General features: G+C 47.8%; 52 protein-coding genes (2 of these 52 cut by a window edge). 9 read left to right on the top strand and 43 right to left on the bottom strand.

The window, feature by feature from the left end; translation table 11 throughout:
• The 7 genes from AC1TPC_RS05330 to AC1TPC_RS05300 form a co-directional block, all read right to left on the bottom strand.
• Positions 1-1,510, bottom strand: partial view of a sensor histidine kinase gene (locus tag AC1TPC_RS05330; protein WP_482065814.1) — the 5' portion only. Its footprint begins 245 nt before the window's first position; 1,510 of the gene's 1,755 nt are visible here — the first part of the coding sequence; its start codon is at positions 1,508-1,510; its stop codon lies beyond the left edge, outside the window.
• A 141-nt stretch (positions 1,511-1,651) separates the two neighbouring features.
• On the bottom strand, positions 1,652-2,668 hold the full coding sequence (locus AC1TPC_RS05325) for a 23S rRNA (cytidine(2498)-2'-O)-methyltransferase RlmM (protein ID WP_482065813.1): 1,017 nt from the start codon (positions 2,666-2,668) through the stop codon (positions 1,652-1,654).
• Positions 2,669-3,902: 1,234 nt separating this feature from the next.
• Positions 3,903-4,235: a cyclic-phosphate processing receiver domain-containing protein gene (locus AC1TPC_RS05320; protein ID WP_482065812.1), complete on the bottom strand. Its 333-nt coding sequence runs from the start codon at positions 4,233-4,235 to the stop codon at positions 3,903-3,905.
• A 33-nt stretch (positions 4,236-4,268) separates the two neighbouring features.
• Positions 4,269-5,084, bottom strand: a complete 816-nt coding sequence (locus AC1TPC_RS05315) for an Fpg/Nei family DNA glycosylase (RefSeq protein WP_482065811.1) — start codon at positions 5,082-5,084, stop codon at positions 4,269-4,271.
• Between the two features lie 39 nt (positions 5,085-5,123).
• A complete protein-coding gene (locus tag AC1TPC_RS05310; RefSeq protein ID WP_482065810.1) occupies positions 5,124-5,936 on the bottom strand; it encodes a TIGR01457 family HAD-type hydrolase in 813 nt (270 codons plus the stop codon).
• Between the two features lie 136 nt (positions 5,937-6,072).
• Positions 6,073-7,371: a ribonuclease H-like domain-containing protein gene (locus tag AC1TPC_RS05305; protein ID WP_482065809.1), complete on the bottom strand. Its 1,299-nt coding sequence runs from the start codon at positions 7,369-7,371 to the stop codon at positions 6,073-6,075.
• A gap of 21 nt (positions 7,372-7,392) precedes the next feature.
• Positions 7,393-9,642: a DEAD/DEAH box helicase gene (locus AC1TPC_RS05300; RefSeq protein ID WP_482065808.1), complete on the bottom strand. Its 2,250-nt coding sequence runs from the start codon at positions 9,640-9,642 to the stop codon at positions 7,393-7,395.
• Between the two features lie 227 nt (positions 9,643-9,869).
• Here AC1TPC_RS05300 and AC1TPC_RS05295 point away from each other — a divergent pair, with 227 nt between their 5' ends.
• Both AC1TPC_RS05295 and AC1TPC_RS05290 read left to right on the top strand, forming a co-directional pair.
• Entirely contained in the window at positions 9,870-10,163 is a 294-nt protein-coding gene (locus tag AC1TPC_RS05295; RefSeq protein ID WP_482065807.1) for an autorepressor SdpR family transcription factor, read from the top strand.
• Positions 10,153-10,764: an SdpI family protein gene (locus tag AC1TPC_RS05290; RefSeq protein ID WP_482065806.1), complete on the top strand. Its 612-nt coding sequence runs from the start codon at positions 10,153-10,155 to the stop codon at positions 10,762-10,764. The genes AC1TPC_RS05295 and AC1TPC_RS05290 overlap by 11 nt, the downstream gene beginning before the upstream one ends.
• A gap of 35 nt (positions 10,765-10,799) precedes the next feature.
• On the opposite strand, the gene rnz is transcribed toward AC1TPC_RS05290, so the two are convergent.
• Both rnz and metH read right to left on the bottom strand, forming a co-directional pair.
• A complete protein-coding gene (gene rnz, locus AC1TPC_RS05285; protein ID WP_482065805.1) occupies positions 10,800-11,741 on the bottom strand; it encodes a ribonuclease Z in 942 nt (313 codons plus the stop codon).
• 111 nt (positions 11,742-11,852) lie between these two features.
• On the bottom strand, positions 11,853-15,269 hold the full coding sequence (gene metH / locus AC1TPC_RS05280) for a methionine synthase (protein WP_482065981.1): 3,417 nt from the start codon (positions 15,267-15,269) through the stop codon (positions 11,853-11,855).
• A 166-nt stretch (positions 15,270-15,435) separates the two neighbouring features.
• On the opposite strand from metH, the gene AC1TPC_RS05275 reads away from it, so the two are divergent.
• Positions 15,436-15,984, top strand: coding sequence for a 1,2-dihydroxy-3-keto-5-methylthiopentene dioxygenase (locus AC1TPC_RS05275; protein WP_482065804.1), 549 nt, complete (start codon positions 15,436-15,438; stop codon positions 15,982-15,984).
• Positions 15,985-16,057: 73 nt separating this feature from the next.
• On the opposite strand, the gene AC1TPC_RS05270 is transcribed toward AC1TPC_RS05275, so the two are convergent.
• The 8 genes from AC1TPC_RS05270 to yneA all read right to left on the bottom strand — a co-directional run bounded on the left by AC1TPC_RS05270 (position 16,058) and on the right by yneA (position 22,471).
• Positions 16,058-16,846 carry an HAD family hydrolase gene (locus AC1TPC_RS05270; protein ID WP_482065803.1) on the bottom strand — a complete coding sequence of 263 codons (789 nt, stop codon included), beginning with the start codon at positions 16,844-16,846 and terminating at the stop codon, positions 16,058-16,060.
• Positions 16,847-16,870: 24 nt separating this feature from the next.
• Positions 16,871-17,377 (bottom strand): hypothetical protein, encoded by a 507-nt coding sequence (locus AC1TPC_RS05265; protein ID WP_482065802.1) that lies wholly within the window; start codon positions 17,375-17,377, stop codon positions 16,871-16,873.
• A 26-nt stretch (positions 17,378-17,403) separates the two neighbouring features.
• Positions 17,404-18,393: an aldo/keto reductase gene (locus tag AC1TPC_RS05260; RefSeq protein WP_482065801.1), complete on the bottom strand. Its 990-nt coding sequence runs from the start codon at positions 18,391-18,393 to the stop codon at positions 17,404-17,406.
• A gap of 45 nt (positions 18,394-18,438) precedes the next feature.
• Positions 18,439-18,651 carry a DUF896 domain-containing protein gene (locus AC1TPC_RS05255; RefSeq protein WP_482065800.1) on the bottom strand — a complete coding sequence of 71 codons (213 nt, stop codon included), beginning with the start codon at positions 18,649-18,651 and terminating at the stop codon, positions 18,439-18,441.
• 100 nt (positions 18,652-18,751) lie between these two features.
• A complete protein-coding gene (locus AC1TPC_RS05250) occupies positions 18,752-19,837 on the bottom strand; it encodes an efflux RND transporter periplasmic adaptor subunit (RefSeq protein ID WP_482065799.1) in 1,086 nt (361 codons plus the stop codon).
• Positions 19,838-19,863: 26 nt separating this feature from the next.
• Entirely contained in the window at positions 19,864-21,222 is a 1,359-nt protein-coding gene (locus tag AC1TPC_RS05245; protein ID WP_482065798.1) for an ABC transporter permease, read from the bottom strand.
• On the bottom strand, positions 21,209-21,931 hold the full coding sequence (locus AC1TPC_RS05240) for an ABC transporter ATP-binding protein (protein ID WP_482065797.1): 723 nt from the start codon (positions 21,929-21,931) through the stop codon (positions 21,209-21,211). The genes AC1TPC_RS05245 and AC1TPC_RS05240 overlap by 14 nt, the downstream gene beginning before the upstream one ends.
• 165 nt (positions 21,932-22,096) lie before the next feature.
• The gene (gene yneA, locus AC1TPC_RS05235; RefSeq protein ID WP_482065796.1) at positions 22,097-22,471 is read right to left on the bottom strand and encodes a cell division suppressor protein YneA; all 375 of its coding nucleotides are present in this window, start codon (positions 22,469-22,471) and stop codon (positions 22,097-22,099) included.
• 158 nt (positions 22,472-22,629) lie between these two features.
• On the opposite strand from yneA, the gene lexA reads away from it, so the two are divergent.
• The gene (lexA, locus tag AC1TPC_RS05230) at positions 22,630-23,250 is read left to right on the top strand and encodes a transcriptional repressor LexA (RefSeq protein ID WP_482065795.1); all 621 of its coding nucleotides are present in this window, start codon (positions 22,630-22,632) and stop codon (positions 23,248-23,250) included.
• Between the two features lie 426 nt (positions 23,251-23,676).
• Here lexA and AC1TPC_RS05225 read toward each other — a convergent pair whose 3' ends face one another.
• The 23 genes from AC1TPC_RS05225 to AC1TPC_RS05115 form a co-directional block, all read right to left on the bottom strand.
• Positions 23,677-23,931, bottom strand: a complete 255-nt coding sequence (locus AC1TPC_RS05225; RefSeq protein ID WP_482065794.1) for a hypothetical protein — start codon at positions 23,929-23,931, stop codon at positions 23,677-23,679.
• Positions 23,932-24,185: 254 nt separating this feature from the next.
• The gene (gene glnA / locus AC1TPC_RS05220; RefSeq protein WP_482065793.1) at positions 24,186-25,514 is read right to left on the bottom strand and encodes a type I glutamate--ammonia ligase; all 1,329 of its coding nucleotides are present in this window, start codon (positions 25,512-25,514) and stop codon (positions 24,186-24,188) included.
• Positions 25,515-25,559: 45 nt separating this feature from the next.
• Positions 25,560-25,970 (bottom strand): MerR family transcriptional regulator, encoded by a 411-nt coding sequence (locus tag AC1TPC_RS05215; RefSeq protein ID WP_053376247.1) that lies wholly within the window; start codon positions 25,968-25,970, stop codon positions 25,560-25,562.
• Positions 25,971-26,032: 62 nt separating this feature from the next.
• Positions 26,033-27,325, bottom strand: coding sequence for a methionine gamma-lyase family protein (locus tag AC1TPC_RS05210; RefSeq protein WP_482065792.1), 1,293 nt, complete (start codon positions 27,323-27,325; stop codon positions 26,033-26,035).
• 98 nt (positions 27,326-27,423) lie between these two features.
• A complete protein-coding gene (gene hflX / locus AC1TPC_RS05205) occupies positions 27,424-28,713 on the bottom strand; it encodes a GTPase HflX (RefSeq protein ID WP_482065791.1) in 1,290 nt (429 codons plus the stop codon).
• Between the two features lie 28 nt (positions 28,714-28,741).
• Positions 28,742-29,728: an AAA family ATPase gene (locus AC1TPC_RS05200; RefSeq protein ID WP_482065790.1), complete on the bottom strand. Its 987-nt coding sequence runs from the start codon at positions 29,726-29,728 to the stop codon at positions 28,742-28,744.
• Between the two features lie 90 nt (positions 29,729-29,818).
• A complete protein-coding gene (locus AC1TPC_RS05195; protein ID WP_482065789.1) occupies positions 29,819-30,496 on the bottom strand; it encodes a YdcF family protein in 678 nt (225 codons plus the stop codon).
• Complete coding sequence (locus AC1TPC_RS05190) at positions 30,493-31,050, bottom strand: ribonuclease FAU-1 family protein (protein WP_482065788.1); 558 nt, start codon at positions 31,048-31,050, stop codon at positions 30,493-30,495. Before AC1TPC_RS05190 ends, AC1TPC_RS05195 begins: the two co-directional genes overlap by 4 nt.
• A 224-nt stretch (positions 31,051-31,274) precedes the next feature.
• Positions 31,275-31,922 (bottom strand): peptidylprolyl isomerase, encoded by a 648-nt coding sequence (locus AC1TPC_RS05185; RefSeq protein ID WP_482065787.1) that lies wholly within the window; start codon positions 31,920-31,922, stop codon positions 31,275-31,277.
• Between the two features lie 2 nt (positions 31,923-31,924).
• The gene (locus AC1TPC_RS05180) at positions 31,925-34,399 is read right to left on the bottom strand and encodes a transglycosylase domain-containing protein (RefSeq protein WP_482065786.1); all 2,475 of its coding nucleotides are present in this window, start codon (positions 34,397-34,399) and stop codon (positions 31,925-31,927) included.
• Positions 34,400-34,548: 149 nt separating this feature from the next.
• On the bottom strand, positions 34,549-34,794 hold the full coding sequence (hfq, locus tag AC1TPC_RS05175; RefSeq protein ID WP_141501345.1) for an RNA chaperone Hfq: 246 nt from the start codon (positions 34,792-34,794) through the stop codon (positions 34,549-34,551).
• A 17-nt stretch (positions 34,795-34,811) separates the two neighbouring features.
• A complete protein-coding gene (gene miaA, locus AC1TPC_RS05170; protein ID WP_482065785.1) occupies positions 34,812-35,825 on the bottom strand; it encodes a tRNA (adenosine(37)-N6)-dimethylallyltransferase MiaA in 1,014 nt (337 codons plus the stop codon).
• Positions 35,822-36,598, bottom strand: a complete 777-nt coding sequence (locus AC1TPC_RS05165; RefSeq protein WP_482065784.1) for a class I SAM-dependent methyltransferase — start codon at positions 36,596-36,598, stop codon at positions 35,822-35,824. Before AC1TPC_RS05165 ends, miaA begins: the two co-directional genes overlap by 4 nt.
• Positions 36,595-38,640 (bottom strand): DNA mismatch repair endonuclease MutL, encoded by a 2,046-nt coding sequence (gene mutL / locus AC1TPC_RS05160; RefSeq protein ID WP_482065783.1) that lies wholly within the window; start codon positions 38,638-38,640, stop codon positions 36,595-36,597. The genes AC1TPC_RS05165 and mutL overlap by 4 nt, the downstream gene beginning before the upstream one ends.
• A gap of 27 nt (positions 38,641-38,667) precedes the next feature.
• Positions 38,668-41,370 carry a DNA mismatch repair protein MutS gene (gene mutS, locus AC1TPC_RS05155; protein ID WP_482065782.1) on the bottom strand — a complete coding sequence of 901 codons (2,703 nt, stop codon included), beginning with the start codon at positions 41,368-41,370 and terminating at the stop codon, positions 38,668-38,670.
• Positions 41,371-41,628: 258 nt separating this feature from the next.
• Positions 41,629-43,044: a putative amidoligase domain-containing protein gene (locus tag AC1TPC_RS05150; RefSeq protein WP_482065781.1), complete on the bottom strand. Its 1,416-nt coding sequence runs from the start codon at positions 43,042-43,044 to the stop codon at positions 41,629-41,631.
• A gap of 141 nt (positions 43,045-43,185) precedes the next feature.
• Positions 43,186-43,749 (bottom strand): outer spore coat protein CotE, encoded by a 564-nt coding sequence (locus AC1TPC_RS05145; RefSeq protein ID WP_482065780.1) that lies wholly within the window; start codon positions 43,747-43,749, stop codon positions 43,186-43,188.
• A 504-nt stretch (positions 43,750-44,253) separates the two neighbouring features.
• Entirely contained in the window at positions 44,254-44,694 is a 441-nt protein-coding gene (locus AC1TPC_RS05140; RefSeq protein ID WP_482065779.1) for a hypothetical protein, read from the bottom strand.
• Positions 44,579-45,223, bottom strand: a complete 645-nt coding sequence (locus AC1TPC_RS05135) for an aromatic acid exporter family protein (RefSeq protein WP_482065778.1) — start codon at positions 45,221-45,223, stop codon at positions 44,579-44,581. The genes AC1TPC_RS05140 and AC1TPC_RS05135 overlap by 116 nt, the downstream gene beginning before the upstream one ends.
• Before the next feature lie 38 nt (positions 45,224-45,261).
• Positions 45,262-46,059 (bottom strand): ABC transporter permease, encoded by a 798-nt coding sequence (locus tag AC1TPC_RS05130; protein WP_482065980.1) that lies wholly within the window; start codon positions 46,057-46,059, stop codon positions 45,262-45,264.
• Positions 46,060-46,141: 82 nt separating this feature from the next.
• Positions 46,142-46,939, bottom strand: coding sequence for an ABC transporter ATP-binding protein (locus AC1TPC_RS05125; protein ID WP_482065777.1), 798 nt, complete (start codon positions 46,937-46,939; stop codon positions 46,142-46,144).
• A 29-nt stretch (positions 46,940-46,968) separates the two neighbouring features.
• Entirely contained in the window at positions 46,969-47,979 is a 1,011-nt protein-coding gene (locus tag AC1TPC_RS05120) for an ABC transporter substrate-binding protein (RefSeq protein WP_482065776.1), read from the bottom strand.
• A gap of 176 nt (positions 47,980-48,155) precedes the next feature.
• The gene (locus tag AC1TPC_RS05115) at positions 48,156-49,670 is read right to left on the bottom strand and encodes a carboxypeptidase M32 (protein ID WP_482065775.1); all 1,515 of its coding nucleotides are present in this window, start codon (positions 49,668-49,670) and stop codon (positions 48,156-48,158) included.
• A 139-nt stretch (positions 49,671-49,809) separates the two neighbouring features.
• Between AC1TPC_RS05115 and AC1TPC_RS05110 the strand changes: the two genes are divergently transcribed.
• Together AC1TPC_RS05110 and AC1TPC_RS05105 are read left to right on the top strand one after the other, a co-directional pair.
• A complete protein-coding gene (locus AC1TPC_RS05110) occupies positions 49,810-50,142 on the top strand; it encodes an iron-sulfur cluster biosynthesis family protein (protein WP_482065774.1) in 333 nt (110 codons plus the stop codon).
• The gene (locus tag AC1TPC_RS05105; RefSeq protein WP_482065773.1) at positions 50,139-50,705 is read left to right on the top strand and encodes a beta-class carbonic anhydrase; all 567 of its coding nucleotides are present in this window, start codon (positions 50,139-50,141) and stop codon (positions 50,703-50,705) included. Before AC1TPC_RS05110 ends, AC1TPC_RS05105 begins: the two co-directional genes overlap by 4 nt.
• 24 nt (positions 50,706-50,729) lie before the next feature.
• On the opposite strand, the gene AC1TPC_RS05100 is transcribed toward AC1TPC_RS05105, so the two are convergent.
• A complete protein-coding gene (locus AC1TPC_RS05100; RefSeq protein WP_482065772.1) occupies positions 50,730-51,269 on the bottom strand; it encodes a DUF309 domain-containing protein in 540 nt (179 codons plus the stop codon).
• Positions 51,270-51,461: 192 nt separating this feature from the next.
• Between AC1TPC_RS05100 and AC1TPC_RS05095 the strand changes: the two genes are divergently transcribed.
• From AC1TPC_RS05095 to AC1TPC_RS05085, 3 genes are all read left to right on the top strand, one after another.
• Positions 51,462-51,878 (top strand): hypothetical protein, encoded by a 417-nt coding sequence (locus AC1TPC_RS05095; RefSeq protein WP_482065771.1) that lies wholly within the window; start codon positions 51,462-51,464, stop codon positions 51,876-51,878.
• Positions 51,878-52,159, top strand: coding sequence for a YxcD family protein (locus AC1TPC_RS05090; protein ID WP_482065979.1), 282 nt, complete (start codon positions 51,878-51,880; stop codon positions 52,157-52,159). Before AC1TPC_RS05095 ends, AC1TPC_RS05090 begins: the two co-directional genes overlap by 1 nt.
• 193 nt (positions 52,160-52,352) lie before the next feature.
• On the top strand, positions 52,353-54,272 hold the full coding sequence (locus AC1TPC_RS05085; RefSeq protein ID WP_482065770.1) for a glycosyl hydrolase family 18 protein: 1,920 nt from the start codon (positions 52,353-52,355) through the stop codon (positions 54,270-54,272).
• Positions 54,273-54,372: 100 nt separating this feature from the next.
• On the opposite strand, the gene AC1TPC_RS05080 is transcribed toward AC1TPC_RS05085, so the two are convergent.
• Positions 54,373-56,406: a putative bifunctional diguanylate cyclase/phosphodiesterase gene (locus AC1TPC_RS05080; protein ID WP_482065769.1), complete on the bottom strand. Its 2,034-nt coding sequence runs from the start codon at positions 56,404-56,406 to the stop codon at positions 54,373-54,375.
• Positions 56,403-57,671 carry the 3' portion of a methyl-accepting chemotaxis protein gene (locus AC1TPC_RS05075; RefSeq protein ID WP_482065768.1) on the bottom strand. It continues 399 nt past the right edge of the window, so the window shows 1,269 of its 1,668 coding nt (coding positions 400-1,668); its start codon lies beyond the right edge, outside the window; it ends in the stop codon at positions 56,403-56,405. The genes AC1TPC_RS05080 and AC1TPC_RS05075 overlap by 4 nt, the downstream gene beginning before the upstream one ends.

The following is a 57,671-nucleotide window of genomic DNA, read 5'->3' as shown; positions in this document are numbered from 1 at the left end:
CAAAAGCATGAATGTTAATTTTGCAGGTGTCTATCATTTGTTCCAGCCCATAATTAATCGCGTTCTCGACGAGCGGCTGCAGCGATAGCTTAGGAATGCTGCAATAGAGCAGCTTCTCCGGCACATCGACATGAAAATCCAGCCGTTCCTCGAACCGATATTTTTGGATCGTCACATAATGATTAATGATATCAAGCTCCTTGCTCAGCGGAATAAGCGGCTCCTTTAGATTAATGGAGGTTCTGAGCAGCGATCCTAGTGCTTCGACCATTTGGGATATATGCGTCTGATTGCTCAGCTTGGCCGACCAGTTTATCGATTCCAGCGTATTGTACAAAAAATGCGGGTTGATTTGCGCCTGCAGCGCTTTAAACTCGGTATCGCGAATCGTAAGCTGCTTCACGTAGTTTTCATGAATGAGCTCATTGATACGCTCAACCATGATGCGGAAATTGCGATGCATTTGTCCGGCTTCATCCATCGCAAGCGCTCTCTCGTTAGGCTCATCGGTATATTCGAAATTGCCGAGCTGCACCCTTTTCATTTTCGCATTCAAACGTTCGATCGGCTCTGTAATGCCTTTAGCAAAACTGACGGCAATAAAGAGAATGACAATAAACAAGATTGCAAAAATGAGAATAATCGTATTTTTCACCTTGACAACGCGCTCAAAAATATCATCGAACGGAATGAGCGTATAGTAGGTCCAATCAGTGTACGTTGAAGCGATGTATGTCACGAAATATTTCTTGCCTTCATAGCTGATGACCTTATAGCCTTCATTGCCAGTTAAAGTCGACAACGTATCGATTGGGAAAGCAGAAGCCTCCGGATAAACCGCTTCATTCTTTTTCATAATGATCAACTGTGCGTCATTGCTGTTCATGCCATTCGCCAAGTCGCGGAACAGCTTTTCCATATCGATGCGAAGCGCTAAAGTGCCAATATAATCGAGGTTAAGCTGCTCAAATGAACGCACCTCGCGTGCTGCAATTAAGGATTTATCATCGCTGTAAGGGGCAATCCACGTATTGCCGCCTTTATTGACTGATGTTAATTTCTTAAAGACATCGAGCCGGTCCTGATACACAGTAACCGAATTCGCGCCAACCGCGTACTCATTGTCATTCACGTCATACAGCTGGGCAGACAGTACATATTTATCAAGCGCGCCGATGTTAACCATCCGCTCTTTGACCGTGAGCCGCACGACATAATTATCGTAATCGGATAATCCGCTCTTAATCGACCTCAAATAGCGCTGTATGGTTGAATCCGTTGCGAGCATAAACGTCAGCTTTTCCATTTTCTTTAATTCGTTCTCGATGCTGATCGATGACAGGCTAAGCGCCTTGGAAGACTGTTTATTTATTTCCTGATCATAAAAATCAAAAGCATATTGCTGGATTACAATGGCAAGTACGGCAACGACGATCATAATGACGGAGATCAGCACAAACATTTTGTGCTTGATCCGCAAGTTTGTATAAAGCGCTTTCAAGTTAGGCACCAAAAAAAGCCTCCTATAAGCGTTAAGCGCTAATGCCTTCATTTAGATCGGCCTAGCATGCCCCGCGTTAGAATGGATTCAGCTCATGCAGGTCTGTTTGGGCAAAAAGAAAGCCCTGCCTCGCGGCGAGGGCGGTTTGCGTTATTTTTTGATCAGATATAATGTAATCTCTTCCCGGTTATGAAACAATTGCTTCGCTTTCTGCAGCAAAAATTCCGTCGACAATCTTGAAATGACATCTCTAATCGTCTGAAGCGGTTTCCGGTGCATGAGCTTAACGGTGATGATCGCTGTAGCGCCCTTCACAAGGGCAGGCTCAAGATCAAGCACAAGCTTGCACATAAGCATCGGGCTCCAGCTCATATCGCAGACAAGCAAATCAAACGCACCGGCGTTAAATTTAACCTCCGAAGCATTCCGTTTCAAGTAGGTTAACGTCGGATAAGCCAAAAGCGATGGATGCAAATCTGCAGGATCAACTGCAGTAACCCGCAAGCCTCGCTCCAATAGAAGCGATGTCCATCCGCCCGGCGCTGCGCCTACGTCAAGCGCATTCTGATAACCCGCATAGTTTAGCTTGAACTCACGCTCAGCTTCAAGCAGCTTAAATTTGGCGCGAGATACCTGTCCTTCTTCTCGCTGGAAGCGAACAGCTCCGCCTGGCCAATCCGACAGCATGTCCGTTGGAGCGCCGAAGCCGATATAGAGCTGATTGACCGCAGCATAGATCGCAATGATGACCTCAGGCTGCTGTACAACAGGCTCCGCGTCGACTTCCTCCAGCACAGCATCAAGCACAGCTTTTGTATCGGCAGCCGAATAAACAAACTCCGACTTGGAAGTTCGTCTAATGTGTACGGCAACTCGTTTATTTTCAAAGGTCAGCACGGCATTGCGCACCATATCCGACAATTGCTCTAGATCATTTGCGTTTCCGGTAATTTCAATCGTCCGATCCACCGGCTGCACATGCCGCAAAAAGATCGGCTCCTGTTGAAGTATAGCCTGCAGCGTCTCTTCCCGAGCTTGCGGACTCGTCATTAAGAACACTTCTCCCGCAGCAAGCTGCGTAAATGCCACACCCTCGATCAATCTGCGAAGCTCTTCCATCGCGTATGGCGCATAAGTTTGATTGGCTGTTCCGATCCATTGACTCACGTAGCAAAAACCTCTTTCATATGTGAATTACCCTGGGGGGTCCCTTGGAGGGACCTTTTTTTCACCCCTGCCCCTAAAGGGGTTATCTGCCAACCTTTAAAGGCTTACTACCAACCTTCAAAGGCTTACTACCAACCTTAAAGGCTTACTACCAACCTTAAAGGCTTACTACCAACCTTAAAGGCTTACTACCAACCTTAAAGGCTTACTACCAACCTTAAAGGCTTTTCGAACCCACCCAAACCCTCCCTTCCAAGGGAGGGCCCCAAGGACTGCGTCCTCTGGACACCTGCAATTGGACTAACGTTGGAGCTCAAAATGCGCTCGCGAGATACGTTGGTAGGGGATCGCTTTCGTCCCTGCGGGACACGCTTTACTTTAGATGCACCAGTGTTACCTGAACGACTCAACACCTGAGTAACGATGGATGTTTAGCGACGCATACGAATTCAATCGAGCTAGGCTCGCTTTTGTCCCTTCGGGACACGCTTTAATTTTGGATCCTTATTGATGCGCTTAACCTCTTTGTTAAGCAATAAATAAGAGCAATATTTGTATTATAACCGAATGCGTCACATTTCGTGAAACCAATACTGAAAACATAGTTTCTTAAACTACGATTTGCACCACGAAATGAGATTATTCAATCCCTTGTAGTACGATTAGACGCTTGTCCAGAAAGGTTAAGCGAATCTTATGTTAGAAAACGTCCTGAAAGGACGAACGCTATTCTCATTTATGAATGCGTCTGGCAGGACGAACGCCATTGTTTCGCAAGCGAGTGTCCTGCAAGGACAATGCTTTTCTTCTTGCACGAAAGCGTATAGTAGGGACAATCGCCATTCTCTCGCATGAAAGCGTGTCCTACAAGGACGAAAGCGATCCAACCGACCAAATAGACTTGTCCACCACTGTGTTGCACCATCGTTTAACGGTTTTAGAGGTCACCCTAGTGTACCCCAATGTAAGCGTGTCCCAACGGGACGAAAGCGTTCGATGCTCTTCCGCAGCTCGCGAGCGCATGTCCAACTCTTACGTTTGTCCAGTTGCGGGTGTCCAGAGGGTGCAACCCTTGGGGCCCTCCCTTGGAAGGGAGGGTTTGGGTGGGTTCGAAAAGCCTTTAAAGGTTGGTTTTAAAGCCCTTTAGGGTTTGGGTTTAAAAACCCTTTAGGGTTTGGGTTTTAAGCCCTTTAGGGTTTGGGTGTAAAAACCCTCGAGGGTCTGGGTGAAAAAATTATCGACCAGCTATTCTATTTATTAGCGCGTCCGGCATTGGACCATTATGCAGCTTGGTCTCAGCTGGCGCGTTCGTTGAAAGCGCATGGTACATTTGCAGACGTCCTGCTGAGCTTGAGGTGTGCAAGAAGATTTGCTCTGGGTAACGACCTGTCTCTACGATATGGCGAACCACCTCGTAGCCTGTAGGCTGGGCCCATCCTAGATCGTAATCTAGAGATAAAATACCGATTGTCTCCATATCAAGCAGCTGCTTGCATTCTTCAGCATTGCTTGCCAGCACAAAGCCTTTTGGACATGCTCGGTAATCATCTAAATAAACATGAATCATGAATGAGTCCTCCGTTCAACGTCAGAATCGTACCTACTGATCCTTTTGGCAGTCTGAACAAACGAATGCTTTTCGACCAGATACTTCAATTTTCTCGATTACACCGCCGCAGCGCGGGCAGTTTTGACCTTCGCGGTCGTAAACTGAAAAATGATCTTGATGTCCGCCAGTCAAGCTGTCTCCCTCGGCAAAAAGCTGCTCTCCTGCTCCGCCTTGTGAAATCGCTTCCTTTAATACACTATGCATCGAATCGTATAGGCGTTCCCACGTTTCACGTTCAAACATTGGTATCTTTGCATCGGGACGCAGTGACGCAGCATAGCAAATTTCATCCGAATAAACGGCACCAATGCCTGAAATGACATTTTGGTCCATTAATGACGATTTGATCGAGCCGCGCTTCTTGGCAAAACGAGCGATGAAGCGATCAACCGTCATTCTTTTGTCCAAAGCATCTGGACCGAACCGTCCCAGCTTCTCCTCAACTTCCTTCACCGTCAACAGCTGCAATGCATCCGCTCGCAGTCCAATGCAGAACAAGGTCACTGGGCCAAAATACAGCTTCACTTGCGCTGCGCGCGTCGGCAAATCTTGCTCGCTGCCTTTATACAAGTAAGCGCCTTGCCCCAAATAAAGCAATAGTCGCTTTCCATTATCCAAATGAAACAACAAATGCAAGCCCCGTCTTTCCACAAACCAAAGCACTTTGCCTAAAATGTCTCGCTCGATCTGCTCATTGCTCGCTTGAAACGCTTTTACATTAGTTATCTCGACACCGGTAATTTGAGCTCCTGCGAATTGCTCCGCTAATAAAGCCCGATAATTGTCCAGTTCCGGCAGTTCCTGCATGAAGCACGCTTCCTTCCTAATTTCTTCGTCTGCTTTGTCTTATATCTCTCTATGGTCAGAAATATACAAACGAAGGTCTTCTAAGTCTTTGCATATAATCGTTGGCTTGCAGCCGGCTTGTTCCATATAGTATTCCATATTTTGAGCCGTTGTAAGACCAGTTAATACTAATATCGTGCCGCAGCCTGCAGCCTCTCCAAATGCAATGTCAGTTGCCATATTATCGCCAACTACCCATGCTTCGTCAGCCTTTAATCCGATCTCCCTTAAGGAATAGTTCATAAGAATAGAAGAAGGCTTGCCAATTAGGATAGGCTCTTTGCCTCCTGCAGCCTTAAGCATTGCGCCTATGGAGCCCGCTCCTGGAATGAGTCCATCGCTCGATGGCAGCAGCAAATCAGGGTTCGTCATTATAAATGTCGCCCCATTATGAATAAAGCGAACTGCTTTCGTCAATCGTTCGTAGGTGAACGAGCGGTCAATCCCTTGCAGGACAAAATCCGGCTGCTCCTCCGTCAGCAATAAGCCGGCCTCTTGAACGGCTTTTCTTAAGCCAGCCTCACCAACTACAAACACGGAAGCGCCTGGCTTCAAGAATGCAATATGCTCAGCCGCCGCTTGCGCGGATGTACAAACCTCTTCAGCTGCAGCTGGAATCCCCATCTTCAATAGTCTTTCAGCCACCTCAGCAGGCGTTGCCGATGAATTATTGGTTACAAAGCGAAATGGAAGCTTTGTTTCGCGCAAGTAAGTAATCAAGGTGTCTGCACCATCAATGCGATGCGTACCGTGATATAATGTGCCGTCTAGATCAATAAGTAATCCGCGCATTGCTGCTTGTTTCACTGTCATAACGTATGTCCTCTCAAGCGCAAGCGGCAACTGCTGGAATCTGGTTGTTGAGCTTACGTTTTCCATTATAAAATAAGCCATTCAATTAACTGCAGCTGTCTGCTTTACGCATCTGCTCTATAGTAAGGTTTCCCGATTATTTAAATTGTTTTTCTGTCTTTCGGCGCAGCCTTGAAATCCGATTGCGCAGCGCTTCAAGCTCCGCTCTTTTTTTGGTGTCTCGGCGAGCGAGCATCGAATAATTTAATGCATGCTCAAACGCTAGATTCGCGTGCCCTAAAGCTGATTCATAATCTTTGAGCTTATGCTCGTAATACATCGCAAGCTCAATGCTCGCTTCATGGGCTGCCGCCCCGAAATGAGCCTTAGAATGAATAAGAGCCTTCTGCCACAATAACACAGCACGCACCCAATTTCCAGCCTTCTTGTCACGCTCGGCGAGCATGATAAGAGTTGATGGATTCGCCTGCTCCTCTTTCATTGCCATATCAAATAATAGGCCGGGAAGCTCGCTTTTTCCCATGCGCTCCAGCCACAGTCCAGTACGTACCATTTCCTCCGGCTCATCCGGCAAAGGGATATAAGAGGCGAGATTTCCATTTAGCAAATGCCCAAATCGAATCGCGAGACAGGCTAGCGAGAGCATATCGATTTCATTATGTCGAAAAACGCCCTCGAGCGGAGCAGGTTCTCCATCCGCCAAAAACTGAAAATATAGCTGCGGCGCAAGCGAGCCTGGCACATCGTCCTCGCGGTGAATGCCCAGCCTCTCCTCTTCGACATGGCTTAGCTTGCAGGAAACGAGCGTGTTTTTCCATAATGACCTCGAAGGATGCAAAAAATCGAGATGCCTCGGTTCCCACAGATTGCGGCTAAGCCCATGCATAATAAAACGGTTTTGAACGAGCGGCCAATCAAAGGTTTTGCCATTGTACGTTGCCAGAAAAGTGAAATGGTTCAGCTTTTCCGCCAAATACATCAGCATTGCTCTCTCTTCGGCCGGATGTCTTATCAACGTTTGCTCGATGACAAATTGCCCTTTCGACATATATCCTATGCCGACCATGAAAGGAATGTTACCCGCTCCTACGCCGAGCCCTGTCGTTTCCAGATCGAGAAACAAAATTTGCTCAGCAAATGTTTCACGCAAAGGATGGAAGGCCGACAATCCAGGCGCCGCCTGGGTGAGCTCTTCTATAGCATGATGACCATGGCGATAATCGATCGGATAAACGATTTTCCGAAGCAGGAAGCTGCCCGTATCGTTCTCCATCAGCAACACATCGAAAGTCTCCCATGCAGGCGAGAGCTGCTCCTTATCCTCTCCCTGCGAGATCAACTCCTCGCTCACAGCAGCTGCTGTTTCTACCTGGTTGTCCTTCTCTGTGATCTCTCCGCGCAGCCGATTCATACGTTCACGCATGCTGCTCATCATCTATCCCTCCCAACACGCCATTTAGAACTGGTCTAGCAGCTGTATGCTTCTGTATTTCCCATTGATGCCTTCGATCTCTGTCCCAATACATGCCGGGCACCCATCCTTGCATGAGCATTTTTGAATTAAATGTTTTGCAGCGTTTTTTATTTCATCAAATCGCTTATACACATCTTCAGCGAGGCCGATGCCTCCAGGGTAATGATCATATAGGAAAACGGTAGGCAGTCCGGTATGCGCCGCTTTAATTTGAGATACGACATGTATGTCGCTTCTGTCGCACATGACGAGTACAGGCGCGATATGGCGCATGACATTCGCAATTCCCAGCAGAAGCTGCTCCAACGTCTTCTCCCCTATTTCAGGGTCTACCTGCTTTAATTCCATCCATGCCGCACTGGTGTGCAGCTCCTCTTCAGGCAAATGGATGGGCCCAGAGCCGATATTTTCTCCACTCGATAATTTGATTTTTTTGAAAATGGTAGGCACAGCATTTATGGCGACATCTCCAAAATTTAATGAAGTATGCTCTCTGTCCGTCGTTTTATCAATCTGCAAAACCTTTAAATTTACGGCTAAATTGGCATCAGTGTAATACTCAACATCCACTTCCCGCACATAAGCCTTCTTATGGTCCCAGTCCAGCTTTTCAACTTGGAATTGAACCCCTTCATGCAAATAAATCGCTTCATCATGCAAAAGGGTCATCGCGCTGAATCGATCCATCTCGCCAATAATTTTTACGTTGGCTACATTGCTTTGATCGATAATAACGACATTCTCTTGTGAAGCAGAGCGCAAACTGATGTTGCTTGCCGGGAAAGACTGATTGGCCCAGTAGAAGGTATCGCCGTTGCGATGTAATATTCTTTCCTCTACTAAATACTCCATGATTTCAACCACATCGACAGGGCCAAATGGCTCAGCGGCTTTGAAAGGCAGCTCATAGGCCGCGCATCGCAGATGGTCCACGAGAATAAGCAGATTCTCAGGATTTATCCGAGCCGCTTCCGGGTTCCGGTCAAAAAAGTAATCGGGGTTTTGAACGATGTGCTGGTCAATAGGCGTCGAGCTGGCTACCATCAATATAAGAGCTTCACCGTGTCTTCGTCCCGCTCGGCCTGCTTGCTGCCAAGTGCTGGCTACGCTGCCAGGATAGCCGGTCATGACGCATACCTGCAGCTGCCCGATATCTACGCCAAGCTCAAGCGCATTCGTGCTCACAACGCCGAGTATATCGCCAGCCCGCAAACCCTTTTCAATTTCGCGCCGCTGATTCGGCAAATAACCGCCGCGATAGCCGCGAATCGATTTTGCGCCTATCTGATTTTTTACAAGCTCCTGGATATGACTGAGAATTAACTCGACACGCACCCGGCTTCTGGCAAAAATAATCGTTTGAATTTTATTTTTCAAAAACTCTGTAGCCAAATGATTGACCTCGACCGTCGCGCTTTTTCTTATATTAAGAGGCTGGTTTACGATTGGCGGGTTGTAGAAAACAAAATGTTTTCTTCCTCTAGGCGCTCCGTTGTCGTCAATTAAACGCATTGGCTCCCCTGTTAGCTGCTCGGCCAATTCCTTTGGGTTTGCAATCGTAGCCGATGTGCATATAAATGTAGGGTTGCTGCCATAAAATTTGCAAATCCGTTTTAATCGCCTCAGAACATTAGCGACATGGCTGCCAAATACGCCCCGATATGTATGCAATTCATCGATCACGATATACTTTAAATTTTCAAAAAGGCTTACCCATTTCGTATGATGCGGCAAGATCCCGGAATGGAGCATGTCCGGATTCGTTATGACAATATGCCCTGCCATTCTTACTTTCTGGCGAATGGCCGGCGACGTATCCCCGTCATAAGTAAAGCTTTTTATGTCAATGCCCATCTCATCTATCATTTCAGTCAATTCGCTTTTTTGATCTTGCGATAATGCTTTAGTTGGAAATAGATACAGCGCTCTGCTCGTTTCATCTGCTGCAATGGCTTGCAGAACAGGCAGGTTGTAGCACATCGTTTTCCCGGAAGCTGTTGGGGTAACGGCTACAATATTCTCGCCCTTCTCTACTGCCTTGTAGGCTGAATATTGGTGCGAGTAAAGCTGATCTATGCCTCGCCTAGCAAGCGCATCGGCAATTCTAGCGTCTACTGTATCTGGAATAGGCTTATATTTGGCGTCTTGTGGTTCAATTTCATGCCAATTCACGATATTCTCATTACCCCGCAGCTCTTGAATGATGTCTGCTAGAGTCTTCTTTTTGAACATGGCTGATTCACCTCTTTATAACAACCATTTTAGCGAATATTTGTTCGCTTGACTAGATAGTGGGTAATGATGGTCTTCATTTAAAATGATTATCTGTCTTGAGAGTTTGACAGTATCCTCCCAAATTGACAGCGCCGACGCGAAACGTTATAGTTATGTAAATTATATTTAGATAATTATCTAAATCTCTAACCCATATATAGGTTAATCTGGGAAGGATGAAATAAATGACGACTAATCTTGCCTTTAAAGCTCTTTCTGATCCGACTAGGCGCATCATATTGGATTTACTTCGTGAGCGAGATCTGACTGCTGGGGAAATTGCCGACCACTTTCAATTGACAAAGCCTAGCATCTCCCACCACCTCCGCTTGCTCAAGCAGGCGGAGCTTGTATGGGATGAACGGAAAGGCCAGCATATTTATTATTCCCTCAACACTACCGTTTTCCAAGACCTGTTAAAATGGTTTGTCTCCTTTCAGCAATCAGATTCGGAGGGAATGAAGAGGAATGAAATCTAGCGTATTATCTTGGATCATCATCTCTATTGCCTTAATCGGAAGCTTGGCTGCTTATCCATACATGCCTGAGCAAATGGCTATTCACTGGAATGTAAGCAATGAAATCAACGGATTCGCGCACAAAGCTTTTGCCCTGCTGCTGCTGCCCGCCTTAATGGTCATTCTAATTGTTGTCATTCCGAAAAAGCAAAACTATCAAATGCACAAGTCCGGCATCCATATTGTGCAAAATGTTACGCTTCTCTGCTTGCTCGTCCTGCATAGCGTTACGATTGCTTTTGGCTACGGCGTGTCATTCAATATTGCAAAAGTAATCCTGCCGATGGTTGGCATATTGCTCGCCATCACAGGCTATCATATGCCGCGATTCCAGCCCAACAGCTTTATCGGAATCAGAACGACATATACGCTTGCAAGCGAGAGTAATTGGAGAAAGACGCACAAGAGCGCAGCCAAATTTTATTTAATCGGCGGCTTGCTGATGATTGCGGCTACATTCGTTCCTGCCCCCTATCATACGATCCTCTTCTTCGGTATTTTTGTCATGGTTGTGCTCGCATCCGTTTTCTTGTCGTTTCACTTTGGGAAGGATAGCAAATGAAAAAAACGCGTGGTAGCACCCCGCGTTTTTTTGTTTTACTCTTTAGGCAAACCCCGGTGAATTTCGATGTGGAGAAAATCCGTAGCCGCTTTCACTTGTGGAAAATATAATGCTGCCTCCGCCTCTAATTGGCTAAGATCCTCATTACTGTATCGTCCGCTAAAATGCGTCATAACGAGCTGCTTCGCATCCGCCTTTGCCGCTGCTTCTGCCGCCTCCCTGGTCGTACAATGTCCGAATTCATGCGCTTTCTCCTCCAAGCCCGCGGCAAAAGTAGCTTCATGCACCAACAGATCGGCGCCGATTGCCAGTTTAAAGGCGTTGTCGCAAGGCTTCGTGTCTCCAAGAATCGTAATCACTCTGCCGACAAGAGAAGGTCCGGTAACGTCTTCAGGCCGTACAATTACTCCGCTTGGCGATGTGACGGATTCCCCTTGCTTTAGCTTCCCGTATAAAGGCCCTGCTTCAAACCCAAGCTCTTCCAGCTTATGAACAAGCAGCTTGCCAGGCTGATCACGCTCCGTTATGCGGTAGCCAAAGCTGATTACGCGATGCTCAAGCAAGCCAACCTCTACCTTAAACCGATCATCCTCAAAAATAATACCTTCATCGCCTGATAGCTCATGGATCACAAGCTCATAGTCCAGCTGTGTAGCGCTGATGGAAAATATCGTATCGATATAGCGTTTGATGCCGATTGGACCATAGAGCTGAACAGGCGTCACTCCGCCATCGAACGAACGGCTGCTTAGCAAGCCTGGCAGGCCGTAAATATGGTCTCCGTGCAAATGAGTAATAAACACAGCCTCCATCTTGTTCAGCTTCAGCGGCGTTTGCATCAGCTGATGCTGCGTGGCTTCGCCGGCATCGAACAGCCACCAGCTGCAGCCTGGCTCAGGATGCTGCAGCGCAGCAGCTGTCACATTCCGATACTTGGACGGTCTGCCGGCACCTGTCCCCAAAAACCACATATTCATAACCTCGACCACCTCACGATTAGCAACTGCTTTTTTACTGCGTAAATGGAAACGAAGAGCCCTCTCCAGCTCGTTTTACCGAACGCCAGAGGGCTCTTTCATCATTATAATCTATAGTTTCTCAACGTTAAAATATTGCGCTTCAGGATGGGCAAATACCATCGCAGAAACTGATGCTTCCGGCTCCATCATGCACCCTTCCGTCAATTCGACGCCAATATCCTGCGGTCTCATCAAATCGAACAACGGCTCTTGATCCTCAAGGTTCGGACATGCCGGGTAGCCGAATGATACGCGAATACCTTGATAACGAGCGCCATGGCGCTGCTTCATCGTCATTTCAGCTGGATCTGGATAGCCGCAAATGTCACGCATAATATGGTGGACACGCTCGGCCATCCCCTCCGCTACTTCAAGCGCAACAGATTGCAGCGCATGCGACCGCAAATAATCGCCGTTATCCTTCCACTCATTCGCCAGCTCGCGTATGCCGTGGCCTGCCGTTACGACTAGGAAACCAACATAGTCCATGACGCCGCTGTCCACTGATTTCAAGAAATCAGCAAGGCATAGGAATGGCTCAACCTGCTGGCGCGGGAATGTGAACCGCTTGATCTCCTGCAGCGGATCTGCCGGGTTATAAATAATAACGTCGTTGCCTGATGACTGTGCCGGGAAGAAGCGATACATGCCGTGAGTCTTCACGATACCGTCCGAGGTTCCCTTTTGAAAAATATCATCTACGGTTGCTTTGAGCTGCAGCGCTTTTTCATTGCCTTCTTTAAGCAAATTATCGACATTGCCTTTAAGCCCCAAGTGATGGCCAAGCAGCATCTGCATATTCACATAAGGTATAACATAAGGAAGCGGAACATCGCGCAGCACGTGACGGTCTAGATCCGGCGGCGTAAACACAGGTGCATCCGGCGAAATTTTGGAACGGACGGCACGCGTCAATTCTGGCAATGGCTTTTTCTCTTCCTCTTCCAATCCGCCAGAAGCTTTGTAAGCGGCCATTTCTTCCTCAAGCCGCGAGCGATGCTCAGGGTCCATCAGCTTGTTCGCTATATCGAGGCCATCCATCGCATCCTTCGCATATAGGACGAGACCGTCATATTCAGGGCCGATTCTTGTTTTCGTAAATTTCCGCGTCAGCGCAGCGCCACCTACAAGGATAGGCGCATCAATGCCTGCTGTTCGCAAATCCTGTGCAGTAATGACCATTTGCTGTGCTGATTTTACTAGCAAGCCCGACAGCCCGATCGCGTCGACCTTCTCCTTGCGATAAGCTTCGATCAACTGCTCTGGCGGTACTTTTATGCCCAAATTAATGATTTTGTAACCGTTGTTCGATAAAATAATTTCAACCAGGTTTTTACCGATATCATGCACATCGCCCTTAACCGTTGCCAAAATAATTTTACCTTTAACGGACGATTCGTTTTTCTCCATGAAAGACTCAAGGTAGTTTACGGATGCTTTCATAACCTCTGCGCTTTGCAGCACTTCCGCAACGATAAGCTCATTGCCGTTAAATAAGCGGCCAACCTCTTCCATTCCGCGCATGAGCGGTCCATTGATGACTTCCATAGCCGAATATTTTTTGAGCGCCTCGTCGAGGTCGGGGATGAGCCCCTCCTTCGTTCCCTCTACAACATAGGAACCAAGACGCTCCTCCAGCGTAAGATTCGAGATTTTTTCTTTCTTCTCTACTTTCTTGTCGCGGAAAGCGGCAACGAACGCAGCCAGCGTCTCGTCCGTCGTATTGTAAATAAGCTCCTCTGCCAAGCGGCGCTCTTCATCGGGAATCGAAGCGTAACGCTCCAGCTTCTCTGTGTTCACGATCGCATAGTCTAGGCCTGCCTTTGTTGCATGATACAGGTATACGGAATTGAGCACCTCGCGTCCCGCATCCGGCAAACCGAAGGAAATGTTGCTGAGTCCGAGGATCGTTTTGGCGAGCGGGAACTTTTCCTTAATCATCCGAATGCCTTCAAGCGTCTCGACAGCCGAACCGATGTATTGCGGATCTCCCGAGCCGACAGGGAACATATTCGGATCAAAAATAATATCCTCAGGATTCATCTTATATTTCTGTGTCAGCAGGTTATAGGATCGCTCCGCAACCTCCATCTTCGCCTCGCGAGTTACAGCTTGGCCGCGCTCATCGATTAGAATCATAACGACAGCCGCACCATAACGGTGAATCAACGGCAAAATCTGCTCAAACTTCGATTCGCCATCCTCCAGGTTAATGGAGTTGATAATCGCTTTGCCTTGGGAATATTTAAGACCCAGCTCAATAATATGATCATAGGTGGAATCGAGCATGAGTGGCGCTTTAATTTTTTTCACGACCTGCGGCAAAAATTGATGGACCGCGTAAGCCTCATCGATATCGGTATCCTGCAAGTTAATATCGATAACATGCGCGCCGCCTTTGACTTGCGCCCTAGCGATCTCCGAAGCTTCATCAAACTTCTCTTCCTTCAGAAGCCGCTTGAACTTGCGCGAACCGGAAATATTTGTCCGTTCCCCGATCATGATCGGGCGATTTTCCGGTTCGATAAATACCGTCTCAATGCCGGATACGGCATTCGGATGCGAACCCATTTTTGTACGCGGAGCGTACGCAGACATCGTCTCCGCCATAACCCGAATATGCTCCGGAGTCGTGCCGCAGCAGCCGCCGGCAATATTCAACCAGCCCTGCTCAGCGAATGCCGACATCTTCTTCGCAAGCGATTCCGGCGATTCATGATAATGTCCGTTCTCATCCGGCAAGCCGGCATTTGGATAACAGCTGATCGCAGCGTTTGCGATTTCACTGAGTGTCCGCAGGTGGTCACGCATAAACTCCGGGCCCGTCGCACAGTTTAGACCAATCGAGATCGGCTTAAGGTGCTCCAAGGAGATGTAGAACGATTCTATCGTTTGTCCGGCGAGCGTTGTGCCCATCGGCTCAATCGTGCCGGAAATCATAATCGGAAGCTCTTTGCCAAGCTTGTCAAACGCATTGCGAATGCCGATGCTTCCTGCTTTTACATTAAGCGTATCCTGAGAGGTTTCGAGCAGCAGCGCATCCACGTCTGCTTCAATCAAAGCAAGCGCTTGCTCATAATAGCTCTCAACCAGCTCATCGAAAGTTACGCCGCCGGTTACCGACAACGTTTTGGTTGTAGGTCCAAGCGCACCGGCTACATAACGGGGCTTGTCTAGCGTACTGTATTTGTCGCATGCATCGCGTGCAAGCTTCGCGGCAGCCAAATTGATTTCTCTCGCTTTTTCGGGAATATCGTAATCCGCCAAAACAACGCTTGTAGCGCCAAACGTATTCGTTTCCAAAATATCTGCGCCTGCTTCTAAGTACTGCTCATGAATCAATTGTATAACATCGGGACGAGTCAGAACGAGCATTTCATTACAGCCGTCAAGCTCAGCTCCGCCAAAATCATCCTCATTTAAATTCGCTTGCTGAATCATCGTACCCATCGCGCCGTCCAAAATGAGTATGCGCTCCTGAAGCATTTGTTGTATGGTCGGTTTCGACAATTTACTACACCCTTCCCAAAATCATTAACCCATAGTTTATCAGAATACCTTTTATGTGAAAAGGTAAATCCATCGACAATCGATTTATTTTGATCTATAATAATTATATCATTTAATTTCTATAGGAAAAGAGGGAATGTTCATGGCTGAAATTAGAATTCGCAATACAGAGGAACGGATTCAAGGTGAAGAAGCTGTCCGTGCATTTCTAGAAAAGCAAGAGGTGCTTTACGAGCATTGGAATCCAGCGAAGCTAGAAGAAGGTTTACAGCAAAAATTTGTACTCTCCGATGAAGAGAAACAGCAAATATTAGCAACTTATGACGAAGAAATTCAAGATTTGGCTGCGCGTCGCGGCTATAAAACATGGGATATTATCGCGTTGTCTGATGCTACCCCTAACCTGGATGAGCTTCTAAAAAAATTCGAAAACGTGCATACGCACACAGAAGATGAGGTTCGTGCTATTACGGCAGGACGCGGCATCTTCATCATCAAAGGTACTGACGATGTTGGTTATTTTGACGTTGAGCTGGAAGCTGGCGATGTTATTTCCGTTCCGGAGTACAAGCCGCATTTCTTTACGCTGATGGAAAACCGTCAAATCGTAGCTGTTCGTCTTTTCATCGAAACAGAAGGCTGGATCGCTCACCCATTTGCTGACGAGAAGTTTGCATCGAGCAAAGCCTAATGTCATTCTAACATAATGCAAGCCCCTCGTTAGCAGCTTAAGCTGTCTGCGAGGGGCTTTTTATTGCTATAATTTAAGAGACGAGCAGCGGAAGCAGCTCTTCTAAATGCTTGATTTCATGAGTAGGAACGATCTCGTCATTGCGTACAGCGCCATGGCGATTGATCCAAACCGAGGTCATCCCAATCGTGTTTGCGCCAAGAATATCCGTTGTGAGCTTATCGCCCACCATGATGGCATGATCGGTTTTGATGCCAAGACGCTCAAGCGCATGCTCAAAAATCGATGCGGCTGGCTTACCTAGCCCGAATTCACCCGAAATTATAATATGATCGAAATAAGGAATCAGTTCCGGCACGCCTGCCAGCTTCTCTCGCTGCAAGTCAGGTGATCCGTTCGTCAATAGAAGCAGCTTGTATTTGCCTTTAAGCGCATCCAGAACAGAGAACGTTTCTTCATATACGATCGGACGCGCACGTCTTTCGGCAGGGAACTGCTCAGCTAGCTTTGCGCCTAGCTCCTCATCATCAACACCAACAGCTTTCAAGCCTTGTGTCCAAGCTGCTTTGCGATAGCCGGGTGCAAGGTTCTCTAGCTTGCGGAATTCCTCTTGCTCGCCTTCACGGAAAGGCGCCCAAAGTCCTTCAAACGGGTTGATTCCGATCAGCTTCGTAAATGGGAATGTTTCATATGACTCATAAAGCGCTCTTGCTTCACGGCGAACCGATTCCTCAAGCTCATTAGGATCTACCCCTGTCGCTGCCGCTGCCGCTTGGCATGTCGCTTCAAAGGCTTCCTTTACACTGCGGTCATCCCACAGCAACGTGTCGTCCAAATCAAATAATACTGCTTGTTTAGCCATCGTTGATCGAACTCTCCTGCCTATTTATTTTTGCGAGAAAGAAATGCCGTTCGCTTGTGCGAAGACTTTAAGCTTCTCGCCCATTTCTTCAGTCGGGAAACGGTTAGTCAATTTTGAGAATACCCAGTTTCCGCCTTTGTGCTGCTCTATAATCACATAACCCTTTTGAACGCTAATGCCTTTGATGTTGGACACAGGGATTCGTTTGTCGCCAGTCATACGGCGTGACTGTACAAAATCTTTGCCAATCGTTATGTAGGGTCTGCGGAAAAAGAATAATGCAGCCAGCAAAATATAACAGCCAACGGTTACCCAGAACATCGTATCCATTTTGAATTGCTCTGCGCCTTGCATAAGGATGATGTACATGCCGATAAATAAAATCAATAAGATTGGGGCAATGAAATTACGCCCAACGATCTTCTCAGACTTCTCGGCATTAAAGACGATTTGACCATCTCCTTGCTTCTTGCGTTGTTTGTTTACAACATTCATGTTTTTGCGCACTTTGCGCTCCCAAGATCGTGACAAGCTGACATTCCTCCTAATTGTAAAAGCTATTCAAACGGTCTGCGGAATTTTTCAATGAAGCGATTTGGATAATCCTCCGGCAGCGCGCTTATTTGCTCCAAACGATTCCATACCTCGCTTGGCATCTCCCAGCCTATTGCTCCGATATTATCCTCAAATTGCTCTAATTTGCTGGCGCCGAATATCGGTGAAGTAATGCCTTCCCGCTGAATGAGCCAGCGGAGCGCAACCTGTGCGGGAGTTTTATCAAGCTCTTTCGCTGCTTCAAGCAAAGCATCAAGAATGACAAAGTTTTTATCGAGGGCACGATTAACCCATGCGCTCTCCCCTACCTTAGAGGTTAAACGTCCTTCTGTCGGCTCTTCCCTGCTGTAACGGCCAGTCAGGAAACCGCCGCCGATAGGAGCCCAAGGAATAATGCCTACCTTCTCCTCTAAGCAAAGCGACAGCATCTCGCGATCCATTTGTCTGCTTACCAAGCTATATTGGGGCTGAATGGACACAAAACGCACATAACGGCTAGCATCGCTATAGGCTAGTGACTTCATTAGCTGCCATGCAAAGAAATTAGAGCAGCCTATGTAACGCACCTTGCCGGAAGTGACAAGGTCATCAAGCGTGCGGAGCGTTTCCTCGATTGGAGTAGCATGATCCCACACATGGACCTGGTACAAGTCGATATAATCGGTTTGCAGACGCTTAAGGCTAGCTTCAACGCCATCCATAATATGCTTGCGCGATAAGCCCACTCCGTTGATATTACCCGAAGTGGTCATACGCACCTTTGTAGCAAGGACGATGTCGGAACGCTTGTTTTTAATTGCTTTGCCTACGATCTCCTCGGATCGGCCGCTCACATAAACGTCGGCTGTATCGAGGAAATTGCCCCCGCGATCAACAAAGCGATCAATCATATCGATTGAATCCTCTTCACTTGTCGTATTGCCAAATGTCATCGTTCCCAAACATAATTCGGATACGGCTAGTCCACTTTTGCCAAGCAGATTATATTTCATCTAAACACCCTCTCATGGATATTTAATGAGTACAACTGACATTCATTAATGCTTGATATTGTCCTTATCATCAACAATTTCAATCTGATCCAGCTGTTGACGGAAATTATTTTTGAAGTTAGTCAAATATTGCTTGCGCAGCTCATCTCTCTCAGCTGTTTCTTCATCGGTTAAGCCTACCGATTTATTTTTACGAGCCAGCTCGTTAATACGTTCAATTATTTCCGAGAATTCCATTGCTTGCTCTACTCCTCTCATGATGAAAAAACCTCTACACTATACTTTGACATTTTCAACGTTCAGTTGTCAAGGAATCGTAGAGGCTTCATCGGTAATCTATGGAGTTAGAGCACTGCTATTATTGTAGAACGACCTGATCGCCAGCTTTTAATCCTTTAAGCACTTCCGTCAGCTCGGGCGTTTCGAGGCCGATTATAATTTCTTTCCGCTCATACTGGCCATTACCCGTATCCTTCATGACAAAATGCTTGTCTTTTTCACGTATGATTGCAATCGATGGAACCGCAGTTGTATTTTCCTTGCGCTCAGTCTCTATTGCGCCATTCAAGCTCAGACCTGCTATCAAATACTCGCTAGGCTCAAGAATGATGACGACCTCAAACTGAGCAGCTTGATTTAAATTATTTTGATCCGTTCCTGTTTTCGCAAATTTAGATACTTTCAGTACTTTCCCCTTCAGCTTCAGTTCCTTCATCGCATTCATCTTAACCTGAACCGGCATGCCGGGCTTGATGCGAAAAACATCCTGTTCCCCAACTAGCGCAATGAATTGCAATTTGTTCAAATCAACGACCTTGCCCACATATTCATTGTCTGTTAAAGCCTGCGGCCGTTTGTTGGCATTATCAAATAAAAAGATTCCTGTGGCCGGTGAGCGTAAGCTGGAATCTTTCAGCTTGTTTTTCTTCACAAGCAGCTCCTTCACTTGAATGCTCGACGTCACATCATTCAATTCCTTCGTCAAGCGAGCTATTTCCTTATTAACAAAAACCTTTTTGCGCCCCTCTTCAGTAGATTCCAACGGGCTCGATTCGTCATCCACCTGACTTAAATAGTCATTCAGATCAGCCTCGAGTTTAGCTTTATGCAGTACTGCCTCCGCCTGCAAAATCTCGTTTTGCACCGCTGTCTGATCGAGCTTAAACAGCACATCGCCCTTCTTCACCTGCTGGCCGTCCTCAATTGCCCACTCTGTAACCTTTGAGCCAAAGGGGGCATATACGAGCGTTTCCTGCTCATACAGCGACTTTCCTTTCACCTCAACTGTACTCGCAATCGACTCTTTCGTCACTTGAAACGTAATCGGCTGCGAGTCTGTTGCCATTAGGTCTGCGGGCCTTGATGGATTTCCAATTCTATATAATACAAAGCTGATGCCGATAATAATAAGACCAATTATTGCCCACTTTATTTTCTTCTTCATCTTTATGCTCCTTCTTCAACTTTAAATTAATCTCGTCTTATCGCTGTCAGAGCATCTGTACGTGATGCGCTAATAGCTGGATAAATTCCTGAAAATATGCCAGTGGCAAGCGCGAATGCCATACCGATTGGAATCGTTAATAAAGGAACAAATATAATGACCGAATCCTGTTCGCCGGATAAGTTCGTAATCAGACCATTAATACCCCATACGATCCAGTATGAAAATAATACGCCAAGCAATCCGCCAAGCAGACCCAGCAACGCTGCTTCTACAATAAACATATTTCGAATTTGGCTAAGGTTAGCGCCAAGCACCTTCATGATGCCAATTTGTCTTCGCCTTTGATAGGTAGACATCGTCATAGCTACGACAATTGAAATAGAAGCGATAATGAGAATAAAAACACCGATGCCAAGTGCGGCTGCTTTTATAATTTTAAATTCATTCGCAAGCCGTTCCTTTTGAAATAAATTAGTTTGCGTTGACACGACAAGCTTTTGAAGCTGTCGCTCTACTTGCTCGATTTTGGATTGATTATCGACCTTCACGATAATCGAATTATAGGATTCCTGCTGATCGCCAGGCAGCTTAAGCTCTTTCTTAAGGAGCGCTGCCGTCTCAATCGATATGTAGCCCTTCTTGTCGTACATAATCTGATCATCCTTGAGACCGCTTGGTTTTTTCAGGACGCCGACAACACGCAGCGGCCTGCTTAGAACCTGACCTTCAGACGAATAATAGCGAAACTGTATTTGCTTCTGATATAAAACGGTTGGAATACTGTTTAAGCTTTGATATTGCTCGAACACTGCATCATCATATGGATTCGTGTTTAGCTGCTCTTGTATATTTTGTTTGGTTATATCATCGATCAGACCCATAGTAGCGCCATAGTTAAGCACAATCATGTCCTCAAGATTAGATGGCCCGCCTTGCATGAATTCATTTCCGAAAGCTGTAAGCATCTCCAAATCCGTACCGATCAATTGGGTTTGATTTTGTGAAGCAAGCCCATCTAAAGTCGTCAGCTCCATATATTCAAGCTGCTGAAAAGGAGCTGCTGCCGTCACATGCTTGATTTTCTTCATAATATCAAGCTTTTGCTGCGTCAATTTCCCTTGTTTCAGCGATTCGCTTTCACTTTCATTTGCAGGGGTTTTGCTGCCAGCTCCAGCACCTGTATTTGCTGTTACCGTAATCTCATCCATTTTTAAATAGCTGTTCATCTGCTGCTCGACATAAATTTGCGCAGATTCGCCTATACTCATAGCTACAATTATGGCAGCACAGCCAATCGAAATACCTGCCGCACAAAGTGCCGTTACGACCTTCCTGCGCTTGACTTGATCCCAAGATAATCGTGTAATATCACTTATTCTCAATTTGCGTTCCCCCCGCAAGCAATCTTTCTTGAGCGGCTTCCTGCTCCGTCACGAGGTAACCATCCCGCAGCGTAATAATTTTTTCCGTTTGGGCTGCAACCTCACGTTCATGTGTAACGATGATAAAAGTCGTATCCATCGATTTGTTCAAATGCTTCAAAATCATAATAATTTCTTCTTCTGTTTTTGTATCCAAATTACCAGTAGGCTCGTCCGCAAAAATGACCGATGGCTCAGTGATCAATGACCGGGCTATACTGACACGCTGCTGCTGTCCTCCTGAGAGCTGTGATGGAAATAATTCCGCTTTATCCGGAATTCCCACCTGTTCAAGCAAAGCAAGCGCTTTTTTCTTCCTTATAGAAGGATGAATCGATTGAAACACGAGCGGCAGCTCGACGTTTTCTCGAACGGTCAAATTGGCAATCAGCTCATACGCTTGAAAAATAAACCCGATATGCTTTCGTCTAAACTCAGCCAACCGATTTTCGTTCATCGTAACGATATTGTGGTCTGCAATAAAGATTTGCCCCTCTGTAGGCTTCATTAAGCCGGCCATTAAGTTCAGCAGCGTAGATTTGCCAGAGCCGGAGCTTCCTAACAGCGCAATCATTTCTCCCTTATGTACATCAAAGCTAATATGCTGCAGTACAGCAGTCGCTTCGTTCCCATTCATGAAGGAATGGGATAGCTCTTCAACACGTAACAATTCAGCCTCTCCTTTCAATCCCCTTCAATAGACGAACTTACCTAGGGAAAACCCTGCAGTTCACACAAAAAAACTTTCTAAAAGAAGTAGATTCCATTGATCTACTTGATTCAGAAAGCTATGTATATGATGAAACAATTCTATTAATTGTAAATGACTCTCAAATTAAATGCTAGGAATAATTAGCTTTTGCCCTGGCATAATTTCCGAGGATTGCAGGTTGTTGCGATCTTTAATCAAATAAATGACATATCGAATATCTTGCTTGCCATCGGTATATTGCTTAGCGATTTCCCAAAGTGTGTCACCCGAATGCACGATAACCATATTTTCTCCAGCTGTCGCTTCTGCTGGATAACTGCCGGAAGCAGCTGTTCCTATAAGCAGAAAGCTAGTAAATAAAAGTGCGAACACAGCTGAGCAGACTACAATCTTTGCTGCATGGCGCTTCATCAATCGTCTGATCAAATGGTTAAACACCGTTGTTTTAACTGTTTCTTGTTTGTGTATCGTTCTATTAAAACTTGAACTAGTTATCATTATTCAGCACCCCAAACGTTTGTTCTGTTTTTAGAATACACGAACAAACGTTTGGAGTCAACAAAAAAATACGAACTTCTGTACTTGAGAACTTATGTTTGTACGAACTCCGGTTCTATGTTATAATTTGCTACAAACCTACTAATGGAGTGATCACAGTGTCGAAGATTTCTAACCGACAACATTCTATTCTTGAATTTATTAAGAATGAAGTCCGGGAGAAAGGCTATCCACCTTCCGTTCGAGAAATCGGCGAAGCTGTTGGATTGTTATCCAGTTCAACCGTTCACGGTCATTTGGACCGCTTGGAGAAGAAAGGCCTAATTCGCCGGGATCCCACTAAACCACGTGCTATTGAAATTTTAGATCAAGAAGGTGTGGATGGCATGATCCCCCTTTCCGTTGCCAAAGTACCTATCGTTGGTAAAGTTACTGCGGGTGTGCCTATTACCGCAACAGAGAACATCGAAGAGTATTTCCCTCTTCCTTCACACTTTGTAGGTGACAGCAGCGTATTCATCTTGAATGTCATGGGCGAGAGTATGATCGAAGCCGGTATTCACGATGGAGATTACGTTATTGTTCGTCAGCAGCAAACAGCTAATAACGGAGAAATCGTTGTTGCAATGACTGAGGATGACGAAGCAACGGTCAAGACGTTCTACAAGGAGAAAAATCACATTCGCCTGCAGCCGGAAAATTCCACAATGCAGCCGATTTTACTCCAAAATGTAACCATTCTAGGCAAAGTCATCGGACTGTTCCGGGATATCCATTAAAGCAAGTAAACGTACATAAAGAAGAGGCTGATCCGATATGCGCAAGCATAGTCGACTCAGCCTCTTCTTTGCTATTTATTTTTATTGTGTATCTTTCGGCATTCGATTCATTTTTCTTCACAAATAATGTAATTTTTCCTCCCCACTCCTGCCTGCCCTATGACAAACACCCAATCAATGAGTGATTAGCCCGCATAACCTATAATGTATTCAACACGTAAGGAGGTGCACCTAAAAAATGTCCGGTTACGTTGGTGGAGCTTTTACAAACTTAGGTACAATTTTGGTCCTATTCATTTTATTGGTGATTATCGCATGCAGCTGCGGCTTCGGCGGCTACTAATTCAACCATTAAACTTCGCAAAAGACCCATACTATGGGTCTTTTTGTGTGGACTCATATTTTTATGGCGCACTATTCTAGATCTTATATGGCTCTCTTCCGAAGCTGGCCTACAGTCATTTTTGCTTTTGAAAGATGGACAAGCTGTTGTAGATTAAGCTGTGGATAATCATATAGCAGTCCTTCATAGACGACATGAAATTGACTGTAATTCAGAAAATCATCAGGTGTAACCAGCGTCGATGGACGGTTACAGACCGGAATCCCGCTTTTCCGCATCGTTTCTGCAACGAATTGTGAACAAAAGTAGGAATGGGCGGGCCGTAAATCCCACTCCATATACACCCCCACCAAACCAATCAAATTAGGATAAGTCATTTTGCGAACCGCGCGTATAGAATGCTCCCCCGATTACTAGTTTACTAGAAGGAACGCCTTTGCTTTTATAAAACTTAATTGATTTATCTACACTATATTGGGAAAAATACATCCGAAAATGAGATAGAAACAGAATGACCCGCATGAGAGACACCTTTGGAAAAGTGTCTTTCTTGCGGGTCATTATTAGGTTATGAACTTTAGGGATTCAGATCTTAGTAAAGAGTCAAGTATTGATCTCTTTCCCATTGGTGAACTTGTGTCCGGTACATATCCCACTCGATTTCTTTCAGTTCATAGAAATGGGCAAGCGCATGGTCGCCAAGCGCATCGCAAACGATGTCGCTTCTTAACATTTCGTCAAGAGCTTCCTTCAAATCAAGCGGCAAGCTTGGAATGCCTGCATCCTGACGCTCTTCCTCCGTCATGATGTAGATGTTGCGGTCTGTTGGAGCCGGCAACGGAAGCTTGTTCTGAATGCCATCAAGACCAGCTCTTAGCATAACAGCTAGTGCCAAATATGGGTTAGCAGCTGGATCTGGGTTGCGAACTTCGACGCGCGTGCTAAGACCGCGTGATGCTGGAATCCGAATCATTGGCGAGCGATTGCTTGCGGACCAAGCGACATAGCAAGGCGCTTCGTAGCCAGGTACAAGACGCTTATAGGAATTGATTGTTGGATTCGTGATAGCAGCCATAGCACGAGCATGAAGCAAGATACCTGCCATGTATTGACGAGCTACCGCACTAAGACCAAGCTTGTCCTTCTCATCGTAGAACATATTTGTGTCGCCTTGGAACAACGATTGGTGGCAATGCATTCCAGAACCATTTACGCCGAACAATGGTTTTGGCATAAACGATGCATGCAAGCCATGCTCGCGTGCAACCGTTTTAACTACCAGCTTAAACGTTTGAATTTGGTCAGCAGCTTTAATCGCATCTGCGTATTTAAAATCGATTTCATGCTGTCCAGGAGCTACCTCATGGTGAGAAGCTTCAATCTCGAAGCCCATCTCTTCAAGCGTAAGTACGATTTCACGACGGCAGTTTTCACCCATATCCATCGGTGCTAAGTCGAAATAGCCGCCCTGGTCATTTAGCTCAGTAGTCGGCTCACCGCGATCATCGGTTTTGAACAAGAAAAATTCCGGTTCAGGTCCAACATTCATTGCTGTGTAGCCCAGCTCTTCTGCTTCCTTCAAGGCACGCTTCAAAATACCGCGAGGATCTCCGGCAAACGGTGTTCCGTCTGGCATATAAATATCACAAATCAAACGGGCAACACGATCTTGTGTAACCCATGGGAATACAACCCAAGTATCTAAATCAGGGTATAAGTACATGTCTGATTCTTCAATACGTACGTAACCTTCAATGGAAGAGCCATCAAACATCATTTTGTTGTCAAGCGCCTTCTCTAGCTGACTAACTGGAATTTCAACATTTTTTATCGTTCCTAGTAAATCCGTAAACTGCAAACGAATAAACCTAACATTTTGTTCCTGTGCTATACGTCTAATATCCTCTTTAGTGTAACTCACAGAATCATCTCCTTAGTTTGCAAATCGATTGTTATATTAGTCAAACTAGCGCTTATTTAAGAAACGAGTCAATTGACCTTGAATAAGCGATGCTTGACCTGGTCTTTTCTCGAGCAACTGCTGCTTTAGCAAACGGTGCAGCTGCTGATCAGACAGCTCGCGACGCTTCACTTCCGATTGCTCACTGACAATCGTCGCATCATCCGATTCCTTCGATACCGGATTCATCACTTGCTTAATGCCAGCGATGTTAACACCTTTCTCTATCAATGATTTTATTTCCAAAAGCCGTTCTACGTCATTAAATGAAAATAACCGCTGGTTTCCTGCCGTTCTTGCAGGTACGATCAATTCATGCTGTTCATAATACCGGATTTGCCTTGCCGTTAAATCCGTCAGCTTCATTACGATGCCGATAGGGAATAAGGCCATATTTCTGCGAATATCATCAGCCAAGCCGCATCAACCTTCCACTCGCTCATTTATACTTACATTCTAAACGTTACTATGCAAATGTGTCAAGTTATGTAAGGTTTAATCACAATTAAACCGCTATCCACAAGGCGATATAACGCAGTTAGAACACCGTACTTTGCATGAGCGTAAGTTAGGCCGCCTTGCATATAAGCGATGTAAGGTTCACGTATAGGCGCGTCAGCCGACAGCTCCAAGCTGCCTCCTTGTATGAACGTACCTGCCGCCATAATGACGGCATTCTCGTAGCCCGGCATGTCCCAAGGCTCGGGTACGACATGTGAATCTACAGCTGCTGCTTGCTGAATGCCCTGCACGAAAGCGATCAGATGCTCAGCTTGTCCAAAACGAACCGCTTGAATAAGATCGGTTCTCGGCTCATTCCATCTTGGTTTAGTTACAAATCCAAGCTCTTCAAACAAAGCTGCAGCCAGCACGCTGCCTTTAATGGCTTGGCCCACTAAGTGCGGTGCCAAGAACAATCCTTGGAACATTGGGCGAAGCGTTCCTAACATCGCACCAACCTCGCCACCAATACCTGGCGCCGTCAGTCGATAGGCTGCCGCTTCAACAGCTGCTGCTGTACCCGCGATATAACCACCGGTTTCGGCTAAGCCTCCGCCCGGGTTTTTGATTAGCGAGCCAGCCATTAGATCCACACCTACTTGGGTGGGCTCAAGCAGCTCTGTAAACTCCCCATAACAATTATCAACAAATACTAGCAGATCCGATTTCAGAGCTTTTACCCGCTTGACAATATCAGCAATCTCGGCAACGTTGAATGATGCTCTCCAGTCGTAACCGCGAGAGCGTTGAATTCCGATTACCTTCGTTTCAGCTGTAATCGATTGCTCAATACGCTCCCAGTCCAGGCCGCCGTCCTCTAGCAGAGAAACCTCAGAATATTTCACACCCCAGTCCTGCAAGGAGCCGGAACCATCACCTGGCTTGCCAATTACCTTATGAAGGGTGTCATAAGGTCTTCCCGTTACATAGAGAAGCTCGTCTCCCGGCCGAAGCACCCCAAACAACGCACAACTGATCGTATGCGTGCCTGAAACAAAATGAGGCCTAACGATCGCAGCTTCTGCCCCCATCACATCTGCATAGACGAGATCGAGAATTTCACGGCCGCGATCATTATAGCCATAGCCCGTTGAGCCGGTAAAATGAAAATCACTTACTTTATGCCGCTGAAACGCTTCAATAACTTTCCACTGATTGCGCTCCGCTATCCGTTCTACACTGCGAAAGGCATCTGCTGCCAGCAGCTCAGATTGCTCTGCCAGCTGCTCAAGATGCTCCCACAGCTTCTGGTTCTCATGTTGCAAATTCATTCCGGTATCTTCTCCTTAAAAGTTTTGCGGATGCAAAACTTACTTCGTAAGCATAAGCTTAGTTTTGCGAATGCAAAACTTACTTCGTAAGCAAAACTCTACTCTATAAATTGTTTCAATCGATGCCCATGCTGCTCGTATTCTTGTTTACTGACATGAACGGTTAGACGCAGCGACTGTTCATCGACCTCTTGATTAATAACCTCGCCGCTTCGATAGGCTAGCGCAATGAGATCGCCGCGCTCAGCTGGAACGATGAAGGTTAATGTATCGCCGCTTAGCTTATCTTGAATAGTTTGTTTTAGAAGTTCAAGATCTTCCGATTCATAGGCGCTGATGACAAGATTATCCCCGCCCGTAATGGGCAAATCAGTTAATGTGCCATTATTGACGCACATATCCTTCTTATTATAGACCATCACGGAAGGTTTATCTGCTGCGCCAAGCTCGCCTAATATTTTATTAACGACCTTAATTTGTTCATCGCGCATCGGCGAGCTGCTGTCAATGACATGAAGCACAAGATCAGCCTCGCATACTTCCTCCAGCGTTGCCCGGAACGCAGCAACGAGATCATGCGGCAGATTTTGAATAAATCCTACCGTATCCGTAAGTACGATTTCTCTGCCATTAGGCAGCTCAAGTGTCCTTGATGTTGGATCAAGCGTAGCAAATAATTGGTTCTCTACGTATACGTCTGCATGCGTCAGTTCCCGCAGCAGCGTTGATTTTCCGGCGTTTGTATAGCCAACCAAGGCGACTTGGATCGCACCTGATTTTTTACGGCGCTCGCGATGAAGCTTCCGGTGGCGAACAACCTCCTCAAGCACTGTCTTGAGATCAAAGATCCGATCACGAATATGACGGCGATCGGTCTCAAGCTTCGTTTCCCCTGGTCCCCGCGTACCGATGCCGCCGCCTAGACGCGACAGGTTTTTGCTTTGCCCAGATAGTCGCGGCAGCAGGTAGCTGAGCTGTGCGAGCTCAACCTGAATAATGCCTTCACGCGTTTTGGCGCGGCCAGCGAAAATATCTAGAATCAGCTGCGTCCGATCAACGATTTTGAGGTCAAGCGACTCTTCAAGATTACGGACCTGGGCGCCAGAGAGCTCTTGATCGAAAATGGCCGTTGTCGCGCCAAGCTCATCTGCCAGCGCTTTAACCTCCTGCACCTTGCCTTTGCCAATAAACCATTTGGAATCAACCGTTTCCTTATTTTGCGTAATCGTCGTAAGGACCTCGACCCCAGCCGTTTCGGTTAGCTGCACCAATTCTTGAAGCGACATTTCAGGGTCTCCGCCATTACGCTTATCCTTCGAAGTAACTAAGCTTATCAGTATTGCTTTTTCAATCATATCCGGATTGGTATCGTATGTTTTCTCGCTCATCTCATACTCCTTCTAAACTACGCTGTCATTATGACTTCGCGTCCCACTTCAAATCCTCAGGCCTAATCGTCATAAGCTCCTGCTTGGCAGGAACGGAGCTGGCATATTGCGTAAGCAGACGAACGGCCTGAAACCTAATCGCCTTCTCAATGGAATTCCTAACATACCTGGCATTGCTGAATGAGAACATCGTGCCGAGCTTCTCCTGCATCAAATGCTGCCTTAATTTAAATAGGGTCTGCGGCTGTAAAATATAGTCACGATCCTTAGCCATAAGCTCGCTAATTTGAATCAATTGATCAACCGAATAATCCGGGAACTCGATCTGAATCGGAAAACGAGACGGCAAGCCAGGATTCGTCAACAGGAAATCATCAATCTCTGCTGGGTAGCCGGCGAGAATAAGCACAAATTGATTTTTATGATCCTCCATCGCTTTAACCAGCGTATCGATAGCTTCCTTGCCGAAATCCTTCTCTCCGCCACGAGCTAGACTATAGGCTTCATCCACGAATAATACGCCGCCAATCGCTTTGCGAACAAGATCACGCGTCTTCTGTGCCGTATGGCCAATGTATTCGCCAACCAAATCAGCCCGTTCAACTTCGATTAAATGCCCCTTTGCAAGAACGCCCATCTTCTGAAAAAGCTTCGCCACTATTCGGGCGATCGTCGTCTTCCCCGTTCCCGGGTTGCCCTTGAAGATCATATGGTACACATGTGAGCCGCCAAATAGCCCCGCTTCAGAACGCATTCGGCTAATATAGAGCAAGGCATATATTTCGTATACAAGTGATTTCACGTTTTCCATGCCGATCATCGGCTCAAGCTCTTTCTGAATATCGGCATAATGATCTACGCTTGGAAGCGGCTTGACCGCTGGCAGCGGGTCTGCTTCTAATGCATGAGCAGATGCACCTGTTTGAAACGTTTCTTGACTTCTAAGGACCACATTAATTTGACGGGAAGGCCTTGCGGTGCCATTTCCGGGTCCCGATATGACGTGTCCACTCATCTGTCGCATCACCTATCCTTTGCATCGAAAGCTGTAGCGGCTAAACCGCACTACAAGTTTATTCTACCTTGCAGCAGCATATTAGCAGATTTACAGCGCCGAATCGGAAGAGGAAATACCGAAAGTGAGCAGCAGGGAATCAATCTTCCATTTGGTAAAAGCAAGTACTTCACGGGACTCATTATATACGGGATTGAGCACTTTGGATTTTGTCGCAGCGACTTGAAACGGCTTGAAATCAAGCTTTTTCGCAATTTCCTTTGACCTGGCTGCATGATAATCATGCGTAATAATCATTAGCTCAGACAGCTTATGCTGCTCGGCAATCGTCTTGCTGAACGACAGGTTCTCATAGGTGCTGGTCGCTTTATTTTCTAGCAACAGCTTGTCAACTGAAATACCTTTTGCTATCAGATAGTCGCGCATCCCTTCGGCTTCCGTCTTCACCGAACCGTTGCCGTCAAGACCGCCGGACAAAATAAGCTTGTCCACCAATCCCGTCTTGTATAATCGGTACGCGAAGTCCAATCTTTCCTTAAGTGCTGGACTCGGTACGTCATTCCATAATGCAGCCCCCAGCACGATGCCGGCATCCGCCTTGACCAGCTGCTTATCCATAGGAAAACCATTAATTAACCACAATAAATATCCGCACCAAAAGACGCCTGCACAAATGGTCCAGGCAACAACACGAAACAGGAGCAGCCACGGACGGCGCTTTTTCATTCGTTTCCGCGGTCTGCTCCTTCTACCTGTTGCCGTGTTCATGATTCGCTTAATTCCCCGGTTCTCTCAAGCAGGCTCTTCCGATGCTTAAGACTAAGCGTAAAATAACGGAAGCGCCCATTGCGGATGCTCGAGAGCAATTTGCCGGCTGTTTTGCGCGCTAGTGCCACATCCTTGCCATTTACGTCTCCCTGCCTAAGCGCATCCTCCAGCTCATCTTCATCCATGAGGAATACTTCACCGCTTGGCAGCACGACTACGTCCAAATAAAGATCATCAAACCAAGGCACCTGTTGATCCGTTAAGCCTTGTGTTTTGCATACATCGATATACCATTGCACGACGCGTCCCTTATCATCAAACATCGTCGTCACGACAAAATGCTCGCCTCGCGGGAAATGCTGCATCCATAAATAGCCGCGATCGGCCAAACAAAGTTTCCGTCCGTTATATTCCTTCCATAACGGCTCACGCAATTCATGAATCCGATAAAACGTCACGAGCCCTTTGAACTCATCGCCGTCAAGCGCTAGGCACGAATAGCTTTTGCGCAAGATACGCCGCCAGTTTGCCCGGTCTGAAAATTTTCTCTTCATACGGAACGTACCTTTCCGTTCATTTGGGAATAGCATGCCATCACATGCGCAGCTCTTCCTTGGTTTGATTGAGCAATGAACCAATCACGACTAACGACAGTTGAAATTGACCTATAAAAAAAGATTACCATATCTTAACGTCCATCTCCAGCCGACAGACAAAATAAACCAAGCTATTCGTCCTAAAATGAAAAAATACCGCCTCGATTAGGCGGTATTTTCCATTATTGCTCGATAATTTCAATAGCTTGAATTACAATTTTTTCGGTAGGCTGATTGTTTTTCAATGGTGTTTTCGAAATAGCTTGTACGACATCCATACCGCTCTTTACTTTACCAAAAATTGTATAATTAGGCTCTCGGTTTAAATTCGCCGCATCTGGCCCCGTGCAAATAAAAAACTGACTGCCTCCAGAATTCGGCTTGCTCGCATTTGCCATAGCGACAATGCCTTCTTCGTACTTGATTTCCGTACTCAGCTCATCCGGAATGGAATAGCCTGGCGTACCCGTTCCATTGCCCTTGGGATCACCGCTTTGGATCATAAAGGATTCGATAATGCTGTGAAATGACAACCCTTCATAAAAACCTTCCCGCGATAAAAACACAAAATTATTCACTGTTACGGGTGCTGCATCAGCAAACAGCTCGACGGTAAAGTCGCCTTTCGTCGTTTGAAACTTCGCCAAATACGATTTATCAAGATCAATCTGCATTTCCGGCATCTTGTCCCAGCTCATCGTCTTAGTCGAAGCTGCTTCGCTCTTCCCGCCTGCTTGGCCTGAACCGCTTTTGCCGCAGCTTGCCATAAGCATGACGACTGCGACAATAGCGATCAAAGAAAGGAATCGCGTTCTCTTTCTATTCAACATTACTAACCACCCGTTCCTTGCGAATTGCCGCCGGTTTCAGAGTTTCCTGATGCATTGGTGCTGTTGCCGTTACCATCGCCATTTCCAGGAGTTGGTGTAGGACTTGGAATATCCGTTACGGGATTGTCCGTTACTTCTGGAAGTTCAGTCCCGTCACCTGGAGTAGGTGTGACTTCACCTTCTCCCCCGTCGATTGGAGGTGTTATCTCACCGCCGTCAGGGTTGTTCGGATCAGGCTCCATCGGAATTTCAGGAATCATCTCCGTCTCCGGAATGACAACCTTGATTTTCTGGGATGGCGGGCTTTCCTGATCATTCTTAGCATCATAAGCAACGACATAATATTCATAGGTGATGCCCGGGAAAGCACTCATATCATCAACAGTAGTTAAAGGCGTATCTACGAAATGAATAAATTCACTCTCAGAAGCTTCCTTGCGGAATACTTGATAAGTGATTTCTCCCTCCTTATAAGGATCCCATGACAATTGAACTCTCATCTCTTCAGGAATGTATATCGCATTAAAATTCGATACAGCTGCCGGCGGCTTATCTTCTTTAATGCCTTGCGGTTTAATAAAGCTAGATTTCGGTACATTTTTCATTGCGGACTTCATAACCTTCGAGAACATGGATGCGGCTTGGCTGCTGCCAGTCTTTAGGATGTGGTCCTTATTTGTCTTATCGTATCCCATCCATACCGCTGCTGTCCACTCCGGCGTGTAGCCGACGAACCAAGCGTCACGGATACCCGAGCCTGTATAACCCGGAATACCGTGCTGAGTTGTGCCTGTTTTGCCAGCCAAAGGACGATCAATTGCCGCACGCGTACCCGTACCGCCCTTCTGAACGACCGTTTGCATCATTTCAGTTAAATAATAGGCGGTATCGGCAGACATCAGCTGCTTCGGTGCAGGAGCTTTATAGATGTACGGCGTGATCTTTTTCCCTTCGATCTTAGTGATCGTATGCGTATCTACCGATTTGCCGCCGTTAGCGAAGACGCTAAACGCAGTTGCCATTTGCATAGGAGTCGCGCCCTTAGTCAAACCACCAAGCGCTGCCGTTAGATTACGGTCATCCTTCTCCAAGGCGAAGCCAAGCTTGCTCGCAAAAGCAAATCCGCTCTTGAGTCCTACTTGATTCAGCATCCAGACAGATGCTAAATTTCGCGAATCCTTGATCGCTTGGGTCATCGAGACCGGCGTTGCTCCCCATCTATCGGTCGGACAATAATTGCCGTAGCATTTCTGGTCATTAGCAAGTACGGTCCATGGGTAGTAATCGCCTGATTCAAGCGCTGGGCCGTATGAAATGATTGGCTTGAAGGCAGAACCGGGCTGACGGGCAACCTCAACGCGATTGAGCCCCTTCTTCACATAATCCCTGCCGCCTGATAAAGCCTGGATGGTGCCGTCGCGGTGATCGATAATAATCATCGCGCCTTCCACCTGCTGATCATCCTTGCTCTTCTCAAAGTTTTTATCATTGGCAAACTGCGCATCCAGCGCGATTTGCGCTTGCTGGTTAAGAGAGGTGTAGATGCGGTAGCCGCCGATCCGAAGCTCTTCCTCGGATTTATTTGTTTTCAGCATTGCCTCTTCGACAACGTAGTCCACAAAAGCGGCATACTTGTCCGTATTTCTCTCATCAAAGTTTTTTGGAACCTCGTATACGACCGCCTTCGCTTCCTCCATCTCAGCAGCCGTAATATATCCTTGGTCATACATAAGCTTCAATACGACCGCTCTCCGGTTCATTGAATCCTCTGGATGGTTAATCGGATTGTAGCGGTTAGGCGCTTTAGGCATAGCTGCAAGCGTAGCGATCTGCCACAGCTCCAGCTTATCAAGATCGCTGTCAAAATAATATCTCGCAGCTTCCTTAACCCCGTGAACCCTTTTGCCGAAAAAGATCCGGTTCAAATACATGCCTAAAATTTCTTCCTTGGACATTTTATTCTCAAGCGCTACGGCGATTGATGCTTCAGTCGCTTTACGGAAGAACGTTTTGTCTGCCGTCAAAAACACGTTTTTGGCAAGCTGCTGGGTAATCGTACTGGCACCCTCTACAGCGCTGCGGGCGATAACGTCCTTCACTACTGCTCGCCCGATGGCAAAGAAATCAATTCCCGAATGCTCATAGAAGCGCTGATCTTCCGTTGCGACAATCGCATTAAGCAATTGCTTCGGAATTTCCGAGAACTCGGCAAGCTCGCGATTTTCGTTCGGATCTGACAATCTCGCTACTTCTTCACCATTCGCATCATAAATAATTGAAGCTTCGCCAAAGTCCAGCTTATTGGCATTCTCGGTCAACACGCGCTCACCGTTCAATACAATAAGCAAGTAGCCGATAATACCGCATACGATAGCGATAACCGCCGTAAAGAACAAACCATAAAACCATTTCTTCCCCGATATTTTCTTTTTCTTCTTCTGTTTCGGTGCAGTCTGTCTGCGTGGTCGTTCAGCCATTGCCGACTCCCCTCCTGTTGATCCAAAGTTCGTCTATCTATTTTTGCCATAAAACGACAAGAGCAACCCAGCTTGGAGCGGGTTGCTCTTGCATGCCGCTATCTAGTTAAACGAAACACGTTGTTAGAAAGTTTCACTACTGCTCCTGCCTATGAGTCGGATCCGCTATGGTCCTGCTGCATAAGAGAAACGTTGCGCTGCGGGGTAAACGTCGAAATAGCGTGTTTATATACCATTTGTTGACGACCTTCGCTGTCTATGATGATTGTAAAGTTATCGAACGCTTTAATAACGCCCCGAATTTGAAAGCCATTCATTAAAAAAACCGTAACCGGTATGTTGTCTTTGCGAAGCTGATTTAGGAACGTATCTTGAATATTGATCGATTTGTTCATTGGACGTTACCCCCGTCTTAAAAAGATTGATTAGAAGTATATTCAAGATTAACTTGAAACTTTCCTGCTATTATAGCATGAACGACTTCCAAATTGTTGTGAAAATTTTCCCCCATGTCGATCCAATGAATGTCATTCATATGGCGGAACCATGAAAGCTGGCGTTTGGCAAATCTGCGCGTATCTCTTTTTAACCTCTCGACAGCTGCTTCCAGCGTACAATTACCGCGCAAATAATCTGCGATTTCCTTGTAGCCAAGACCTTGCATGGCAACTGCGGCAGGCGGCAAATCTCGTTCTAGCAGCTGCCTAACCTCATCTACCAGATCCTGCTCCATCATCAAATCTATCCGCTGCTCTATTCTACGATACAACGCTGCACGGTCCATAGTCAAACCGATGATGCAAAGCTCGTAGGGAGATTCCTTCGTTTGCCCCGTTTGCTGCTCAGAAAAGGTCTGCCCTGTCAAATGATATACCTCAAGCGCGCGAATCACACGCCTCAGATCATTCGGGTGCAGCCGCTCCCCGGCAGGCGGGTCAATCGCGGCCAGCTTCTGATGCAGCGCTTCGGCACCGAACTCAGCCGCAAAACGCTCTTGCTCCAAGCGAAACGCTTCATCGGAGCCAATGTCAGCGAACTGGAATTGATAACAAACCGATTCAACATATAGGCCTGTTCCGCCAACGATAAAAGGCAGCTTTCCCCTTGCAGCAATTTGCGCAATCGCATCCGTTGCCCCCGCTTGGAAATCGGCTGCTGAATACGATTCATCCGGCTCGCAAATATCGATGAGATGATGCGGAATGCCCTCGCGCTCATCTCGTGCGATTTTGGCTGTTCCAATATCCATGCCCCGATAGACCTGCATCGAATCACCGGAAATAATTTCGGCATTCCAGGCTTTGGCTATGTCGAGGCTCATGCGCGTCTTGCCGACCGCAGTTGGTCCAATAAGGACGAGCAGCGGCTGCTTGCGTGTCGGGCTCCCATCATGATTTGCCTGCGCGATGTTTAGTTGTTCACTCAAAGCTGTATCACTCCATATGCGATTTTCGAAGTATTTACATGCCGACGTTCGAAGCCGAGCCTTGCAAATTCTTCACTTGCTTGATGCTCCTTGAGCACAACGCTTTTGCGGGCAACCCGCTTCGCCTGCTCAATCGCTTCACTCGATAGCGCATCCATGTTGGCAACGGCGCGAAGCGGCTCCATGGCGCTTGATTCATGAATCGGCTGTCTGAACATCGGATCGAAATATACGATGTCAACGCTGTTGTCAGGCAATCCTGTCAAATATTTTAAATGATTCACGCATTTCATCGCAATGCGTCTCATTGCCTCATTCACATCGGGAAGACTTGTCTGATAGCCAGCCAATCCTTCTCGAACGATTGCGCAAAGGACAGGCTCGCTTTCGAGAGCAGTAACCAAGCCGCTAGGTCCAGCGGCATAGGAGAATACGAGCGAATCCGATGCAAATCCTGCTGTGCAATCGATGACTTGATCCCCTTCTGCGCAGCCAGAGAGCTGTATGAGCGGATCGGTCTCCCCTCGACGCAAACGTTTGACCCGGACAAAAGCCATGCTCGGGTGAAAATAAAGCGGCGTCTCCGATTGACTGTCATAATAACGGACTTCTTCCTCGGTCACGACAATCAATCTCCTGTCATGGCTAAGCGTTAGAAGCTTATTGACCGTCAAATTACCGCGTGCTTTGAGCGGTGAAGCAAGCTCGGCAGAAAGCCTTTCCGCTTGCTCAAGCGCGCGGGCAGACGGCTTGGCCGTCGTAGTGACGATCACGACATCACCCGCTTGAACATTTTCTCCAGCTGATAGGTCGAAAGATGCACGATGATAGGTCGTCCATGCGGACAAGTGTACGGCTGCTTGCAATTTGCAAGCCTTGCCAGCAAAGTCTCGCCTTCCTCCCGGTTCATCCGGTCATTCGCCTTAATCGATGCTTTGCATGCGCACATAATGGCCGCTTTCTCGCGCAGCTTGCCGATGTCAATGGACTTTCGCTCGGTTATAAGCAGCTCCGCCATTTCCTCAAGCAAGGACTGCTCCTCGCCCTGCGGCATCCATTCCGGATAAGACCGAACGAGAAACGTTTGCGCGCCGAAGGGCTCCAGCTCTACTCCCGCTTGTGCAAACATAGGAATAAGATCTCTTAGCTGAGAAGCCTCGCCCGTCGTAAATTCAAGTGTAAGCGGAACGAGCAGCTGCTGGCTCGCTGCTTCGGGATGGCCAAATTTATGGAAATAATATTCATAGTTAATCCGTTCATGAGCCGCGTGCTGATCGATCAAATAAAGTCCATCCTGTGACTGGGCAACGATGTAAGTGCCGTGATGCTGCCCGATCCAGTACAGCTCAGGGAACGATGGCTCGCCGCTTGGAGCATCGTCATCGGATGGCAGTTGAGCGACTGGCGCTTCAACCGGAGGCAAATCAAGCGTAGCATTTGCTTCTTTAACGGAAGCGTCAACCACAGGCGGTTCTGCTTCTACTGTCTCTTTCATTAAATCCTGCTGCACGGTCTCTGCAATCGACTGCTCGGCTATGGATGCTGCCGCTTGCGCCCAAGGAGCTGAAGCCTCCCGAACGGCAAGCGGCTCCGCATTCGCGACAGGCGGAGCATACAGCTTCTCCGCAGCATTCCGCGGCACGTATTCTCGCTCAATTACCGGCGGCTTATACGAGGAAGTATTCGATTTATTCGACGATGGAGATGGCTGAAACGGCTTAAAGGAATCCGCCGCCGGCTCAGGACGGTGAAACGATATCGCGTCCTGCACGAACAACGGCTTGGAGCGCTCCTGCTTGCTGCTCGAATCCGGTCCCGGAATATGCCGCTGGCGTCCGAGCACCGCTTTGATGGCATCCTCAATCAGCACGCGAAGCTCAGGCTCCTTGCTGAATCTAACCTCCATCTTGGAGGGATGTACGTTGACATCAAGCAAGCTTGGGTGCATCCCAAGCTCCAATATCGCCAGCGGAAAACGATTGATCGGCAAAAGTGTATGGTACGCTTGCAGCAGCGATTGGTTAATCGTAAGGCTGCGTATATAACGCCCGTTAACGATCGCGGTAATGCCATTGCGATTCGCACGGGTCAGCTCCGGCTTCGATATGTAGCCGCGAAGCTCGTAATCAGAGGTTTCCGCTTCAATGGGAAGCATCACCTTCGCTGTATTAGAGCCATACACGGCAGCAATGACTTGCAATCTGTCGCCCGTTCCAAGCGTGCGCAGCAGCACGTTTCCGTTATGCTTAAACGTAAAGGCGATGCCAGGGTGAGCAAGCGCGATCCGGTTAATATAATCGGAAATATGGCCAAGCTCGGTTTGAATGGCCTTCATATATTTTAACCGCGCAGGTGTGTTGTAAAATAAGTCCCGCACGGTCATTTCCGTTCCTTGCGGCGCATTCGCCGGCTCATCGATTGTCACCTTGCCGCCTTCTATGACGATGCGGCGCGCAAGACCCGTTGACGTCTCCGATGAGATGCATTGCAGCCGCGAAACGGCGGCAATACTCGGCAGCGCCTCGCCTCGAAAGCCCAAGCTCGCAATGCGAAAGAGATCGCTGCTCGTCGAAATTTTGCTCGTGGCATGCCGTTGAAAAGCCGTTACGATATCTGAGGCTTCTATACCATAGCCGTTATCGATAACCTTTATGAGCGTCAGTCCGCCTTCTTCAATCATAATATCGACGGTCGTACTGCCTGCGTCTACCGCGTTCTCGACCAGCTCCTTTACGACCGAAGCCGGTCGTTCGACTACTTCGCCCGCTGCAATCTGGTTGGCAAGCTGCTCGTCCAGCACTTTGATTTTTCCCATTTCGTTACCTCTCCCCCTCTCGCATGGCTAGTCGTTCAACTTGCTCTTCATATCATTCAGCCATTGCATTGCTTGCATCGGCGTTAAATTAAACAGATCGAGCTTCCGTAATTGCTCCGCAAGCTGCTCGGCTTTTGGACTAGCTTTACGCTTTGCGGGCTCTGCTTCCTTCGCAGCCGCCGGCTCGTCAAAGATCGAGAGCTGAACGATCCCGCGCGACTCCAAAGCCATCTCAGCTTGCTTCTTCCCTTCCGCTTGCAAGGAAGGGATCTGCTCATATGAATAGGTAGAATCAGCATGAAGTGAAGCTGCTTTAGCGACCGGCGCTATCTTTTGCGAATCCAATTCAACCGTCTCATCCAGCAGCTCATACGCTCTGCCGATAATCGACTGCGGCAAGCCTGCCAATTGCGCGCAATAAATGCCGTAGCTTGTACTTGCCGCGCCCGGTATTAGCTTACGTAGAAACGTTACATTATCGCCGCTTTCCTCAACAGCCATACGTGCGTTAGTGAGCGACGGCAAAGATTCCTCCAGATGCGCCAATTCATGAAAATGCGTGGATACGAGCGCTTTGCAGCCGATATGATGATGCACGTACTCGATAACCGCCTGCGCGATTGCCATTCCTTCGCCGGTTGAGGTGCCGCGGCCCAGCTCGTCGATAATGACGAGGCTGTTCGAGGTTGCCTTCTCCGTCATCAGCTGAATGTCCTTCATCTCCACCATAAACGTGCTCTGGCCGCCAATGAGATCATCGGCTGCGCCAATACGGGTGAAAATGCGATCGATTAGCGGAATGACCGCTGACTTGGCCGGAACGAAGCAGCCCAATTGCGCCATGATGCAAATAAGCGCCACTTGGCGCATGTACGTGCTTTTGCCAGCCATATTCGGACCTGTAATAAGCAGCATCCACTGCTTGTCCTTATGAAGCTCCGTGCCGTTCGATATAAAAGGCGTGCCATCCATCATCGCTTCAACGACCGGATGCTTGCCATCCTCGATGTGCAAGTCATAGCTTTCCGTCACCTGCGGACGGGAGAAACGACGCTCCACGCTGACCGTTGCCAGCGATTGATACACGTCAAGCTCGGCGATGATCGCGGCAGCTTTTTGAAGCCTGTGCAAATGCTGCGACAGATGATCTCTCAGCTCTATGAAGCGCTCATGCTCCAAATCGACCATTTTGTCTTCTGCTTCAAGAATTAGCCTTTCCTTCTCTTTCAGCTCGGGCGTTACAAATCGCTCTGCATTGGCAAGCGTCTGCTTGCGCTCGTACCTGCCTTCAGGCAGGCTCGACAAATTCGCCTTGGAAACCTCTAAATAATAGCCGAAAATACGGTTGTAGCCGATTTTGAGCGTCTTGATGCCGGTTGCCTCGCGCTCCTGCCGCTCGAGCTCAGCCAGCCACTTCTTGCCGTTCGTGCTCGCTTCGCGCAATTGATCCAGGTACGCGTCATAGCCAGGCCGGATAAGCCCGCCTTCTCGAATCGTAACAGGCGGCTCGTCGACCAGCACCGTCTCGATAAGATCAGCCAGCTCAGAGCAGTTATCCGTGCCGTCAACAAGCGCCTGAAGCACCTTCGAGCCGGATTGCTCACATAATGCTGTCAGCTGCGGAATACGTCGCAGCGAGCTGCGCAGAGCATTCAGATCGCGTCCATTTGCGCTGCCGAAGGCTACTCTGCCAACCAGCCTCTCAAGATCGTAAATCGGCTGAAGCTCCGATCTAATATCATCTCTCAATATCAAATCAAGGTATAAGGTCTCAACCGCATCAAGGCGTGCCTCTACAGCGGCGCTGCTCAGCAGCGGCTTATCGATCCAGCGGCGCAGCATGCGCGCTCCCATCGACGTCTGCGTGCGATCAAGCAGCCAAAGCAGCGAGCCCTTCTTATTGCGGTCGCGTACAGTTTCGGTGAGCTCCAGATTTCTTCTTGTATAGTGATCCAAAATCATATATTGATTAGGCTCGTAGCTCGTTATTGAACGCACATGTCCGAGCGAGCGTTTTTGCGTTTCCTCCAAGTAGCCGGTTAGGACGCTGACCGCCTGCAGCCTGGCTCCTGCAATTTTAGCAAGCTCTTGCTCGCCGAACTGCTCTGCCAGCTTGTCAACGGCCATCGGCTCGCGAGCTGTCAGCAGCAGCTGCTGCTTATTCCAAACCGCTGCCGCTTGCACAAGGCTAAGCAGCTCGCTGTCGCCTACGAGCTCAGAAGGCTGATAGACGTTTATCTCATCGATCAGCGCTTCGATATGCTCGGGAAACGAAGTGACATAAAGCTCGCCAGTCGATAAATCGCATGCGGACAGGCCGAGAATGCCGCCAAGTCTGACAATGGCAGCAATGAAATTATTGGTTTTGCCCTCAAGCGCCTTCGATTCCATAACCGTGCCCGGCGTAATGATGCGTACAATTTCCCGGCGCACAACGCCCTTAGCCGCCGCCGGGTCCTCTACCTGCTCGCATATCGCTACCTTGTAGCCTTTATCAACGAGTCTGCTAATATAGTTTTCGGCGGAATGATACGGCACGCCGCACATTGGAATTTTCTGCTCGCCGCCGCCTTCTCTTCCCGTCAGCGTAATTTCCAGCTCGCGGGATGCCGCAATGGCATCCTCAAAAAACATTTCATAAAAATCGCCTAATCGAAAGAACAAAAAAGCGTCCTTCGCTTCTTCTTTAATTGCAAGATATTGCAAAATCATTGGAGTATACCCAGCCATTCCGATCCTCCTCAATAACGTATCTATCATGACGCATCGTTCGTATTCCTATAGTTAATATCATTAATTACATACGCAAGCCCATTAAAGCGCTGCTTCCCACGCAGTAAACATTAGATATCCATTATAGCAAGCGGAACAGATGTGCGCCATAAGCGAAACGGTTTAGCTAGGAAAGAACGTTAGGCATTCACTTGGAAAGGAAGAATGGTATACGTGTTCAAGTGATCTGACACACATAAGAATTTACGGAATGAATTACAGCGGAAGCCGCCACTTGACGCGAATATCCGAGTTCTCATCCCAAGTCGTTCCGCGCCTTGCCGCCTCGAAGAGCGGCTCGATGCAGGGGGCAAGCGCGGGGTAGCTTGATGTGGCGGCGATGGAACTCGCGAGGCCGTCCAGGCAGCCGGCCAGCTCGGAGCGGTCGCCGGCGTAATAAGCTTCTACATACCGCTCCTCCAAAGCTGGCATGTAAGAAATGTTTAGCGCTTCGCGGGCGCATAGCAGCACTAACGCGAAGGAGGCTTTGGCCGCTGCCGGCGAGACGAGCCAGCTCGGCAGCGTCCGGTATTCGAACCCGCCATGCGGCTGCTGGCGGAAGTCCCCGAGCGTTCCGTAACGGGGACGGCGGGCCCGCCCGGCGGGGTCCTCTACGAGCGCGAGCGGGAATGCCGCGTAGCTGTCGAGCAAGCGGAGCAAGCGGCTCGTTAGCGGCGCTCCGCTGAGGTGGATGTGCCCGCCGAGCGCTAGCCCCGGCACGGGCATGGCTCCAGCGGCCCAGCGCAGCGCGGGCTCGCTGATGCGGTCGGCGGCGCGCAGCAGGAGCCGCCGCACGTTCGCGGCGAGCGCGGCCGGGCTATCGGCCGGCTCGGGCCGCAGCTCGGCGACGGGATACAGCAGCCGTCGCCCCACAAGCACGGCGTCGGCCCCGGCTGCCCCGCCGACGCCAGCGCCAAAGAAACGCGACGCCGCCGCAATCTTGCCCGCCGGCGTCACAAGCACAAACTCTGGATCAGCGCCAATAAGCAGCTGCCGATCCGCAGCCCCCGCTCTCGCCGCCGCATGCCAAGCGGCGAATCGCTTCAGTGCCGCCGCCTCCAGCCTCGTATCCCTCAGCTTCGGCCAGGCAGCGCGGACGGCTGTGCGCCCGTCCCCGCCAAGGGCGATCTCGGCCTCACCGATATCGAGGCCCAGCGTGTACAGCGCAGATACCGCTGTACGAACCACCCGCCGCAGCGCCGGGTCCTCCGGCCAGCTTCCAGTTCCCGCAGCCAGCAGCGGCTTGCTTGGCATCGTTTTGCCTGAGGCGTCGATGCGCTGCATCTCCACCGGCTCCAAATGAACGATGCCAACTCGGAACAAACGCTCGCTTTCTATAGGAGAGCCGCCGCAAAGACCCGCCCTTCGCCAAATATGCCGCTTCTTTTCATCATTCATTTTAGCAGCGATGAAGCCATTGACATTCAGCACCCAAGCGCCCGGGAACCGGCTGCAATCGATCGTTCGGGAATCCGACCACGCGATTACCGCATCGCCCGCGAGCACGTCAGTCCATGGCTTCGAACGAAGCGGCTTTCCGCTTCGCTCACCCGAAACAGCCGGATCATTTCCGCTATGTGCAACGCTCTCCAGCCGATCGTAGCTGCCTCGCCATATCCACGTCGAAGCCATCCTGCTTCCCGCCTTTAATCATTTTTTACTTGAAGGTAAGTCATGCCTCCAAAGATTTCAAAAAAAAAGAGGGCTTTCGCCCTCGAATTTACTGCAGCCGCAGCATATGATACCTTAGGGCAGCAAAGCTTCCCGGCTTGCTTACAGCTCGTCGTCCAGCAAGTCTGGATCCAAATCCTCATAATCGTTATCGCCGAGGCTGAACTCCAAATCCTTGCCGTCCAGGTCGCCGCAACCGCCTGGAAGTACTGCTACGCAAACCTTAGTCTCGGCAATTAGCTCTACCGAAAACTCACGCTCTACACGAATCACTACGCCAGAACCGTTCGAAGAAATATTCGCTTCGATACAGTTCGGCTCCTGAATCACGTCGGCAGACACTTCCACTGTAGAAGGCCGATGCTTCGGATCTACATAGGAGAGGTTGACATGCTCGACGTAATGCACGGATTCCTTAGCTACGTCTGTCTGCGAGTTTTTGCTGTACGAATACCAAATGTTGATATCGTAAGTACCAATTACCTCAATGCCGTCGCCCGAACGAACCGCTTCATACTGATGGTTGATTATCCATGCGCCCAGAATACTGGTCGGATGATGAGGCGGCGTTACGGTATGGGTTACAGTGGAAAACTTACGACCTTTGCCGCAGACAGCTTTCGTAATTATTTCTCTGTACTGGAGCTGCTTATCTGCAATAGTCATTGATTTAACCTCCTCCATACAATCATTCATTTAAAGTGTATGCAGGACATTCGTCTAGGGTGACTGTTTATTTTCTCGAAATATAAGATTATATAAGTTTCATACTTATAGCGATCCATATAGATCTTTGCGGAACGTATACTAGACCGCCCAAGGCCTTCATATCGCCGTTACGCTTGAAAAATACGAATACATAAGTCTCACACTTATACCGATGCTTATATTTCTCAGCTATACGTATGCTGCGCCGCCTTAGTAGACGTCAGCCGTATACGCTTGAAATACAAGATATTATAGGTTTATTCCTATAATCACGCTTGTATTTCTACGCGATACGATTGCTGGGACTCCTATGGTCATCACAGCCGTATACGCTTGAAATACAAGATATTACAGTTTGGAACTATAATTCCGCTTGTATTTCTCCGCGATACGATAGCTGCGTCTCCCTTGCCGCCACAGCCGTATACGCTTGCCTTCGCAACGAATTTTTCCCTTTACATTCTATGGCAAAAGTTCGGACGACATGACTTTTCTTTTTTTTAATCGCTTCGCAATGGCTAAATACCGCTCCAGCTCTCGCAGAAGCATGAGAAGCGACGCGCGCACTTCGAACTCATCGCGTGTTTTTGGCAGTTCCATCGCTTGGAATGCTTCCGCCAGCTTCGTGTGCCGATCTTCGACATTTCCCTCGTACACATCCGATTTCACATCGCTCGAGAGCTGATCCAGCAAATCGGCAATCATGACCGCTTGAGGAAATTTCTGATAGACGAACGCCAGCTCAACGAGCATCTGCTGCACCGATTCAAGCTGCTGCCTCCGCATCTCAAAATAACTGGACCAGTACTCCTCTTGACCCCAAAGCCGATTTTCCCGATTTCGAACGGATTGGAGCGCACCTTCGTCGATGGCCCTGTAGGCTTCCAATAAGTTCGCCGCCATTCCACACATGCGCTGGATTTTGCAGTGTGAACGCCATTTCTTGAAAAATAACGCCGAAGTTTTGCTCAATTGCGGAACGATAAGAGCTAAGACGATGCTCATCCTTCGGCATGTAGATGATGTTCAAGATCGTTGCCCATCCGAGTCCGGCGAACAGCAGCATGATTTCATTGCCGATAACCCATGTCGTCACCTCACCATGATTAAATAGATGAAAGACGATAACAGAGCTTGTGACGATACCATCCTTCAATTGAAATCGCGACAATATGGGAAAGGTGATGAGAATAAATACGGCAACCGCCCAAATGTGAAAGCCGAACAGCGTAAAGATTAGCGATGCAAAAAAAAGTCCGAGCACCGAGGCGATAAATCGCACAAATGCGCTCTTCAGCCCTTTCATCCGCGTCACTTCAACGCCGAGTATAGCAAGTATACCGGCGCCAAGCGGCGGCTCCAGCCCAAAATATACAGCAGTATAAATGGCTGCGATGGCGGCTAGCGCCGTTTTGATAATACGAATGCCCATGAATCAACCTCGCGTACAGTAGGATTTATTTCTACATCCTACCGCTCGCGCCAGCCAGCCGTCAACCGCCGCTCAAGCGCAGCAACGAGCTGATACATAACCGTTGCGACTACTGCGATAACAATCAAGCTGGATAATACGAGTGTGAAGTTGAAGACTTGAAAGCCATAAATAATCAAATAGCCAAGACCCAGCTTCGCAACGAGAAACTCGCCAACGATCACTCCGATCCACGCCAAACCGACATTTACCTTCAAGGTCGATATAATAACAGGGAATGAGCCAGGCAAAATTACAAGCTTGAACAATTGCAAGCGAGAGGCTCCGAACAGTCTAACGACCTTGATATAACCCGAGTCGATCTCTCGGAAACGATTGTATATATTCAAAGTCGTTATGATTACAGTAACCGACAAGGTGATCGCCACGATCGACATAAAGCCCGGACCAAGCCCAACGATGAAAATCGGCCCAAGCGCCACCTTCGGCATACTGTTTAGCACGACCAAATAAGGATCAAACACCCTCGACAGGAACGGAAACCACCAAAGCGCAGCCGCAACCGCGGTCCCAAGCAGCGTTCCAAGCACAAAACCGACAATCGTTTCCGTAACCGTCATGCCGACATGCGGCCAAATCGAGCCGTCCATCATCGTTTTCCAAAGCTGTAAAACCATTTTAGACGGATAACTGAATAGCAAAGGATCAATCCAATCATTGCGCCCTGCAGCTTCCCACATACTAACAAATAAAAGGAGAAGGACAGCTTGGGTTGCCACTACCGCAGCCGTAATGCGTCGCTTCCGCTCTTTGAAGCGGGCATGCAGATCGCTCATCCAGTGGCTCCGATCCTCATGAATGCCGGAGATAGCCGCGGTATCCGGTTTCTCCGCCTTGTTAGGTCCAGTCCCCTTGCGTTCATCCATTCTGTCCACCTCCTTCCAATTCATCCCTTTCAAGCTCAGCCCATAAGCGTTCGAACAGCTCTTGAAAGCCCGGCAGCTTGCGGGCCGCCATAGGCGCTGCCCGGCGAATTTCTTCAGGTATTTCTACCTCGCATCTAATATGGCCCGGGTTGCGGCCAAGCACGATTACACGATCGCTCATCGCAGCCGCTTCTGCCAAGTCATGCGTCACGAGTACGGCTGTTTTGCCAAGCCGCTTCAGCGTCTGATGGACCAAATCCTCAAGCTGAAGCTTTATATGAAGGTCAAGCGCCGAGAACGGCTCATCGAGCAGAAGCACCTCCGGCTCGGTCGCAAGCGTTCTTGCCAGCGCTACCCGTTGCCGCATGCCCCCTGAAAGCTCATGCGGATATCTGCGGCCTGATTCAGGCAAGCCAAGCTCGCCTAGCAGCTTATCTATGGCAATTAGTGCCTTCTCTGTCTTCTGGCCGCTAATTTCAAGCCCGATTGCGGCGTTTTCTCTAATCGAACGCCATGGAAACAAATAATCTTGCTGCAGCATATAGCCTACTTTAGGCGAGGGGCCGACCACCCGCTCGCCATTAAGCAGTACTTGACCCTTTGTCGGTGGAAACAAGCCTGCGAGCAAGCTGAGCACTGTCGTCTTACCGCAGCCGCTTGGCCCGACCAGGCTGATGAACTCCCCGCGATCAACCGTTAGCTCTATTTGCTCAACTGCGAGCGAGGCTCCCTTTTCATTCACATAGACATGTGATAATTGCTGCAGCTCAAGCACCGGTACATGCGTCATGCCTAAGCCTCCATTTCCTGCCCACGCGGTTATTTCACCGCTTCGACCGCTTTTTCAGCAAAGCTTGTATCTACCAGCTCGCTATGCTCCGTCCGTTTTTCCAGTTCACCCGCTGTTGTAATGACGTCAAGCAGGTTATTCCACTCCGCTTCGTCAATGATCGGATCCGTGGCGAACGAGCCCTGCTGCTTGTAACGATCGATCGAGCTTTTTAAAATATCGCGATCTACATTTTCAAAATAAGGAAGCACGACTTCCGTAATCGCTTCGGCGTCGTTGTCCTGAACCCAAAGCTGTGCTTTATGGATCGCATTCGTGAACGATTGAACCGCTTTTTTATTTTTCTGGATATAGCTTTGCTTCGCCATGAAGACCGTGTAAGGCAGATGCCCGCTTTCAGCGCCAAATGATGCGACAACTTGACCTTTGCCTTCCTTCTCAAAAATCGAAGCCGTCGGCTCGAATAACTGGACATAATCGCCTGTTCCTGATGCAAATGCTGCCGGAATGTTCGCAAAATCAACGTTTTGGATCAGCTCCAAATCGGCCTTCGGATCGATGCCCAGCTTCTTCAGCGCAAATTCGCCAGCCATCTGAGGCATGCCGCCTTTTCTCTGTCCTAGAAAAACACTTCCCTTTAACGAATTCCAATCAAAATTGGCGTCCGCCTCTCTGGCTACAAGGAACGTCCCATCGGTTTGCGTAAGCTGAGCAAAGTTGATGATTGGATCGTCCGTCCCTTGCTGATAGACGTAAATAGACGTTTCTGAGCCGACTAGCGCAACGTCAATGGCGTTCGAGAGCAATGCCGTCATCGTTTTGTCGCCGCCCGGCGTCGTCGTCAATTCCACGTCTAGCCCTTCCTCTTCAAAGAAGCCCTTCGCTACCGCTACATACTCCGGCGCATAAAACAATGAGCGTGTTACTTCTCCGATTCGGATTTTCACTTTATCCGAATCCCCTTTGCCGCAGCCTGCCAATACAGCAGTCATGACGAGTGTTACACAAAGCAGCAGCGACATTACCATACGTCTTTTCATTTTGGGTCCCTCCTGCGCATTTTGCGTTAAATAGATGTACTCCAGCCTATGCGGTAGTGCCATACGCGGTGAATGCGCGCAAAAAAAGAAGGCTGCCCGCGTGTCGTCAATTTGACGGTCGGACAGCCTTCGATTTGAAACTGGAACAGAACTCTTGATGAAATATACCGTACAGCTTACAGCTTATAAATATCTGTATATTTGTTCGTTAAATACGTAACCAAATGCTGTGGGTCCAGCGGCTTGCCCGTTACGCTCTGAATAAGCTCGGAAGGCGTTCTCAGCTTGCCGTATTTGTAAATGCGCTCGACGAGCCATTTTTTGATGGGCAGCAAATCGCCGTTGCCTACATTCGTCCAAAAGCCCTGCAGCTCACGCTCCATCGTATCTGCAATCTGTGCCGCGTACATATTGCCAAGCGAGTAGGATGGGAAGTAGCCGAATGCTCCTCCTGACCAGTGTACGTCCTGAAGGACGCCTTCCGCATCGGTTGGCGGGGTTATGCCTAAATACTCTTTATATTTCTCGTTCCATATCGCAGGCAAATCAGCAGCCTTCACACCTTCATTGAAGATGAGCTTCTCCATTTCGTAGCGAATAATAATATGCAGGTTGTAAGTCAGCTCATCGGCTTCAATACGGATAAGCGATGGCTGCACAACATTGTTTCCGCGATAAAACTGATCGACGCTAACATCAAGCTGACCAGGAAAACGCTTTTGCAGCTCACCGAAATAACGATTCCAGAAAGGCCTGCTGCGGCCAATCACATTTTCCCAGAATCGGGATTGCGACTCATGGATACCCATGGAAGTGCCTGTGCATAGCGTCGTGCCGATCAGCTCTTCCATAATATTTTGCTCATAGAGCGCGTGGCCGCCCTCGTGAATTGTGCCAAATAAGGCGCTCGTTACATCGTCTTCTAGATAACGGGTCGTAATGCGCACATCGCCTGGACTTAGACCAGTCGCAAATGGATGGACGCTTTCATCCAATCGTCCCGCTTCGAAGCTATAGCCCATTTGCTCCAATATGTATAAGCTGAATGCTTTTTGCGCAGATTTATCATAATTCTGCTTAAGGAAGGATGCATCCGGCTGATGCGGTGAATTTGCAATCGCTGCTGCGAGCGGAACCAGCTGCGCACGCAAGCCGCCGAATACACGGTCGAGTTCGGCTACCGTCATGCCTGGCTCATATTGATCGAGAAGCGTATCGTAGCGAGTCGCTTGCGGCCCCCAAAGATCGATAAATTGATTCGTGTATGAAATAACCTTCTCCAAATACGGCTGGAAGCTCGCATAATCGTTATTTGCTTTCGCTTCCTCCCACTTCGATTCGGATTGCGAGGATAGAACAACATATTCTTGATAAAGCTTAGGAGGAATTTTGACGCTGCGATCGTATTCCTTGCGAGTCTCCGTCACTAGTCTCTGATCAATATCTGTAAGCTCCGGATAAACCGAGCTATCCTCAAGCGTTGACAGCCATTCGCCCAGCTCAGGCGAAGTAGAAAGCTTAAATTGGTCGGCGGACAAGGCTCCTATAACCTCGGAACGATTATCCATCCCTTTGCGAGGTGCGCCTGTACGCAAATCCCAGTAGAGAACCCCGAGCGCTTCTCCATAGCTGGATATTTTGCGAATCGTTTCTTTAAAGCTCTGCAGAGCATCGTTATGATTTGTCGACATCAGTTATTCCGCCTTTCCATATTGTTATCGGATTAGTCTCATTCATCTGAACTTCACTTGATCTTCATTATTCCAATCCTTATAATCATCTTAAACCTGCTAGACAGACTGTGCAATAGAGAGAAAGAGAGGGAACCATATGCATATCCTATTTTCGAAAGCAGCCATTGATCGGTTATCTCCCTATTTACAAGACGGGAAACATCAGCTAAAGCTGCTCCATGATACGGAAGGCTGCGGCTGTGTCGTCAGCGGCGTTCCGGCGCTTCAGCTCATTAGCGAGCCATCGGTCGACGACAAGCTTGCGCAAGGCGAACCATTCCCCTTCTATTATGAACCTCGTCATGAGATTTTTTATGAGCCTCAGCTCCGGGTCGATTACAACGCGGTTAATGACAGCTTTAGTCTGAAGAGCGACAGCCAAATATATACGATTAACCTTCGATTCATAACAAAAGGAAGTGCAGCATGAACAAAATCGACGAAATTTTAACCTATAATAAACGATTTGTAGAAGATCGCGAATACGAAAAATATGCAACGAGCAAATATCCGAACAAACGGATGGTCATTGTCACCTGTATGGATACGCGTCTAACCGAAATGCTTCCTAAAGCGATGAATCTTAAAAATGGCGATGCCAAAATTATTAAAAACGCAGGTGCAATTGTCACTCAGCCCTTTGGCAACATCATGCGAAGTGTCCTCGTTGCGTTATATGAGCTGCAAGCTGATGAGGTGTTTGTCGTGGGCCATACGAACTGCGGCATGACCGGAATTAATCCCGAGCAAATTATTCACCACATGGAAGAACGCGGCGTTTCAACCGAGACCATTACTACGCTCAAGCACTCCGGGCTAAATCTTATGCGCTGGCTTACTGGCTTTGACAATGTGCGGGACAGCGTTATAAATAGCGTAAGCATCATTCGCAACCATCCATTGCTGCCGGCCAACATCCTCGTCCATGGATTAATCATTGATTCGGAAACGGGCGGACTAGAACTGGTTGACCCCGCTTATCAACAGGTTTAATAGAAAAAGGGAGCATAACGGCTGTTAAGACAGACCGCTGCGCTCCCTTTTCTTTGCTGTATAAGCTTCCATTCTTGCAGCGATAACATCGGAGCGGTCTCTTCTCGTATGTCGATGAATAATCGAATCATCGTCCATCGGACTAGGCGCACCCCATATTAGGCCTCGGCTTTCGCAAGCTTCCTGACATAAAGAAAAAACATCCCCGCTCAAGAGTTGCAGATTCAAATCCGCATACATCGAATCTTTGTCCATCTGAAGCGCAGCAATTCTCTGAATCAATTGCTTTTGCAAGCTGTCCTTATCGATGCCAAGCTCCTCAAGCGGAGATGCCGATAATTTCCGCTGGGCTTGTGCTAACATTTTTAAAGCTCCCTGCAAATTGCCTCTCCGTTCATGATAAAGTCCTACCGCCAGTTGGATAAGCCCTACCCAAGTATCCGCTAACGGATCTTCAGGATGCTCCTTCCAATACTCCTCAAGCAGCTCGTGACATTCAAAATAATCTCGAGTTGCATGGAATTCAACCAAATAAGTGATATAAGCATTGGGAAAATTATTCATTTCATCCTCCATGCAAGCCGAAATTGTAATGACGCTTTGTCATTATTTTATAAAAATATTAGCATATGTCGCTTATACTTTCATACATTTAAACCAATCCTATATAAATAAATGAAACCTGCAACCCCTATTAGCCGTATTTTAGTTGGCAAGCAATTGATGTATCAAGCATATCAGGAGGAGAAAAGACAGATGAAAAAGGGATTCATGGTCATGCTGGCATTCGCGCTATTCTTTACGTTAGGGTTCGGACAATATGCCGATGCAAAACCACGCGGCGGCATTAAATCTCCAAAGCAAGGCGTTACGCAAAACCCAAAGAAATCAGAAAATGTTAGCCAAACTAATCCCGGCAAAAATGCGGGTACGAATGCAGGAGCAACAAAACCAGGCTTTTTTAGCGGCGGCAGCCTAATGAAAGGCCTAATGATCGGCGGCTTGGCTGGTCTGATGTTCGGCAGCTTGTTCGCCGGAATGGGCGCATTCGGCAATATTCTTGGTTTAATGATTAACTTGCTCGCTATATTCGCGATCATTATGCTGATCCGCGTAGCGTTCGTCTATCTGCGCAGCAAGCGTAACCCGCCAGATCAACGGAGACCTTACTAATCGTGCGTATTTATACGGATGAAATTATAAACGCCATCTGCCTGAACATGGCCGATCGAAGGGGCGTAAGCCCTACGGACGTGGAAGTGCAGCTCTCATGGGAAGAGGAGTATGGATATACGGCCGAGGTTTGGGTAAATGGCCGCAGCCAGTTCATCATAGAGGCAAATATACTCGAGGCTATCGAGCAATATATCTATAAGCAATATAATCTCCGCGTCTTCCGCTCTAACATTACGCTGGACGCTGACGAGGAGTTTTGGGCTGACATTGCCGAGTAAGAACAGGAAAGCATCCAGAAGCTTGCCTTTATCATCCTGATAAAGCGGCTCATGGATGTTTTTTTTGTGCTTTTCCGACTATTCTCTTCGTCTGTTAATTATTACTAATGACATATTGATAGATTTCCAGCAACCTCCCTTCTCCTCTTGCGTCTAACTATAGATGTGCGAGAGGAGAGTGTAGAGACAGCTAATGAGAAGAAAAATGAGCGCAGCTTTGATGCTGCTGTTGCTCTGCCAAACGCTAATGACAGGCACTGTCGGTATCGTAGACGCTGCAGCGACGCAAATGACAAAATTTCGAGTCTTCCAGAATGACCAAGCGCTGCGTGAATTCGCATCACAGGCGGAGGCGATCGCTTTTGCCAAAAAATTTGGATACAGCCATGTGGAGAAAATTGCTGACCGCGGCTGGGTTTGGGATAACTTCCCGCGCTATAAGCTTTATCAAAATGGCCAAACGAACTCAAAATGGGAGTTTAGAACCTATGATCAAGCATGGGCAGCTGCTAAGAAATTAACCAATGTACATATTCGCGATCTTGAAAACATCGGCTGGGCTTATCAATCTTATGCGAAATTCAAGCTATACCAAGGCGATAACACAAAGGAGAGCTGGTCCTTCCTTACGCTTGCAGCAGCTAAACAGGAAGCCGAAAATTGGGGCAACGCGCATGTAATCGAACTGTCGACGAACAAATGGGTTTGGGGCAACCAAACGGATGCTCAAATCAAAGCGCTGCGAGAGGCGAGACCTGTCTATCAAATGACGGTGGATGGGATCCCTGTTGAGGGGCAGCCGCTCTTTTCTTTCCTCCTTGATGCGATCAATGCTTCTTTTGATATCCCAGGCAGTGAAGTCCTTAACACAGCAACAAGCAAGGTCGTTCATTCGAATGTTCAAGATTATGTCGTTAAGCAAAATGGTACCGTTGTCAGCGCTACCATCAGCTTAGATGCCGCTGTACAGCTTGCAAAAAAAACACCGAATGCAGAGGTTTATTTTAAAGGCTGCGTCTATTGGTCCGGCATTCCTTATCTATCCGTTTTTCAAGGTGAAAAAAAACGAAGAGCGTTTAACACGCGAAGCAGCGCAATTGCGTTTGCAAAAGCGTATGCTAACAGCAGCGTAAGAACGAGTGAGGGCCGCAAAGTGTGGAGCAACGCCAAAACCCTCGTCTATCTGGGATGGAACGGCAGCACGACAAGCCAAACAGTTTTAAGTCACGTGGCCAATACGCAAGGATTATCGATTGATTCTCCTACCTGGTTCGAGCTTGCCGCAGCAGATGGCTCCATTTCGGATACATCGGATCAAGCCACTGCAAGCATGCTTAAGAAGCAAGGCATTAAAGTAATGCCGCTTGTTCATAATCAATTCAATAAGAAGCTAACCTCAGCGTTTCTTGCCAACGCCTCTGCAAAGCAGAAGTTTATTGGCAATCTCGCAGCTAAACTCTCAAAGCTTGGAGCAGCTGGCGTCAATCTCGACTTTGAGGAAGTAGCAGGCAGCGATCGAAAGGCATACACCGCCTTCGTTACCGCACTAGCGAAAGCGGTTCATGCCAAAGGCATGCAGCTATCCATCGACCTGCCAAGAGGAAGCTTAAGCTGGAATCACCAGACCGCATATGATCATGTTTCTCTCTCAGCGGTGGTAGATACGGTCATCATTATGGCCTATGACGAGCATTGGAGCGGGAGCAGTACGCCAGGCTCCGTAGCGGGCTTGAAATGGGTAGAGGAAGGCGTACAGCAATTTTTAAGCTATGGTATTCCACGGAGCAAGCTCATGCTTGGCATTCCGTTCTATGTCAGAGAGTGGAAGCTCGATAGCAATAACAAGCTGGTCGGGAACCGTGCGATTTTCATGAAGGAAGTTCCAAAGCTAATCGCTGATACGAACGCTCAAGGCGTTTTAGACAAAGAATCGGGACAAATGAAATATAAATATATCAAGGATGGCTACACCTATCTATTCTGGGCGGAAACGGAAGCCACAGTCAAAGCACGCATCAATCTAGCAAAGGCTTACGATCTTGCTGGTGTCGCTGCATGGCGGCTCGGCTACGAGAGCTCTGATCTTTGGACGATGATGCTTCGAATGAAATAGCAAGAAAAAGCCCCCATTCTCTGCAATAAGAGAATGGGGGCTTTTGTATATTTGTACATGGAAAGATAAATGCAAAATAACAAAGTTGCTTAAATCAACATTATGATTTCATAACAGCGAGTTGGATATAGTTTTCCATATCTTCGACAGGCAGCGGGCGGCTGAACAGGTACCCCTGTACTTCATCGCAGTGATGCTCTTTTAAGAACGAGAGCTGCTCTTCCGTTTCTACCCCCTCTGCAGTTACGAGCAGATCGAGATGCTTTGCCATAGAAATAATGGTACTGACAATCGCTCGGTCATTCTCATCGAATGTCAAATCTCTGACGAAGGATTGATCAATCTTCAATCTATCGATTGGAAATTTTTTCAGGTAATGCAGCGAGCTATACCCGGTTCCAAAGTCATCGATTGCGATATGGACGCCCAATTGAGTGAGCTCTCTCATCATAGAGATTGCATGTTCGACGTTCATGGTCATGCTTTCCGTAATTTCAATTTCCAATAGATGCGGTGGCAAATGCGTTTCCTGCAATACTTTCCGAACCTCATCGACAAGATTCTGCTTAACAAATTGTCTCGTCGATATATTCACCGAAACTTTTACATCAAGCGCCAGCCCTTGGTCAATCCAACGCTTCATTTGCAAACATGATTCTAGCAGTACCCATGAGCCGATCTGGTGGATAAGTCCCGTTTCCTCCGCGATCGGTATGAATTTCCCAGGAGGAATCATTCCGCGTTCCGGATGATGCCAACGTACTAACGCCTCCAAACCGCTTAATTTATTCGTATGTACGTTAATCTGAGGCTGATAGTAAACGACTAGCTCCTGACAAGCCAAAGCCTTATGCAGCTCACTCTCCAAAATCAAATAATCGAACCCTTCCTCCGTAATTTCAGGATTGAAAAATTGGATACTGCCTCTGCCGCGTTCCTTGGCTTGATAAAGCGCTATGTCAGCGTTTTTGATTAACGTTTCGGAATCCGTACCGTCATAAGGGTAGATTGAAACGCCAATGCTTGTTGATAGATGAATGTTCATCCCTTGCAAGGAGAATGGCTTCTTGATTTCCGTAAGCATCGTATGCGCCAGCATCGATATTTCCGACTGCTCCGCATGCGGGATAATGACCATAAATTCATCACCCCCTACGCGTGATACGGTCGCCTGCTCTCCTACGCATTCGCTTAACCGACCAGCCACATGCTGCAGCACCTTATCACCGAAGGTGTGACCGAGCGAATCGTTAAATTTTTTAAAAAAATCGAGATCAAAAAACATAATGCCAACCAATACCCGGCTTTGCTCTGCATCATCCATAGCTTCATTTAGCTTTTTGTAGAAAAAATGACGGTTTGTCAGATTCGTCAATTGATCATGGTAAGCCATATATGCGACTTTCTCTTCCGATGCCTTTCGTTCTCTAATCATCGTATTGAATTTGATTGCCAGAACACCAAGCTCGTCATAATCGAATATCGTGGATTGCACCGCCAAATTTCCAACCTCAACCTGCTTAATCACTTGCAGCAGCTCATTGATGGATCTTGAAATGGTGCGATAAATTCGCCACGAAACAACGGAGGAGAGAAATAAGACTACGATACTGCTAATAATCGCAAAAGAAATGATTAAATGGACGCGCTTCTGCATTTCATTGTTTTTATCATCATAATAAAATTGAGATGTATGCTTAAGACGTGACACATCGTTCAAAACGCCTGACACACGAAATGAAACGCGCCTAGCCTCCAACCAATTATGAGATTCGATTATTTTCATCGCATCGTTGCGAAGCTGCTCAAACTTTTTCATTATGTGAGTCAAATACTGTTTTTCATCCGCATATAACTGCATCTCATTCATATTCCTGATATCCGAATGGATCTGCTGCAGCTTGCTGCGTATTTCGCCCTCGTTGTAATTCGAGGTCGAGTAGAAATAATTGGATAACGTTTGCTGCAAGGAAACGAATGAGCTCTCTAGTTTCTCGACGCGTATTAGTCGAGTCATTTCCTCTTTGGTCGAGGTTTGAATTTGCAGCATTGAAATAATAATGAAAGCGACCATAACGATGGCAAGCATTAATGGGAAAATCCCGTTAAAAGCAAATTTCTGCCAGAGCTTCATAATGTGTTCTCTTCATGCAATTTAAATCGTTCAAGCTGACTGTGCAGCTCGCTTGCAATTTGCATGAGATGCTTGACTTTATTCCGTGAAGACTCGAAAGCTTGCTGCTGTTCCAACGTAGATGCGGAAATCTCTTCGCTGCCGGCGGCCGACTGCTGTGTAACTGCGCTGATGTTTTCTACGGATTGCAGAACACGGCTGCTCTTTTCCTGTGAGACATTCATATCTTGCGTTAGATTTTGGAGCTGATTAACGATGTACTTTACCTTCTCTTCAATGACTTGGAAAGAATCCGATGTTTCATCCATAGCGCAAACTTGCTGCTTAGCAAGCTCGAGCCCATCTTCCATCAGGGTCGTCATCTTGTCCATGCGTTCTGTAATTTGATTCACTAAATTTAAAATGTGCGATGCTGTATGCGTAGATTGGTTCGCCAGCTTTTTGACCTCGGTGGCAACAACTGCGAAGCCGCGGCCCGCTTCACCTGCCCGTGCCGCTTCAATGGAAGCATTCAAGGACAACAAATTCGTTTGCTGTGCAAATCCGGTAACAAGTCCTGTTAACGTTTGAATTTCTGCGGCGCTTTCTGCCAAATCCTTCACCGATTGCTGCATCGTCTGCATCGATTCACGATTTTGACCAATTAATCGCTGCTGCTGCTTCATCGCCTCCTGGCCTATAGACACCGCATTCGCAGCCTCTTCACTATAATGGCTTGATAGAAGCGATGCCTTCACATTCGTTGTAAAGCCTTGCTGTACATCCTCCATTAAGCCAACGACAGTCATCAAATCCTCGGAGACGACCTGACTGCCTCTAGCCAGCTCATCGGTTGCGATTGAAATTTGGCTGACAATTTCCGATAAGATTTGGTTGTCGGAATCAATCTCCTTGGCATTGATATCAATTTTTGAACCTGCTTCGCCTAAGGATTGCGCCATAGCATGCAGATTGCCGACCATAAGTGCAAATGATTGACTCATCTCGACGATTTCATCGCGTCCCTTAAGCTGCGGTACCTGGACACTTAAGTTGCCGGAGGACACTTCTCTTGCGCATTGATTGAGCTGGGAAATCGGATCAGTCATCCGCTTGGTCATAATTATACTGTAGGCGGCTGCCAGTAACAGAAGCGCGATTCCGCTGATCGCAGATACCGTCCATATTTGGTTTAGCTGCTTCTTAAGCTGCTCGTTTGCAGTTTTGTAATTGTCGTTAGAGGTTAAAACCAGTTCATGAATGTCGTTCAGGATGCCAGCAGCACG

It is taken from the genome of Paenibacillus sp. Y280, assembly GCF_056786335.1.
The sequence above is the reverse complement of the archived record's forward strand: the minus strand, read 5'-3'. Positions and strand labels throughout refer to the sequence as shown.

What these genes read in the sequence shown, in the direction of transcription:
- AC1TPC_RS05185 (WP_482065787.1), bottom strand. Translation starts at nt 31,922, where the DNA reads ATGTTGAATAGAAAGAGAACGCGATTCCTTTCTTTGATCGCTATTGTC.
- AC1TPC_RS05195 (WP_482065789.1), bottom strand. Translation starts at nt 30,496, where the DNA reads ATGAACACGGCAACAGGTAGAAGGAGCAGACCGCGGAAACGAATGAAA.
- AC1TPC_RS05320 (WP_482065812.1), bottom strand. Translation starts at nt 4,235, where the DNA reads ATGATTCATGTTTATTTAGATGATTACCGAGCATGTCCAAAAGGCTTT.
- metH (WP_482065981.1), bottom strand. Translation starts at nt 15,269, where the DNA reads ATGCTTCAGGAGCGCATACTCATTTTGGACGGCGCGATGGGTACGATG.
- AC1TPC_RS05120 (WP_482065776.1), bottom strand. Translation starts at nt 47,979, where the DNA reads ATGAAAAGACGTATGGTAATGTCGCTGCTGCTTTGTGTAACACTCGTC.
- AC1TPC_RS05085 (WP_482065770.1), top strand. Translation starts at nt 52,353, where the DNA reads ATGAGAAGAAAAATGAGCGCAGCTTTGATGCTGCTGTTGCTCTGCCAA.
- AC1TPC_RS05290 (WP_482065806.1), top strand. Translation starts at nt 10,153, where the DNA reads ATGAAATCTAGCGTATTATCTTGGATCATCATCTCTATTGCCTTAATC.
- AC1TPC_RS05095 (WP_482065771.1), top strand. Translation starts at nt 51,462, where the DNA reads ATGAAAAAGGGATTCATGGTCATGCTGGCATTCGCGCTATTCTTTACG.
- hflX (WP_482065791.1), bottom strand. Translation starts at nt 28,713, where the DNA reads ATGAGCGAGAAAACATACGATACCAATCCGGATATGATTGAAAAAGCA.
- AC1TPC_RS05200 (WP_482065790.1), bottom strand. Translation starts at nt 29,728, where the DNA reads ATGAGTGGACACGTCATATCGGGACCCGGAAATGGCACCGCAAGGCCT.
- AC1TPC_RS05310 (WP_482065810.1), bottom strand. Translation starts at nt 5,936, where the DNA reads ATGACAGTGAAACAAGCAGCAATGCGCGGATTACTTATTGATCTAGAC.
- AC1TPC_RS05080 (WP_482065769.1), bottom strand. Translation starts at nt 56,406, where the DNA reads ATGAAGCTCTGGCAGAAATTTGCTTTTAACGGGATTTTCCCATTAATG.
- AC1TPC_RS05260 (WP_482065801.1), bottom strand. Translation starts at nt 18,393, where the DNA reads ATGAAATATAATCTGCTTGGCAAAAGTGGACTAGCCGTATCCGAATTA.
- AC1TPC_RS05115 (WP_482065775.1), bottom strand. Translation starts at nt 49,670, where the DNA reads ATGTCGACAAATCATAACGATGCTCTGCAGAGCTTTAAAGAAACGATT.
- AC1TPC_RS05225 (WP_482065794.1), bottom strand. Translation starts at nt 23,931, where the DNA reads ATGGAGTGGGATTTACGGCCCGCCCATTCCTACTTTTGTTCACAATTC.
- hfq (WP_141501345.1), bottom strand. Translation starts at nt 34,794, where the DNA reads ATGAACAAATCGATCAATATTCAAGATACGTTCCTAAATCAGCTTCGC.
- AC1TPC_RS05180 (WP_482065786.1), bottom strand. Translation starts at nt 34,399, where the DNA reads ATGGCTGAACGACCACGCAGACAGACTGCACCGAAACAGAAGAAGAAA.
- yneA (WP_482065796.1), bottom strand. Translation starts at nt 22,471, where the DNA reads ATGATAACTAGTTCAAGTTTTAATAGAACGATACACAAACAAGAAACA.
- AC1TPC_RS05275 (WP_482065804.1), top strand. Translation starts at nt 15,436, where the DNA reads ATGGCTGAAATTAGAATTCGCAATACAGAGGAACGGATTCAAGGTGAA.
- AC1TPC_RS05210 (WP_482065792.1), bottom strand. Translation starts at nt 27,325, where the DNA reads ATGAATTTGCAACATGAGAACCAGAAGCTGTGGGAGCATCTTGAGCAG.
- AC1TPC_RS05300 (WP_482065808.1), bottom strand. Translation starts at nt 9,642, where the DNA reads ATGTTCAAAAAGAAGACTCTAGCAGACATCATTCAAGAGCTGCGGGGT.
- AC1TPC_RS05315 (WP_482065811.1), bottom strand. Translation starts at nt 5,084, where the DNA reads ATGCAGGAACTGCCGGAACTGGACAATTATCGGGCTTTATTAGCGGAG.
- AC1TPC_RS05250 (WP_482065799.1), bottom strand. Translation starts at nt 19,837, where the DNA reads ATGAAGAAGAAAATAAAGTGGGCAATAATTGGTCTTATTATTATCGGC.
- AC1TPC_RS05140 (WP_482065779.1), bottom strand. Translation starts at nt 44,694, where the DNA reads ATGGCGGCGAACTTATTGGAAGCCTACAGGGCCATCGACGAAGGTGCG.
- AC1TPC_RS05125 (WP_482065777.1), bottom strand. Translation starts at nt 46,939, where the DNA reads ATGACGCATGTACCGGTGCTTGAGCTGCAGCAATTATCACATGTCTAT.
- AC1TPC_RS05130 (WP_482065980.1), bottom strand. Translation starts at nt 46,059, where the DNA reads ATGAGCGATCTGCATGCCCGCTTCAAAGAGCGGAAGCGACGCATTACG.
- AC1TPC_RS05110 (WP_482065774.1), top strand. Translation starts at nt 49,810, where the DNA reads ATGCATATCCTATTTTCGAAAGCAGCCATTGATCGGTTATCTCCCTAT.
- rnz (WP_482065805.1), bottom strand. Translation starts at nt 11,741, where the DNA reads ATGAATATGTGGTTTTTGGGGACAGGTGCCGGCAGACCGTCCAAGTAT.
- AC1TPC_RS05135 (WP_482065778.1), bottom strand. Translation starts at nt 45,223, where the DNA reads ATGGGCATTCGTATTATCAAAACGGCGCTAGCCGCCATCGCAGCCATT.
- AC1TPC_RS05100 (WP_482065772.1), bottom strand. Translation starts at nt 51,269, where the DNA reads ATGAATAATTTTCCCAATGCTTATATCACTTATTTGGTTGAATTCCAT.
- AC1TPC_RS05145 (WP_482065780.1), bottom strand. Translation starts at nt 43,749, where the DNA reads ATGACTATTGCAGATAAGCAGCTCCAGTACAGAGAAATAATTACGAAA.
- mutS (WP_482065782.1), bottom strand. Translation starts at nt 41,370, where the DNA reads ATGGCTGGGTATACTCCAATGATTTTGCAATATCTTGCAATTAAAGAA.
- AC1TPC_RS05270 (WP_482065803.1), bottom strand. Translation starts at nt 16,846, where the DNA reads ATGGCTAAACAAGCAGTATTATTTGATTTGGACGACACGTTGCTGTGG.
- AC1TPC_RS05305 (WP_482065809.1), bottom strand. Translation starts at nt 7,371, where the DNA reads ATGATGAGCAGCATGCGTGAACGTATGAATCGGCTGCGCGGAGAGATC.
- AC1TPC_RS05150 (WP_482065781.1), bottom strand. Translation starts at nt 43,044, where the DNA reads ATGGCTTCGACGTGGATATGGCGAGGCAGCTACGATCGGCTGGAGAGC.
- AC1TPC_RS05105 (WP_482065773.1), top strand. Translation starts at nt 50,139, where the DNA reads ATGAACAAAATCGACGAAATTTTAACCTATAATAAACGATTTGTAGAA.
- AC1TPC_RS05255 (WP_482065800.1), bottom strand. Translation starts at nt 18,651, where the DNA reads ATGAGAGGAGTAGAGCAAGCAATGGAATTCTCGGAAATAATTGAACGT.
- AC1TPC_RS05295 (WP_482065807.1), top strand. Translation starts at nt 9,870, where the DNA reads ATGACGACTAATCTTGCCTTTAAAGCTCTTTCTGATCCGACTAGGCGC.
- mutL (WP_482065783.1), bottom strand. Translation starts at nt 38,640, where the DNA reads ATGGGAAAAATCAAAGTGCTGGACGAGCAGCTTGCCAACCAGATTGCA.
- AC1TPC_RS05190 (WP_482065788.1), bottom strand. Translation starts at nt 31,050, where the DNA reads ATGAAGAGAAAATTTTCAGACCGGGCAAACTGGCGGCGTATCTTGCGC.